At 67.5% G+C, this 56,497-nt stretch carries 54 protein-coding genes (2 of these 54 running past the window's edge); 12 read left to right on the top strand and 42 right to left on the bottom strand.

From position 1 onward, the window contains the following. The 5 genes from PK98_RS00305 to PK98_RS00285 form a co-directional block, all read right to left on the bottom strand. Positions 1–1,705 carry the 5' portion of a hybrid sensor histidine kinase/response regulator gene (locus PK98_RS00305; protein WP_081995961.1) on the bottom strand. It extends 1,151 nt beyond the left edge of the window, so the window shows 1,705 of its 2,856 coding nt (coding positions 1–1,705); the start codon lies at positions 1,703–1,705; its stop codon lies off the left edge, out of view. A gap of 189 nt (positions 1,706–1,894) precedes the next feature. Continuing rightward, positions 1,895–2,332 carry a DMT family transporter gene (locus PK98_RS00300; protein WP_039093501.1) on the bottom strand — a complete coding sequence of 146 codons (438 nt, stop codon included), beginning with the start codon at positions 2,330–2,332 and terminating at the stop codon, positions 1,895–1,897. Then, complete coding sequence (locus PK98_RS00295; RefSeq protein WP_039093500.1) at positions 2,332–3,048, bottom strand: MOSC domain-containing protein; 717 nt, start codon at positions 3,046–3,048, stop codon at positions 2,332–2,334. Before PK98_RS00295 ends, PK98_RS00300 begins: the two co-directional genes overlap by 1 nt. A 2-nt stretch (positions 3,049–3,050) precedes the next feature. Continuing rightward, positions 3,051–3,746 (bottom strand): glutamine amidotransferase, encoded by a 696-nt coding sequence (locus PK98_RS00290; RefSeq protein WP_039093499.1) that lies wholly within the window; start codon positions 3,744–3,746, stop codon positions 3,051–3,053. Between the two features lie 52 nt (positions 3,747–3,798). Beyond that, positions 3,799–4,344 (bottom strand): carboxymuconolactone decarboxylase family protein, encoded by a 546-nt coding sequence (locus PK98_RS00285; protein WP_039093497.1) that lies wholly within the window; start codon positions 4,342–4,344, stop codon positions 3,799–3,801. 235 nt (positions 4,345–4,579) lie between these two features. Here PK98_RS00285 and PK98_RS00280 point away from each other — a divergent pair, with 235 nt between their 5' ends. The 3 genes from PK98_RS00280 (at position 4,580) to PK98_RS00270 (ending at position 8,171) form a co-directional block, all read left to right on the top strand. After that, entirely contained in the window at positions 4,580–5,272 is a 693-nt protein-coding gene (locus PK98_RS00280) for a MarR family winged helix-turn-helix transcriptional regulator (RefSeq protein WP_081996119.1), read from the top strand. A 274-nt stretch (positions 5,273–5,546) separates the two neighbouring features. Further along, complete coding sequence (locus tag PK98_RS00275; RefSeq protein ID WP_039096021.1) at positions 5,547–7,049, top strand: PAS domain-containing protein; 1,503 nt, start codon at positions 5,547–5,549, stop codon at positions 7,047–7,049. A gap of 204 nt (positions 7,050–7,253) precedes the next feature. After that, positions 7,254–8,171 (top strand): crotonase/enoyl-CoA hydratase family protein, encoded by a 918-nt coding sequence (locus PK98_RS00270; RefSeq protein ID WP_081996118.1) that lies wholly within the window; start codon positions 7,254–7,256, stop codon positions 8,169–8,171. A 26-nt stretch (positions 8,172–8,197) separates the two neighbouring features. On the opposite strand, the gene PK98_RS00265 is transcribed toward PK98_RS00270, so the two are convergent. The 6 genes from PK98_RS00265 to PK98_RS17240 form a co-directional block, all read right to left on the bottom strand. Next, complete coding sequence (locus tag PK98_RS00265; protein ID WP_152608489.1) at positions 8,198–10,153, bottom strand: putative bifunctional diguanylate cyclase/phosphodiesterase; 1,956 nt, start codon at positions 10,151–10,153, stop codon at positions 8,198–8,200. Between the two features lie 213 nt (positions 10,154–10,366). After that, complete coding sequence (locus PK98_RS00260) at positions 10,367–13,030, bottom strand: TonB-dependent receptor (RefSeq protein WP_152608488.1); 2,664 nt, start codon at positions 13,028–13,030, stop codon at positions 10,367–10,369. 27 nt (positions 13,031–13,057) lie between these two features. After that, complete coding sequence (locus tag PK98_RS00255; protein WP_152608487.1) at positions 13,058–13,807, bottom strand: zinc-binding metallopeptidase; 750 nt, start codon at positions 13,805–13,807, stop codon at positions 13,058–13,060. Further along, positions 13,791–14,438 carry a hypothetical protein gene (locus tag PK98_RS00250; protein ID WP_039093493.1) on the bottom strand — a complete coding sequence of 216 codons (648 nt, stop codon included), beginning with the start codon at positions 14,436–14,438 and terminating at the stop codon, positions 13,791–13,793. The genes PK98_RS00255 and PK98_RS00250 overlap by 17 nt, the downstream gene beginning before the upstream one ends. Positions 14,439–14,457: 19 nt before the next feature. Further along, entirely contained in the window at positions 14,458–16,251 is a 1,794-nt protein-coding gene (locus tag PK98_RS16950; RefSeq protein ID WP_052207781.1) for a LysM peptidoglycan-binding domain-containing protein, read from the bottom strand. An 88-nt stretch (positions 16,252–16,339) separates the two neighbouring features. Next, on the bottom strand, positions 16,340–16,789 hold the full coding sequence (locus tag PK98_RS17240) for a hypothetical protein (RefSeq protein ID WP_039093492.1): 450 nt from the start codon (positions 16,787–16,789) through the stop codon (positions 16,340–16,342). 227 nt (positions 16,790–17,016) lie between these two features. Here PK98_RS17240 and PK98_RS00235 point away from each other — a divergent pair, with 227 nt between their 5' ends. The 3 genes from PK98_RS00235 to PK98_RS00225 are packed head-to-tail and all read left to right on the top strand — an operon-like array spanning position 17,017 to position 19,314. Beyond that, complete coding sequence (locus tag PK98_RS00235; protein WP_152608485.1) at positions 17,017–18,573, top strand: HNH endonuclease; 1,557 nt, start codon at positions 17,017–17,019, stop codon at positions 18,571–18,573. Positions 18,574–18,582: 9 nt separating this feature from the next. Next, the gene (locus tag PK98_RS00230) at positions 18,583–19,056 is read left to right on the top strand and encodes an SMI1/KNR4 family protein (protein WP_161792379.1); all 474 of its coding nucleotides are present in this window, start codon (positions 18,583–18,585) and stop codon (positions 19,054–19,056) included. 24 nt (positions 19,057–19,080) lie between these two features. After that, complete coding sequence (locus tag PK98_RS00225) at positions 19,081–19,314, top strand: hypothetical protein (RefSeq protein ID WP_152608484.1); 234 nt, start codon at positions 19,081–19,083, stop codon at positions 19,312–19,314. Positions 19,315–19,316: 2 nt separating this feature from the next. On the opposite strand, the gene sctT is transcribed toward PK98_RS00225, so the two are convergent. From sctT to PK98_RS15800, 7 genes are all read right to left on the bottom strand, one after another. Continuing rightward, entirely contained in the window at positions 19,317–20,138 is an 822-nt protein-coding gene (sctT, locus tag PK98_RS00220) for a type III secretion system export apparatus subunit SctT (RefSeq protein ID WP_039093488.1), read from the bottom strand. Between the two features lie 7 nt (positions 20,139–20,145). Then, positions 20,146–20,409, bottom strand: coding sequence for a type III secretion system export apparatus subunit SctS (gene sctS / locus PK98_RS00215; RefSeq protein ID WP_039093487.1), 264 nt, complete (start codon positions 20,407–20,409; stop codon positions 20,146–20,148). 12 nt (positions 20,410–20,421) lie between these two features. Beyond that, positions 20,422–21,114 carry a type III secretion system export apparatus subunit SctR gene (gene sctR, locus PK98_RS00210; RefSeq protein WP_039093486.1) on the bottom strand — a complete coding sequence of 231 codons (693 nt, stop codon included), beginning with the start codon at positions 21,112–21,114 and terminating at the stop codon, positions 20,422–20,424. A gap of 11 nt (positions 21,115–21,125) precedes the next feature. Continuing rightward, positions 21,126–22,082: a FliM/FliN family flagellar motor switch protein gene (locus PK98_RS00205; protein WP_039093485.1), complete on the bottom strand. Its 957-nt coding sequence runs from the start codon at positions 22,080–22,082 to the stop codon at positions 21,126–21,128. Further along, on the bottom strand, positions 22,075–22,458 hold the full coding sequence (fliO, locus tag PK98_RS00200; RefSeq protein ID WP_081995958.1) for a flagellar biosynthetic protein FliO: 384 nt from the start codon (positions 22,456–22,458) through the stop codon (positions 22,075–22,077). The genes PK98_RS00205 and fliO overlap by 8 nt, the downstream gene beginning before the upstream one ends. Before the next feature lie 3 nt (positions 22,459–22,461). Beyond that, a complete protein-coding gene (locus tag PK98_RS00195) occupies positions 22,462–23,616 on the bottom strand; it encodes an EscU/YscU/HrcU family type III secretion system export apparatus switch protein (RefSeq protein WP_052207777.1) in 1,155 nt (384 codons plus the stop codon). A 109-nt stretch (positions 23,617–23,725) separates the two neighbouring features. Next, the gene (locus PK98_RS15800; RefSeq protein WP_052207775.1) at positions 23,726–24,601 is read right to left on the bottom strand and encodes a DUF1521 domain-containing protein; all 876 of its coding nucleotides are present in this window, start codon (positions 24,599–24,601) and stop codon (positions 23,726–23,728) included. A gap of 182 nt (positions 24,602–24,783) precedes the next feature. On the opposite strand from PK98_RS15800, the gene PK98_RS00185 reads away from it, so the two are divergent. The 4 genes from PK98_RS00185 (at position 24,784) to PK98_RS00170 (ending at position 27,277) form a co-directional block, all read left to right on the top strand. Continuing rightward, positions 24,784–25,242 carry a hypothetical protein gene (locus PK98_RS00185; protein WP_039093484.1) on the top strand — a complete coding sequence of 153 codons (459 nt, stop codon included), beginning with the start codon at positions 24,784–24,786 and terminating at the stop codon, positions 25,240–25,242. After that, entirely contained in the window at positions 25,239–25,673 is a 435-nt protein-coding gene (locus tag PK98_RS00180; protein WP_081995957.1) for a LuxR C-terminal-related transcriptional regulator, read from the top strand. The genes PK98_RS00185 and PK98_RS00180 overlap by 4 nt, the downstream gene beginning before the upstream one ends. Before the next feature lie 163 nt (positions 25,674–25,836). Continuing rightward, positions 25,837–26,442 carry a hypothetical protein gene (locus PK98_RS00175; protein ID WP_039093483.1) on the top strand — a complete coding sequence of 202 codons (606 nt, stop codon included), beginning with the start codon at positions 25,837–25,839 and terminating at the stop codon, positions 26,440–26,442. Positions 26,443–26,629: 187 nt separating this feature from the next. After that, the gene (locus PK98_RS00170; protein ID WP_152608482.1) at positions 26,630–27,277 is read left to right on the top strand and encodes a DUF6683 family protein; all 648 of its coding nucleotides are present in this window, start codon (positions 26,630–26,632) and stop codon (positions 27,275–27,277) included. A 7-nt stretch (positions 27,278–27,284) separates the two neighbouring features. On the opposite strand, the gene PK98_RS00165 is transcribed toward PK98_RS00170, so the two are convergent. From PK98_RS00165 to PK98_RS00095, 15 genes are all read right to left on the bottom strand, one after another. Next, the gene (locus PK98_RS00165) at positions 27,285–27,890 is read right to left on the bottom strand and encodes a hypothetical protein (protein WP_039093481.1); all 606 of its coding nucleotides are present in this window, start codon (positions 27,888–27,890) and stop codon (positions 27,285–27,287) included. Between the two features lie 23 nt (positions 27,891–27,913). After that, positions 27,914–28,360, bottom strand: a complete 447-nt coding sequence (locus PK98_RS00160; RefSeq protein WP_152608481.1) for a hypothetical protein — start codon at positions 28,358–28,360, stop codon at positions 27,914–27,916. After that, a complete protein-coding gene (locus PK98_RS00155) occupies positions 28,353–29,708 on the bottom strand; it encodes a FliI/YscN family ATPase (RefSeq protein WP_326998645.1) in 1,356 nt (451 codons plus the stop codon). The genes PK98_RS00160 and PK98_RS00155 overlap by 8 nt, the downstream gene beginning before the upstream one ends. Next, complete coding sequence (locus tag PK98_RS00150) at positions 29,690–30,280, bottom strand: FliH/SctL family protein (protein WP_039093479.1); 591 nt, start codon at positions 30,278–30,280, stop codon at positions 29,690–29,692. The genes PK98_RS00155 and PK98_RS00150 overlap by 19 nt, the downstream gene beginning before the upstream one ends. Beyond that, the gene (locus PK98_RS00145) at positions 30,277–30,789 is read right to left on the bottom strand and encodes a hypothetical protein (protein WP_039093478.1); all 513 of its coding nucleotides are present in this window, start codon (positions 30,787–30,789) and stop codon (positions 30,277–30,279) included. Before PK98_RS00145 ends, PK98_RS00150 begins: the two co-directional genes overlap by 4 nt. Then, positions 30,782–31,543, bottom strand: coding sequence for a type III secretion system inner membrane ring lipoprotein SctJ (gene sctJ, locus PK98_RS00140; protein WP_052207773.1), 762 nt, complete (start codon positions 31,541–31,543; stop codon positions 30,782–30,784). The genes PK98_RS00145 and sctJ overlap by 8 nt, the downstream gene beginning before the upstream one ends. A gap of 5 nt (positions 31,544–31,548) precedes the next feature. Next, positions 31,549–31,962, bottom strand: a complete 414-nt coding sequence (locus tag PK98_RS17235; RefSeq protein WP_200884953.1) for a hypothetical protein — start codon at positions 31,960–31,962, stop codon at positions 31,549–31,551. Positions 31,963–31,976: 14 nt separating this feature from the next. Continuing rightward, positions 31,977–32,270, bottom strand: a complete 294-nt coding sequence (locus PK98_RS00130) for a hypothetical protein (protein ID WP_039093477.1) — start codon at positions 32,268–32,270, stop codon at positions 31,977–31,979. A 3-nt stretch (positions 32,271–32,273) separates the two neighbouring features. Then, positions 32,274–33,497 (bottom strand): hypothetical protein, encoded by a 1,224-nt coding sequence (locus PK98_RS00125; protein WP_039093476.1) that lies wholly within the window; start codon positions 33,495–33,497, stop codon positions 32,274–32,276. Beyond that, on the bottom strand, positions 33,494–35,278 hold the full coding sequence (sctC, locus tag PK98_RS00120) for a type III secretion system outer membrane ring subunit SctC (protein ID WP_081995956.1): 1,785 nt from the start codon (positions 35,276–35,278) through the stop codon (positions 33,494–33,496). The genes PK98_RS00125 and sctC overlap by 4 nt, the downstream gene beginning before the upstream one ends. 17 nt (positions 35,279–35,295) lie before the next feature. Beyond that, entirely contained in the window at positions 35,296–37,284 is a 1,989-nt protein-coding gene (locus PK98_RS00115; protein WP_039093474.1) for a flagellar biosynthesis protein FlhA, read from the bottom strand. Then, positions 37,284–38,000, bottom strand: a complete 717-nt coding sequence (locus PK98_RS15795; RefSeq protein WP_052207770.1) for a lytic transglycosylase domain-containing protein — start codon at positions 37,998–38,000, stop codon at positions 37,284–37,286. The genes PK98_RS00115 and PK98_RS15795 overlap by 1 nt, the downstream gene beginning before the upstream one ends. Positions 38,001–38,672: 672 nt before the next feature. Then, positions 38,673–40,226: a glycerol kinase GlpK gene (gene glpK, locus PK98_RS00105; RefSeq protein ID WP_407637592.1), complete on the bottom strand. Its 1,554-nt coding sequence runs from the start codon at positions 40,224–40,226 to the stop codon at positions 38,673–38,675. Positions 40,227–40,301: 75 nt separating this feature from the next. Continuing rightward, positions 40,302–40,502, bottom strand: a complete 201-nt coding sequence (gene rpsU, locus PK98_RS00100) for a 30S ribosomal protein S21 (RefSeq protein ID WP_039093473.1) — start codon at positions 40,500–40,502, stop codon at positions 40,302–40,304. A 450-nt stretch (positions 40,503–40,952) separates the two neighbouring features. After that, positions 40,953–41,486 (bottom strand): hypothetical protein, encoded by a 534-nt coding sequence (locus tag PK98_RS00095; RefSeq protein ID WP_039093472.1) that lies wholly within the window; start codon positions 41,484–41,486, stop codon positions 40,953–40,955. A gap of 45 nt (positions 41,487–41,531) precedes the next feature. Here PK98_RS00095 and PK98_RS00090 point away from each other — a divergent pair, with 45 nt between their 5' ends. Continuing rightward, positions 41,532–42,839 (top strand): serine hydrolase domain-containing protein, encoded by a 1,308-nt coding sequence (locus PK98_RS00090; RefSeq protein ID WP_039093471.1) that lies wholly within the window; start codon positions 41,532–41,534, stop codon positions 42,837–42,839. 48 nt (positions 42,840–42,887) lie between these two features. On the opposite strand, the gene PK98_RS00085 is transcribed toward PK98_RS00090, so the two are convergent. The 3 genes from PK98_RS00085 to PK98_RS00075 form a co-directional block, all read right to left on the bottom strand. Then, a complete protein-coding gene (locus PK98_RS00085) occupies positions 42,888–43,568 on the bottom strand; it encodes a glutathione S-transferase (protein WP_407637611.1) in 681 nt (226 codons plus the stop codon). Positions 43,569–43,601: 33 nt separating this feature from the next. Beyond that, positions 43,602–44,096, bottom strand: coding sequence for a nucleoside deaminase (locus PK98_RS00080; RefSeq protein ID WP_039093470.1), 495 nt, complete (start codon positions 44,094–44,096; stop codon positions 43,602–43,604). 116 nt (positions 44,097–44,212) lie between these two features. Then, entirely contained in the window at positions 44,213–45,085 is an 873-nt protein-coding gene (locus PK98_RS00075; protein WP_039093468.1) for an ABC transporter substrate-binding protein, read from the bottom strand. Positions 45,086–45,182: 97 nt separating this feature from the next. Between PK98_RS00075 and glgX the strand changes: the two genes are divergently transcribed. Then, a complete protein-coding gene (gene glgX, locus PK98_RS00070; RefSeq protein WP_039093467.1) occupies positions 45,183–47,315 on the top strand; it encodes a glycogen debranching protein GlgX in 2,133 nt (710 codons plus the stop codon). 72 nt (positions 47,316–47,387) lie between these two features. Here the strand turns inward: glgX and treS are convergent, their stop codons facing one another. The 6 genes from treS to PK98_RS00040 all read right to left on the bottom strand — a co-directional run. Next, positions 47,388–49,454 (bottom strand): maltose alpha-D-glucosyltransferase, encoded by a 2,067-nt coding sequence (gene treS / locus PK98_RS00065; protein WP_039093466.1) that lies wholly within the window; start codon positions 49,452–49,454, stop codon positions 47,388–47,390. A 135-nt stretch (positions 49,455–49,589) separates the two neighbouring features. Continuing rightward, positions 49,590–50,696: an NADH:flavin oxidoreductase/NADH oxidase gene (locus PK98_RS00060; RefSeq protein ID WP_039093465.1), complete on the bottom strand. Its 1,107-nt coding sequence runs from the start codon at positions 50,694–50,696 to the stop codon at positions 49,590–49,592. Positions 50,697–50,864: 168 nt separating this feature from the next. Continuing rightward, on the bottom strand, positions 50,865–52,232 hold the full coding sequence (locus tag PK98_RS00055) for an efflux transporter outer membrane subunit (RefSeq protein WP_039093464.1): 1,368 nt from the start codon (positions 52,230–52,232) through the stop codon (positions 50,865–50,867). Then, complete coding sequence (locus PK98_RS00050; RefSeq protein ID WP_039093463.1) at positions 52,229–53,410, bottom strand: HlyD family secretion protein; 1,182 nt, start codon at positions 53,408–53,410, stop codon at positions 52,229–52,231. The genes PK98_RS00055 and PK98_RS00050 overlap by 4 nt, the downstream gene beginning before the upstream one ends. Then, a complete protein-coding gene (locus tag PK98_RS00045) occupies positions 53,407–55,065 on the bottom strand; it encodes an MFS transporter (protein WP_039093462.1) in 1,659 nt (552 codons plus the stop codon). Before PK98_RS00045 ends, PK98_RS00050 begins: the two co-directional genes overlap by 4 nt. A gap of 169 nt (positions 55,066–55,234) precedes the next feature. Next, positions 55,235–56,497, bottom strand: partial view of an O-antigen polymerase gene (locus PK98_RS00040; protein ID WP_152608480.1) — the 3' portion only. 405 nt of this gene lie beyond the right edge of the window; 1,263 of the gene's 1,668 nt are visible here — the last part of the coding sequence; the start codon falls outside the window, past its right edge; it ends in the stop codon at positions 55,235–55,237.

The raw sequence follows: 56,497 nt of genomic DNA, 5'->3' as shown, positions 1-56,497 counted from the left end.
CCTGGGCCACCATCAGTTCGGCCGTCCGCTCGGACACCCGCGTTTCCAGCGTCTCGTTCAGTTCCCGCAGCGCGTCCTCCGCCCGCTTGCGCTCGGTCAGGTCCAGCATGGCGCCGATCATCCGGATCGCCCGCCCCTGATCGTCCCGGAACACGTGTCCGCGGTCGAACACATCGGCGTAGGTGCCGTCGCTCCGGCGGAAGCGGTATTCTGCCGCCCACTGGTCGCCTGCGCCATCGATCACGGCGTGAATGGCATCCCCGACCCGGTCGCGATCGTCGGGGTGAATATGCCTGATCCACCAGTCACCGGTCGGCTCAACCTGTTCCGGCGCATGGCCGAACAGCACCGATACCGCCTCGTTCCAGTCGACCCGGTCGGTCAGCAGGTTCCAGTCCCAGATGGCGTCATTGGTGGCCTTCGCCGCCAGCCGATAACGCTGCTCCGTCTCGCGCAGCGCCGCCTCCGCCGCACGGCGCTCGGTCTCGTCGCGGGCGATCTTGATGAAGCCGGTGATGCTGCCATCGGCGTCATGCAGCGGGCGGACCGATCCGTTGGCGAAGAACCGCGCTCCGTCCCGGCGGACATGCCAGCGTTCGTCATTGGCGCACCCCCTGGCGGCGGCCGTGGCCAGTTCGGTCGCCGGGATACCGGCGGCGCAATCCTCCGGGGTGAACAGGATCTCGGCAGACTGGCCCGTCACCTCCTCCGCCGCCCAGCCGAACACCGCTTCTGCGCCCGGTGTCCAGTCGACGATCCGGTTATGGGTATCGACGGTGAAGATGGAATGATCCTTCACCCCCTCCACGATCCGGCGATTGCGCTCCTCGCTTTCGCGCAGTTCGGCCTGCGCCCGCCGGGCCTCCGTCGCGTCGTGGCCTTCCACGAAGATGCCGGTGACGTTCCCGCCATCGTCGCGGATGGGCTCGCAGATGAAGTCCAGGAAACGCTCGACCGACGGACCGCCGGGCGAATGCAGCCGGATGGGACTGTGATCGGCGACGAAGCGCTCCCCCGTCTGGTACACCTGGTCCAGCCGTTCGAAGAAGCCCTGCCCGACCAGTTCGGGAAACACCTCGCGTATCGTCCTGCCCACGAACTCGCGATCGCCGAACAGGCGCCGGTGGCTCGCATTGGCAAATTCGAACACATGCTCGGGCCCTTGCAGGATCGTTATGAATCCTGGCGCCTGCTCGAACAATTGCCGCTGCCGCTCGACATCGGCCGCGCGGCGCCGCTCCGCCATGACCTGTTCGGTGATCTCGGTGCAGGCGCAGAACAACCCGTCGATCACCGCCCCGACACCCCGGATCGGGGTGTAGGAAAAGGTGAAATGGGTTTCTTCCAGATAGCCGCGCCGCTGCATCATCAGGGTGATGTCGTCCATGTGGACCGGCAGGCCCTGATACGCCTGCTGCAGGATCGGAACCAGATCTGCCGCGATCTCCGACCAGACCTGCAGGAAAGGCTGGCCCAGCGCCCCGGGGTGCTTGTCCGCCAGAATCGCGGCATACGCGTCATTGTAGAACAGCGTGTGGTCTTCGCCCCAGGCGACGAACATCGGCTGGTTGGATCCCAGCACGACCCCGATCAGGGTCTTCAGCGCCGCCGGCCAGTCAGCCGGCGATCCCAGCCGCGTGCTGTCCCAATCGTAGCCGCGCATTGCCGCGCCCATCTGTCCGCCGTCCACGAGAAAGCTGAGCATCTGTTACCCTGTGCACCTTTGCGCTGCGCGCCAATCCGGTTCTGTTCGTCAACGATTCCCGCCACACCAGGGGTGCCGGCATGCGCCACCCCGGTTAACCTGTGGCCGTGAGCATCTTCATAAGTCCGTTCTTGTGCCGGCGGTTCCGGCTGGTCGTGCGCAGGAAGCCGATGGACGCATGATGACGCGTCAGCGGCGGACCAGCAGCACGCCGCCAAGGATAAGCGCGACACCCAGCAGCCGACCGGCCGAAACGGGCGACCGGTCCAGACCGAGCACGCCCAGATGGTCGAACAGCACCGCGGCGGTCAGCTGGGCCCCGATCGTCAGGGTCAGCGTGAATGCCAGCCCCAGCCTGGGCGCCGCGAACGCCACCGCGGCGACGAAGAAGGCGCCGTACAGGCCGCCGGCCCACGCCCAGGGCGGCGCCTGCCGCACCGCCGACAGCGGTGTCCTGTCGATCAGCGCCCAGGCGGCAATCACCAGGGTGGTGCCGCCGACGAAGGACACGGAGGCGGCCAGCCAGAGCGAGCCCGTACTGCGCGCAAGCATGGCATTGGTCGGCGCCTGCACGGCGACGCAGAGCCCGGCAATCAGGGCAAGGAGAACGGGCAGGAGGGTCTGCATCAGAGGTCCGATCGTTGGATGTCTTGGCGGGCTGGGCCGGTACCTTCGAGCCGCATGCCCCAGTCCTCGACCGTACCGGTTCGCAGCCGCTGGAGCGCGACGGCGCGCCAGCGTTCGGGCAGATGCGGCAGCGCGACCATCGCGGACAGGCTCTCCCGATCCAGCGTGTCGACATAGAAGATGCGCCAGAGCCGCACGATGGTCCAGCAGGGGGTTGGCCGGTCGAGCAGCTCCAGCCTGTCGCCTGCCGCGACGATGCCCTCCTCCACGACCCGGTAATACCATCCCGTCCGGCCGGATTGCTGCATCCGGCGGGCCATGTCCGGCAGGCCCATGCGCAGGTTCAGCCGGAAACAGGGCTGCCGCCCTTGTGAGACCTCGATCAATGCGGTGCCGAGCCTGAAGCGGTCGCCGATCGCCACATCCGCCTCGACCAGGCCGCGAATGGCCAGGTTCTCGCCGAACGCGCCCGGCCGCTCCAGCCGGGGATGCTGCCCGATCTCCGTCGCCCATGCGGCATAGTGGTCGAGCGGATAGTGGTGGACCGCCTTGTCCGGCCCGCCATGATGGCGCAGGTCGCCATGCCCGTCACCCTCCAGCCCTGCCCGCGTCAGGCGGACGGGCTGGCCTGTCGGCTGCTTGTCCATTCCGCTCGGCACGCAATCGGGCCCGAGTGGCCGGACCGGCCCCGTCATCAGGGCTTCTAGGTCGAACATGGTCACTGCCCGTCCAGCTGCGACAGCCAGGCAAGCAGCGTCCGACGGGCGATGCCCTCCAGCGATGCCGCGTTATGGAGCGCGCCCTCGCGGATCGCCTCCGCCGCGATCCCGGCTGCTGCGAGTTCGTCCGCATGGCCCGTCAGCCACCGTTCTATCCCGGCGCCTGCCTCCAGGTGGAACTGCAACGCAAGGACGTTCGGACCGGCGGAGAACGCCTGCCGGGCATAGGTGTCGGTGGACGCAAGCAGCGTGGCGCCCGGCGGCAGGTCGAACGTGTCGCCGTGCCAGTGCAGCACGGCTTGGCCGGGTGTCACCGCCGCCAGGGGGGAGCTTGCACCTGCCGGTGTCAGCCGGACAGGCGCGAACCCGATCTCCTTCGTCCCGCCGGGATGGACGCGCGCCCCCATGGCACGCGCAATCAGCTGGGCGCCCAGGCAGATGCCGAGCAGCGGGCGGCCGAACTGGAGGCGATCGTGGATCAGCCGCAGCCCGGCGTCCAGAAACGGGAAGCGGTCTGCCTCGTACACCCCCATCGGCCCGCCCAGCACCACCAGCAGGTCAGCCCCGGCCAGGGCGGCCAGGTCGGCGGTCCGGGCATCGACATGGCGGATGTCGTATCCGCGCTCCCGCAACGGTGCCTCGAAATAGCCCAGATCCTCGAAGTCGATGTGCTGTATCGCAACGGCTGTCTTCATCGGTGGCGCCTTGAAGGGGTGGACGGCGGCGGTATGCCGCCGTCCTTGCAGGTCATGCGGCCTTGCGCAATTTCACTGTCGGAAAGTCGACCGGCACCGCCAGCGCCACGTTCACGTAATTGGTGAACAGGTTCAGCGCGACATGCGCGATGATCTCCATGACCTGCTCGTCATCGAACCCGGCCGTGCGGAGTGCGGCGACATCGGTGTCCGCAACCTGCCCCCGATTGTCGACCAGTTGCGCCGCGAAGGCCAGCGCGGCGGCGGTCCGCGGATCGTGCGAGTGCCCCGCCTGGGCATCACTCATCTCCTCGGCCGACGCGCCCGCCTTGCGGCCCAGCATGGTGTGCGCGGCCAGGCAGTATTCGCAGGCGTTCCGGTCGGCGACCAGGACGGCGATCTGCTCGCCCAGCGTCCCGCCGATGGTGCCGTTGCCGAGTGCACCGAAACCGGCCCACATCATCCGCAACGCGGCGGGCGAGTTGGCGACGGCGCGAAACATGGCCGGGGTGGCGCCGAAGGTCGCGGTGATCTGGTCCAGCACCTCCTTGCGGTCGCCGGAAGCGGTCTTGGGATCGATCAGGGGCACTCTGCTCATGGTAGTCTCCTTGCTGCACCTTCAGGCCACCTTCCGATGGCCTCGACGAACAACATTGTTCGGACTCCTAACATAGTGGGCGCATATGGGTTTCATCAATGAGCATCCTGGATGATCCTCTCGATGGCAGAGATCGGATTGATCGATCAGGCCGTTTCCCGGACCCTGAAGCCTTCAGGATCGACACGGATCGTTAGGACTGCCATCCACATCCTCCCGCGTGCAGGAGCTGCCATTGACCGCCATCTTCGACTCCCTGAGCGAACCGATCGCCCGGCGCGTCACGGCAGGGCTGGCGAAGATCGCACTCGTGCTGCGTAGCCGCGCGTGGAAGGGCGCCGGGGCGGCGGGCGTCACGCCGACGCAGGGCCAGGCGCTCGGCCTGCTGCGTGATGCGCCGGACGGGATCGGCTTGCGCGCGATCGCCAAACTGCTCGGGGTGACGCCACCGACGGCCAGCGATGCGGTCAACACGCTGGTGGCCAAGGGGCTGGTCACCAAGGCACCCGGAGCGGACCGGCGATCGATCAACCTCGTCCTGACACCCAGGGGCGAGACGCTGGCCGATCAGACCCGCGAATGGCCCAGCTTCCTGGCGGATGCGGTCGACACGCTCGACCCGGTGGAGCAGGCGGCGCTGCTCCGGGCGCTGGTCAAGGTCATCCGCTCGCTCCAGCAGGCGGGCGACGTTCCACTCCAGCGCATGTGCCTCACCTGCACCTTCTTCAGGCCGAACGTGCACCATGACGCCGCCGCTCCCCACCATTGTGCCTATGTGGATGCGCCGTTCGGCGACCGGCACCTGCGGCTGGCCTGCCCCGAGCACGCGCCGGCGAGCGTGGAGGAGCAGGAGCGCGCCTGGCAGGCCTTCGCGCCGCTCCGTACCCCGCCGGGTGCCGACGCGCATGCCGCCGGGCGCAGCGACTGACCCGGTCGGCTGAAACGGCTCCCGACCAAGCAAGCGAAGCTCGAGCCGGCACGTGGTCTGCCCGCACCGGCGGGGGGTGTCGATCACCGGCTATGCAAAGGAGGGCGCGGCCGGTATCGGCCATCCGGCAGCAGCCAAGGAACTGCTGACCGAGGCGTTTGTATCGACGAACTTGTGCAACGTGCCGCCAGTGCGGACCACGATGCCCGCATCGGGCTGGGATCGACAGGGCACGACCAGTATCTGGCTGGCGTGCTGCGGGAAGCGGGTGCGGATGACAGACAGAAAAGAAGAAGCTCGGATCATCAACGAGCTGACACGATCAGACAACGGCACCGATCCGTTCTCCTCCGCGGTTCGCGCCACCCGTATGCCGATGCTGATCACCGATCCCCGGCAGGACGATAACCCGATCGTGTTCGCCAATCAGGCATTCGCCAGGCTGACCGGGTTCGATCGTGACGAAGTCCTCGGACGCAATTGCCGGTTTCTGCAGGGCCCGGAGACCGATCGGGCCGATGTGGCGCGACTTCGCCAGGCCATCATCGATCGCATGGCGATCGAGCTGGAACTGCTCAACTACCGCAAGGACGGCTCCACCTTCTGGAACCGCCTGCTGGTGTCGCCGGTGTTCGGTGATGACGGTGAACTGACATACTTCTTCGCCTCCCAGTTCGACGTCACCACAGAGCGGGAGCGGCTCGCCAACCTCCAGCGCGATCGCGACGACCTGGAAGCCCAGGTCGAGCGCCGAAACGCCGAATTGCTGGCGAGCGAGCAGCGTCTGGGCTTCGCCCTGAAGGCAGGACGGCTGGGATCGTGGAGCTTCGATCCCATGACGGAGCGCATGGTCGTCTCCGACCGCTGCAAGCAGAATTTCGGCCGACCGATATCGCAGCCGTTCACCTACGCGGACCTGAAGCAGGCGGTCCATCCGGATGATCGCGAGCGTCGTGACGCAGCCCTGGCAGCCGCGATCGGGAACGGCGACGATTACGACATCGAATATCGCATCCTGACCCCGGCGGGCGAGGAGCGTTGGCTGCAGGTGCGCGGGCAGGCGCACGCCCGCGCCGATGGCACGCCGCTGATCGTCGTCGGTACGTCGCAGGACGTGACCGCGCGGCGCCAGGCGGAAGACCATCGTGCGCTGCTGGCGAACGAACTGAGCCACCGGGTCAAGAACACGCTCGCCACCCTGCAGTCGATCGTCGCCCAGACGATCCGCAACGCAAACTCGCTGGAAGCCGCGGGCGAGACCCTGTCAGCCCGCATCATGTCCATGGCAGCGGCGAATGATCTCCTGATCAATGAGCGGTGGGAGAGTGCGCCCATCACCGACCTGTTCAGGCGGGCGCTGGCGCCGTTCGGTGTCGACGACGCCGACCGGTTCTATCTGTCCGGTCCTGACGTGCGATTGCAGCCACGTGTCGCGATCGCCTTCGCCCTGGCCCTGCACGAGCTGGCGACCAACGCATCGAAGTATGGCGCTCTGTCCCTTGCCGACGGGAGTGTCACGATCGACTGGCAGGTCGTGACAGATACGCGGCCGGCCAGCCTGCAGGTCATCTGGACGGAAGAAGGCGGTCCCGCCGTAACTCCGCCGGACCGGCTCGGCTTCGGATCCCGCCTGATAGAACGCGTGCTGGCTCTGGAAATCGGTGGGACGGCGAAGCTCGACTACCGGCCGGAAGGTGTCGTGTTCACGGCCGAAGCGCCCTTGCCGGACGTTCTTGAAGAGGCAACGGCCTCGGCGGCGACTAACCGGGACAGGTAATCCTTCCGCGACGAAGACGGCATGGCGCTGACTCCGTGCCGAAGTCTCCTGCTCCGAACCGGACCGCGAACACGCCGCTTCGGCCGGTTTCGCGGGCGTGTGACCGCCCGGTTTCGGGTCGCCGGTTAACAACTCACATCAACAGCGCCGAAAACCTCTATTCTTGGCTGGCAGCAGTTCGCTGCCAGCCAAGAAGGACGCATGATGACTCTCCTCCAGCACGCCTATGCCAACACTCCGCTCCCTGCCGGTCGCGAGCATGACACAAGTGACCCGGGGGCACCCCGGATCGAAAGAGAACTGTTCGCCTATCAGGACCTCCAGACCGAACTTGACATAGAGCTGGAGACCCTGTGGACTTACATGAACCAGAAGGTCAGGCCCAGTTTCAACCCAAGCCTCCTTGCACAGTTCGGCACGTGGCAGGACGATATCGATGAAGCTGCTTCCTCCGCAGCGCTGCCCATCAAGTATGTTGTCCTAGGCTCCCGTTTCCCGGGCGTATTCTCGCTCGGCGGCGATCTCGACCTGTTTGCCGCGCATATCCGCAACGGTGATCGGGAGGCGCTGCGCCGGTATGGCCATGCCTGTGTCGGGATCCTGCATCGCAACATGCTCAGCCTGAACCAGCCGATCGTGACGATCGCGCTTGTCGAAGGCGACGCGCTTGGCGGCGGGTTCGAGGCCCTGCTGTCCTTCAATGTCGTCATCGCGGAACGCGGTACCAAGTTCGGCCTGCCGGAAACCCTGTTCGGGCTGTTCCCGGGCATGGGGGCGCATTGCTTCCTGTCCCGTCGCCTTGGCGCCGCACGGGCGGAACAGATGATCCTGAGCGGCCGGACCTACACGGCGGAGGAGCTGTATGATCTGGGCATCGTCCACGGCCTTGCCGATCCGGGCCAGGGACGCGCGGAGGTCGAGGCCTACATCCGTCAGAACCGTCGCCGCCATGCAGGGCATTGCGCCATCTACGAGGCATCGCGCGCCGTTCACCCGCTCGAACTCACGGAATTGCAGGCCGTGGTCGATCTGTGGGCCGACGCTGCCCTGCGGCTGAGCGAGACCGACCTCAAGCTGATGCGCCGGCTCGTGAATGCGCAGACCCGCCTGCTGGGCACTTGACGGGTCTGGCCGTATCCGCCTGCCGCTCAGCCCCGAGCGCGGATCCTGTCGTCGGCGAGCATGGCACCAACCATGCTTGCCGACATCGGCAGCGCCAGGAAATATCCCTGCGCCGCATCGCAGCGGGTCCGGCGCAGCTGATCCAGCTGCGCCTGGGTCTCGATACCTTCCGCCACCGTCCGCATGCCCAGCTTCGCGGCAAGTTCGACAATGGTCTGGACGATCGCCACCGAAGCCGGGCTTTGCTCGAGGTCGGAGATGAAGGACCGGTCGATCTTGAGCGTCTGGAAGGGAAACTTAGTGAGGTAGCTGAGCGACGAGTATCCGGTGCCGAAATCGTCCAGTGTCGTGCCGACGCCAAGGGCGTTGATCGCCTTCAGGACGGCAATGGTACCTTCGGCATCCGCCAGCAGGACCGACTCCGTCACCTCCAGTTCCAGGCGGTGCGCGGGAAGTTCCGTGTCCGCCAGCGCGCCGAGGATCGCCGCGGGCAGGTCGGGCGACCGCAACTGGATCGGCGACAGGTTGACGGCGATCTTCACCTCCGCGCTCCACCGGCTGGCGGATCGGCATGCCTCCCGGATCACCCAGCGGCCGATCTCTACGATGAGCCCGCTATCTTCCGCGATCGGGACGAACTCGACCGGCGATACCGGGCCGTAGCGGCGGTTGTTCCAGCGTAGCAGCACCTCGCACGAGACGACTTCCGTGCCCTGCAGGTCGAAGATGGGCTGGAACAGCAGGTAGAACTCGCCCCGGCCAAGCGCCCCCTTCATCTCGGCGGCGAGGTTCCGGCTCCGCTCCACCTTCTCGTCCATTACCGGCTCGTAGAAACAGAACTGCCCCCTGCCGCTGTCCTTGGCGCGGTACAGCGCGAGATCCGCATTCTTCAGCAAGGTATCAGGGTCCCGGCCATCGGTCGGCGCCACCGCGATACCGACAGAGGCGCTCGCATGCAGCGGCCGCCCGTGGTGCTGCACCGGCTGCTCGACCAGGCGCAGGATCTCGCGGCCGATGCCGGAGGCCTCTCCCGGTCGCTGGATCCTGCACACGATCGCGAACTCGTCGCCGCCCAGCCGGGCTACGATCCCCCGCCTGCCGAAGGCCTCGTCCAGGCGGGCGGCGATGCCGCACAGCAGGGCGTTGCCGGCAAGATGGCCGAAGGAATCGTTGATCTCCTTGAACCGGTCGAGATCCAGCCAGTGGATCGACAGGCAATGACCAGCCCCGGGCAGCGAGGCGAAGTCCGCCTCCAGCTGTTCCCTGAAGGCGGTGCGGTTGGCCACACCCGTCAGGTCGTCGCGCCGGGCGAGCGCGGCATTGTACTCGGCCAGGGCAGCCTTCTCCATCGAGGCGACCGTCGCCTTGAGGATAACGTCATAGGTCTGCAGCGTGATGCTCATCATGGCGACCACGAACAGGCCGATGACGATGGCCAGTTCCACCTTCAGCGGATCCAGCGAGACCAGCAGGCCGACGATGATCGGCCCCGACGCACAACAGAGCTGGCCGAGCGCGATCCACGGACGCCCGGCATTGCGCCCGGCGATCCCCGCGGCATACCCGATCGTCGTGGTCACGGAGAGGAGCTGCAACACGCCATCATCGGTGTTGGTCAGCGTGAGCAGGCCGAACCCACCCAGCAGCATCGAGTAGCAAAGCGCGCCTGCCAGATAGATGAGCTCCTGCCGCTTGATCTGCAGGTCGCTGCGCTGCGCCCGTTCATCCGGCGGGCGCGTCGGCCGCAGTGCATCGACCATTCGGGCACATGCGGTAAGGGTCAGCGCGACGGCACCGATGATCAGCCATGGGTCGCCACTGACGGTCGCGACCGTCACCGCGATCGCGCTGCTCGCAACCGCGCCGATGACGAGCGATTGCGGCGACGCATACAGCGACTCCACCAGCGTCTCCCGCACCTGCGTGGCGATCACCTGATCGGAGTGGCGGACTCGCCTCAGTCGCGAGAGCAAAGAAGGCATCAAGACCTACATGGCTGGCAGCGGTTCACAAGCCATGAACAAACTTTTCGGTGCGGACCAGCAGTTTCGGCCGGCGCCTGCCGCCGCCCGGCGCCGGTGCCGGGCCCCTGTCCGGCGCAGCACCATCCTTGCCGGGACCGTCGCTCCTTTCCGGGCACCGGTTTCCGCCCCGGTCCCGGCACATGCCCCGGCTTGCGGCCGGGGCGCGCCGGATCAGAACCGGTAGCGGGCCGCCACGCCATAGGTACGCGGCTGGCTGGTGTAGCCCGACACGGCGAAGGGCTGCGCCACGGAGTCGAACACTGACAGCAGATAGCGATTGTCCAGCAGGTTGCGCCCCCAGACCGACAGCTCCACGCCCGCATCCGTCATGACATAGGTGAACGAGGCCGACAGTTCGTTCACTTCCCGCGTGAACTGGTCGGCCGCCGCGATGGCCGCGCCCTGACCCTGGCTGACGAAGCCCGGCAGGCCTTCCACGATGTTCGTTTCGGATTCGTGATGGAAGGTCGATCGCAGCACGGCCTCGTCCCCGTTGGGCAGCGGCTGCACCCATTGCCCGCCGAGCACCACCGTCCAGTCCGGCACCCCGGCCGCGCTACGCCCCGACAGGTCGCCCACCGACGATAGCGGGAACTCCTGATAGACCGCATCCAGCCAGGTGACGCCCAGGCTGAGCGTGAGCGGATCCACCGGATTGGCGGTGCCTTCGAACTCCACGCCCCAAGTGCGCTGCTTGCCGGCATTGGCAAGGAAGAAACCGGTGCCGGTGAAGATGTTGGACTGGAAGCCGTCGATGTCCTGCCGGAAGCCGGTGAGGTTTGCCGAGTAGCGACCCCGGTTGGTCTTCAGCCCAAGTTCGATGACCGTCGATTCCTCCGGGCCGGCGAAGCGGCTGCCATAGGTGAGATTGTTCACCGCCAGCCCTGCTCCGGCGAGCGCCGCGGCGTCGCCCGAGAAAGGGCGGCTGTCCCGCGACAGGTTGAACGAGCTCGCCTTGAAGCCGGTCGCGTAGCTGGCATAGACGTTGACGGCGGCGGCCAGGTCATAGGCCAGGCGGATGGTGTAGGCGAAGTCGTCGTCGTCGGTCTCGCCGCTTTCCACGGCGTTGGGGATGTTGACGAAGGGCGGGAACAGCTGGAGCGCGCGCGCGCCAAGCAGCGGGTTGACCTGCGGATTGCTGGCGTTGGCCGCGGCAAAGGCCTGCGCGCCTGCCTGCACCTGGGCGAAGCCGGCCGGGTTGGCCTGGGCAAATCCGCCGATCTCGGCCTGGGTTGCAGGGCGGCCGAGCCGGAGCAGGTTGCCCACGGTGGTGGCGATACCCTGCGCGGTGATGGCGCGGTTGCCCGCATTCACCAGATCGATGCCCGAGAACACGTCGGACGCATTGTACGTGGTGGTCGCCCGCTTCTCGTCGGCCGTGTAATTGCCGCCCAGCGTCAGGACGAGCCCCTCGGCGAGTTCGATATCGAACTGCCCGAACAGCGAGAGGGCTTGGTTCTCGAGCTCGAAGATGCCGGTCTCGCTCCGGCCAGGCACGAAGAACCGGCCGCGATATTGCGCCGGGTTGCCGTACAGCGTGCCCAGGGTGGTCTCCAGATTGGCAACCGCCGCGCCGCTGCCATTCCCGCCGACGCTGATGTCGGCGAAGGTCCGGAACGCGTCGCCGGTGACGACGTCCTGCCGTTCCTGCACCTGCTCGTCGAAGTAGTAGACGCCCAGCAGTGCCGAGACCGGGCCGAAGGTGCCGGTGGCGCGCAGTTCCTGCGTGAAGGTTTCCAGCGTCTGGTCGTAGAAGCGGCGCAGCAGGTCGGCGGAGGTGAAGTCCACGTCCTGGCCATAGCTGCCATCGGTCGTGCGGAAGGCGGTGATCGAGGTCAGTTCCACCGGGCCGAGGTCGAGATCGAACTGCCCGGACACGCCGACATTGTCGATGACGTTGGTGGAGGCGAAATTGTTGTAGACGACATTGCCGAACCGGTCGTCCGGGTCGCTCACCTGACCGCCAAGTGCGCGGATCGCGGCGGTGGCGGGGGAGCTGAGCAGGTTGACCACCCCGCAGCAATTCTCGTCGATCCGGTCGTAGTCGACGATCAGGCGTGCGGTCAGCGCGCCGCCATTGTCGAACAGGCCCTGACCGCGCACGAACCAGCGATCCCGCTCGTTGGTGCGCGTGCCGGAGCCTTCGTCGCGATTGTACCCGTCGCGTCGGTTGATCCCGCCCGCCAGGCTGACCGCGACGTTGCTGTCCAGCGGCGCGCTGACATAGGCGCGGGCGACGAGCGCGTCGTAATTGCCATAGGACAGCTCGGCCGATCCGGTGGGCGTGAAGCTGGGCAGGCGGGTGACGATCGAAATGACGCCGGCGCTCGCATTCTTGCCGAACAGTGTCGATTGCGGCCCGCGCAGCACTTCCACGCGGGAGACGTCGGGCAGGTCGCCGATCTGCGCGGAGGTGCGCGAACGGTACACACCGTCCACGAACACGCCGACGGACGGTTCGATGCCCGCATTGTTGGCGCCGTTTCCGAAGCCGCGGATGATGAAGTTGGTGTTGGCCGAACTCTGCAGCTGCGTCACCCGCAGTGACGGCACGACCGATTGCAGATCGCGGAGATCACGGATCTGCTCGCGCTCGAGTGTTTCGGCCGTGGTGACGGTGACCGCCACCGGGATCTCCTGCAGCGTCTGTTCGCGCTTCGTGGCGGTGACGATGATGGCGTTGCGGGGTATGCCTTCGCTGCCGGCATCCGCTGCTCGATCGATGGGTGTGACAGCCTGCGCGAAAGCGGTTCCCGGCAGCAGCGCCGCGGCAGACGCACTGCACAGCAACATCGTCCACGGCCCACGCGCCGCGAGAGCAGATCCCATGATCATGAATACCTCTCCATCGCTCCCGCACGATCACCCACGCCAAGAATGGTTCGGGGCCGTGCAGTCTGTTGTCTTACGACTAGATGACAGGGTGTTGCGAAGCAATGACTTGCACGCTGCCTTGGTGCGGGCGGTCTTGCACCGCACCGGGATCTGCTGCTCGATCCTCTTCCGCTCACCGGGCGGAAACCGGTCCGGATGATGGATAAGCGCATAGGCGAACAAGGCCGACTTCGCGAAGTCCTCCTGATCCTCCGTGATGGCGTAGTCGGTGACAAACGCCCGATCCCGCGACTTCACATTGTCCCACCGGGCTCCGCCCAGATGACTGGCCTGGATCCCGTCGTGAGAGAAAGGTTTCCTCCAGGCCATGCGTCCCGATGCGGGCGGTGGCATTGCCGGAATAGATGACAAAGAAGTGCCCCTTGTCCCCTGCGAACGCGAACCGGCGCCGGTGGAAAGCTGCGGACGGGCTTGCGATCGCTCCAGCGCGGCACCGCTGTCGAGCCCACGCACCGCAGCTTGCTGGACCATCAGTGCCGGGCTCCTCCGATAGGTCCGCACCAGTGCCTCCTGGAGGGTCTGCACAGCGGGCGCTAATTCGGCGGCGGATGCATCTGAGAAAATCACAATCGTCTGCGTGCCGGCCTCACCGGGCCGAGCGGCGATGCTCTGCGGCGGGGTGTTGGCCACCATGTCTTGCGCCATGCCGGCGCCGGAGCGGCACAGGGCCTTGCCGCGCCTGCCCTTGCGACGTTCTCGGTCAGTCGGTTCGTTCAAGCAACAGGAACCGGTCCTCATACCACTGGATCGCCGCCCGGTTACCCAGCGGAAGGACGATCCCGTAGCGGTCGCCTGCAGCATTGGTGGGCACCGCCCAATGCCCCTGGTCGCAGCCCAGCGCACGGGCTGCCGCCGCATCGCCGCCGACCGACCAGGCGGAGAGCGCCGCGGCGAGCGTGCGCGCCGCGGCCGGATCACCGGCCGGTGTGCCACGCGCGCTCAGATACGGGCCGATGCATCTGTCGCTGATGTCGAACTGCCCGGTGTCGGGCCCGTCCCATGCAAGCATGCCGGGTCCGTCGCCATTGGCGGTGATGGTCAGCGTCGCGCCGGTCATCGCGCGATCATCTGCCAGGAGATCGGCTTCGGCCGGGTTGTAGACCCGCGCAATCCGCCAGCGCCCGACGATGGGGCACGGGCTCTCCGGCGCATCCGGCTCACAGACCGGCGAAGTCCCGGACGCCGGGCCCGAGATACGGGAAACCGGCGCCGGGCTACTGGCCACATCCGTTGGCTGCGTCACGGGGGTGTCCGCTTCGGTGGGGCTGGCCGATGTTTCCGACGGGCTGCCGCAGGACGCCAGCAGGAAGAGCATCATCGGGGCGATGCGCCAGCCGTTGGGATGCATGATGCTGCTCTCTCGACGATTATTGCCGCACAAGGACGTAGCTGAACCGGGTCTGCCCGCCAAGCGTGGCAAGGAACGCGTTGAAGTCGTCGGGCCGCAAGGTCTGACATCCGGCCGATCCGGTCGACGTGTTGCCCCCCTGATGGATCAGGAGGGAGCGCCCGGCGCCTGATGGATCGACCCGGTCGGCCGGGGTGAAGCGCCCGTCATGATCGTTGTCGCGCAGAGCGGGCTGCACGGTTTCGGCGCGGAAGAACCGGTTGCCCGCGAAGCTGCCGGACTGCAGCGTGTAGCGGTAGCTTCCTTCGACCAGGCGACCCAGTTCCTTGCGCCCGTCGCCATCGACATCGACGCCATAGCCACGCGCGGCATAGCGGCCCGCCGGCTCGGTGTTGCCCTCCCAGGCACGCGCATGAACCGTGCCCACGCCGTCGCGCCAGACCAGCGCCATGCGGTCATCATAGGTGCCCTTTCCGCCATTCGCGCCGGTCGCAGTGTCTGCGCGGATTGCGACCAGCACCTTGCGTCCGGCGGCCAGATCGGCCTGCGCTGCGGCGTCGCCCTGCCGCTCGATGATGGAGGCCAGCTGGCCGGCTTCCGTGCCATTGCCGGCGGGTGCGCGTGCTTGTGCGACCGGGTCCGCACGGTCGATCATCGCCAGCGCGTCGCGCAGTTCGGCCGGGTAACGGATGCGCGTGATGTCGCGCAACTGCTGGGCTTCGCCCGCGCTGTAGCGGCCGCTGTCGGCCAGTCCGTGCAGATAGGTGGTCCGTTCCGCATAGATGTTCTGGATCAGCTGCCGGTCGTATCCGGGTGCGTCGCGTGCGATTGTGGCATCCGTCCGTTCGATCGCGGTGGTCAGCAGCTGCGCCGCCCGCCCGTGCTGTACGCCCGCCGACCATGTCGCATCGCGCACGGCATCGTGCCGGCTGGCCAGGTCCAGGCCGGTCGCGTCGCGCACGCGATCCACTGCCGGCTGATAATGCGTCCGTTCGATGAAGGCGTGCTGCGCCTCCCGGAAGGCCTGCGGCTCGCGCGCGGCGATTGCCCGCCATTCCGCTGAGAAGCCTGCACTGCCGGGTGTGCCGGACAGTGCACCGGCCCAGCCACGTCCCTCGATCCGCAGGAAGGATTGCAGCGTGCCGGCATTGGTCGACAGCTGGTAGACGCCATACGACACGCCGCCCGGATCATTGACGCCGGACGAGACCGTGCCGGGCCCGCGCCCGCTCGTCTCGTATCGTTCGGACAGGCTGCCGAGGCGATGTGCGCCATCGGCCGGGCGCGCCGCCGGCCGCTCCGCCACCGGCCCCTGCACCGGTACCGGGGCGCGCGCCACATCCGCCCGGCTGCCACCCTCCCCGTGCAAGGTCAGGACCATGCCCGGCGCGATCACGTCGGGATCGGCAATCCCGTTCAGCCGGGCAAGGGATTGCCAGCTGGTCCCGGCGGCGCGGGCAATTCCGCCCAGCGTATCGCCCGGCTGCACGACATGGATCGAGCGCCCGTCCGCCTGCGGCAGGCGAAGCGTCTGCCCGGGCATGATGCGGTCCGGGTCGGCAATGCCGTTGCTCCGCGCCAGCGTCGCGACGTCAGTACCGAACCGTGCGGCAATGGCTGACAGCGTGTCGCCCCGGCGGATGGTGTAGGTCGGCGGCGGGGCGAATCGGTCGAGCGGTGCCGGGCTGGCCATCAGCCGGTCGAGCGCGGATCCTCCGGCGAGCAGCGCGCCGTGCGGCAGCGGCGGGCTGTTCCGGTCCGCCCGGGCCAGCAGTCCGGTATCGTTGAGCGTTGCACCCTGCATCGTTGCCATGGCCGGCTCCCTTCGATCGTCCGGAAAGGATCGCAGAAGCGGCAGGCCAGCGGCAATAATCGTTTCGACTAGACGCGGTGAACGGAACTCAGGGGAACAGGGTCGCGATGCGCGCCCGGCCACCTTCCTGCAGGGCGGCAAGCAGCCCCGGGGGCGGGCTCCGCCAGTGGAACTGCGCGGGGCCGTGGCCTGTGGCGAACGGACCGGAGACCGGCGAGAACGCCCCGGGTGAGCTGCTTCGTGCCATCTGCCCCGGCGCCTGAGCCGCGAGCCCGTCTCGCGAACGATCCTGCGGCAGGTCGCCGCACTGTACCGCACCGACCACCAGCGCTGGTCCGGCGACCACCTCCGGCGGCGCATGCCGACCCTCGGCCAGCGGCACCGGGTCTTCCGGGGGGTGCCTGCCGGAGGCCGGCAGGCCCTGCCCGACCGGCCCCTGCCAACCGGTCAGCACTCCTTCCGGCCGCACGGTGCGCGCATCATGCGGCACGGCCGCAGGGGCCAGGCGGAAGGACAAGGAGGCGGGTTGCACATTCATGACACCGGGCATGTAGGAACGGCCAGCGACAACGTCACTCCTCGAATCGCTTACGGAGTTTCACGCAGCGGGCCGCCGGCCGGTATCAACCTCGCGGCTCCCTGACCCCCTCCGCATAATGATGAGCAGGACTAAGCAAATCGACTATGCCGCCGGGCGATCCTGCGCGCCTATCCTGCGGCCCGGCAACCACGCTGGGTGCCGTCCGCTGCGCAGGAGCGAAGCACATGGTCGAAACCGCAGGCATCCGTGCCGATCGCTGTCAGGCATATAGTGCCCAGCCCGATCCACACGCCATCGCGAACGATATCGTCGCGCGCAGCCGCACGAGCAGCGGGGCCGACCTCGCCGCGATCCGGCGCGATCTCGCCGCCATCGAAGCGCAGGACACCGCCCTCGCCTTGCAGGTCAGGAGCGCGGTGGAGGCGCAGCTGACCCCGGTCCAGCAGGGGCAGCTCGCGGCTGCCGGCTATGCCCTTACGGCGCCGGACGGAGCGCCGATCGCGCTGTCAGACCGGGGACTGACCGTGGCCGAACAGCGCGCTTCGCCTGCCGGCAGCGCCGCGGCGGAGCAATATGCCCGGTTCGACCGGATCTGGGGCGATGCCGATCCCGCCACCAACGATACCGCCGCGATCGAGCAGGGCCTGCGCAACATGGTCGCAAGCGGCCTGACCGTCGCGCAGATGGAGGCGCTGGGCACGCTGCCGCCACCCGCCAACGACCAGGGTCCGGACACCGCGACCCTGGTGGCGGATCTGGCGCAGATGACGCTGGACCTGACCGGCATCGTGGAGCCGACGCCGATCTCCGACGGGGCGAACACGCTGATCTCCATCGGCCGGTCGATCGGTTCTGCCTTCAGCGGCGACTGGGGCGGGGCCGGCGGGCACCTGGGCAATGGCGCACTGTCCGCCATCGGCATCGTCCCGTATCTGGGCGATCTGGCCAAGGCCGGCAAGATCGGCAAATGGGCGCAGACGGTCGCCGACACGATCGGCGCGGTTGCCCACAACCCCGCCCTGCGCCAGACCTTCGAGCCCGCGCTGCGCGAGATTTCCAATGCGGTGAACAAGCTGCCGGCCGATGTGCTGAACGCCCTGCCGGCCGGCGCGCGCGATTCGATCGAGGGCATGAAGCGCCAGCTCGACGAGTTCTTCGGTGCGGGCGTGCGCGCATCGGATGATCTGGCGATCGCCGGCGGGCGGATGTCCGGCAGCACCTTCGTGCTGGACGCCAATCGTGGCACCACCTTCACCGCAGGCGGCCGCACCCAAGCGATCGGCGATACGCCCAGCGTGACCACGCGCGCTGACGGCCGCCAGACCGTGACCGATGTGAATGGCGATCAGCACCTGGTGCGGCAGCCGGCCACATACGACTCGCGCACCATCAACCCGGACGCTACCGTGACCTATACCAAGGACGGGCAGAGCGTGACCTACGACCATAACGGCTTCCCGGTGTTCGACGCGAAGGCCGACCTCCATCTGGATGCGAGCGCCATCAACAGCGCCAGCGACGCGGCACATTTCCGCGAAGCGAACCGGATGCTGGGCGAGGCATTGCGCAGCGATGCCAGCCTGGCGGGCCGCATGGGCCTGACGGACGAGCAGGTCCGGTTCCTGACCCGCGAGAATCCCGCCGGCCGTTCTCCGCCGGACCTCACCTGGCATCATCACCAGGATACCGGCCGCATCCAGCTGGTCGACGTGGCGGAGCACGCCCACTTCTCAGGCGGGCATACCGGCGGTATGCGCATCTGGGGCGGCGGGCGCGACTAGGAGACTATGATGGCGGTCAGTTGGGAACCCTACATCGAGGTTCCGGGCAAGGGCGACCCTGCCCCTATTGCCGCGCTGGAAGAGCGCGTCGGCGTCACCCTGCCCGATGCGGTGCGACAGGTACTGCTGGACCATCCGGGCGACGCCACCATCCCCGACAGCATCAAGGTCGGCAGCCGGAGCGTGACGGCGTTCGGCCCGATCCTGTTCGCGGGCGGGCAGAAGGGCGACAAGCGCTACACCTATTCGGTCGAGTTCGTGCTGGACAGCCTGGTGGAATGGTCGGGCAAGGCCAGCAGCGCCGAGCTCGCGCTGTTCCCGTTCGCGACCAACACGGCCAGCGGGTATTTCTGCCTGGATTATCGTACGACCACTGCCTCGCCGCCGATCGTGTTCGTCGATCTGGACTATGATGGCGACGAGAGCAGCGCCGTCCTGCCGGTCGCATCGGACTGGCAGGAGCTGACCGGCAAGCTGGAATAGATCACGGCCGAGGCTGATGTGGCCGTGGTCGCCACCAGACTGGATGCGCATCTCGCCCGCTCGCCGGAAGCGTCGGGCTTCGACCTGATCCCGTTTGCCGCGCTGGTCGGCGGCGACTTTCTGGTGCTGGATTATGGCGCCGGAGCGCAGGCAGAGCCGGCCGTATCGGTCTGGCATCACCAGACCTCCGACGCGTTCGCCCCTGACATCAGCCCGGTCCCGGCCAGCTTTGTCGGCGTCCTGTGCGCCGTGCCCTGATCCTACCCGGCGATCCCGGCCACCCGCCGCATCACCGCCTCCGCCGTGGCGCCGCGGCTGGCCAGGTCGTCCAGCACCGCTTCTGCCAGCAGTGGCAGGGTCATGATCAGGATCAGCGTCGCCGCCAGGCTCTTGATCGGCATGGACAGGACGAAGACGTTGAACGACGGCGCCAGCCGGTTCAGGAGGCCCAGGCTGGCATCCAGCAGATAGAGCAGGACCACCACCGGTGCGCTGAACAGGAAGGCCAGGGTGAACAGCCGACCGAATTCGCGTTCGAACAGCACCACCGTGCCCGCATCGAAGCGCAGCCCGCCCGCGCCCATCGGCCAGAAGGCGTAGCTGGCCATGATGGTGCCAACCAGCAGCGTCAGTCCGCCTGCGCTGACGAACAGCACCTGGGCGAAGCGCGACAGCAGGTTGGCCGACAATGATGCCTGGGTGCCGGTGCCGGGATCCAGGATCTGCGCCATGGTGGCGCCGACCTTGTTGTCGATGATCTCCCCCGCCATGCCCATCGCCCACAGGATGGTGGCGAAGAAGAAACCGATGATCGTGCCCGCCCCCGCTTCCTTCGCGAACAGCACCAGCCAGTCGGCGGCGCCCAGCACGTCGGGGTCGAAGCTGGCCTGCGTGTTCAGCACGACCAGGCCGAAAGTCACGATCAGGCTGTTGCGCACCATCGGCGGCATGGTGTTGCTGCCGAACAGCGGCACGAACAGGAAGGCGAAGGCGAAGCGGGCAGACGCCACACCGACCAGCACCGCCTGTTCCATCCAGGGGGCCAGTTCGGTCAGCCCGGTGCCGACCGCTTCCCCCGTCATGGGCCCGTCATCCCAGACCCACGGTGTAGAACCGGCTGAAAATCATGTCGCTGAAGGCATACAGCGTGCTCGCCAGCAGCGACGCGGTGAGGAAGATGGTCAGCACGATCGCGAAGAACTTCAGCGTGAACTGCAGCGTCTGTTCCTGCAACTGGGTCGCGGCCTGGATGATGGCCGTGAGCAGGCCCACGACCGAGGCCGCGATGACCGGTGGCGCGGACAGCAGCAGCACCAGCCACATCGCTTCGATTGTCAGGCCGATCGGATCCATCGCGCTCAGCCTTCAGACATAGGACAGGACCAGACCATGGGCGAGCTTCACCCAGCCATCGATCAGGACGAACAGCAGGATCTTAAACGGCAGGGAGATGGTGACCGGCGACAGCATCATCATGCCCATGGCCAGCAGGATGTTGGATATGACCATGTCGATGATCAGGAACGGCAGGAAGATCAGGAAGCCGATCTTGAAGGCGATCGTCAGTTCGCGCACCACAAAGGCGGGCATCACCACGATGAAGTCGCCTTCCGACATCCGCGCCGCCTTCTGCGGGCCCGCGATGCGCTGCTGCGTGCGCAGGAAGAACATGCGTTCGCCCGGCGCCGAATGCTTCAGCAGGAACTGGCGCAGCGGCTCCTTCGCGCGGTCCGCCGTGGCGAACATCGCGCCGGTGTCATCCAGCGCCGGTGCGCTTTCGACGGCCTCGCCCGTGATCCCGACGGTCTGCTCGCCATAGCCGGCCGCACTCGCCATGTCCTCCATCACCGGATACATCACGTACAACGACAGGATCAGCGCCAGGCCGTTCAGCACCAGGTTGGGCGGCACCTGCTGCAGGCCCATGGCGGATCGCAGCAGGGTCAGCACCACCACGATCTTGGTGAAGCTGGTGACCATCACGGCAAAGAACGGCGCCAGCGCGATCAGGATGACCGTTACCAGGGCGGAGCCGGGGGTGAAGCTGGTCGGGTCCATCGCTGTGCTCCTTATGCGCCGGCGACCGGCGGGGTGGCGGCGGGATCCATCGTCCTCGCCCGTCCGACAACCTGATCCACCAGCACCGCGAAATCATCGCCCAGGCGCACCAGCTCCCCCGTGGCGATCGGGCGTCCGGCGACCAGCAGCTCCACCTCCAGCCCTTCGGCCAGCGGCATCAGCCTGATCGTGCCGCCTTCCGCCAGCGCCGCCAGTTCGCCCGCATCCACCGCCGCGGCGGGCAGGCGCACGGTGACAGGCACGGTAAAGGCGGGAGTGCCCGCGGCAACTTCGCTGCTGTCCATCGCTCGTCCTTCTGTCTGCTCGGTCCGCCCCAGCTGGAACAGGGATCCGTCCGTCGGGCTCCAGCGCCATTCCGTGCCAAGCGGGGCGCGGCTGGCGCCGGCCAGTTCCACCGCCAGCGGCCCGGCCGGCAGGCACAACAGGTCGCCCGCCTCCAGCGTCTCCACCGCGTCCAGCGGCAGGCTGGCGGCGCGGAAGCTCAGGCGCACCGCCACTGGCAGCGCGGCGGTCAGGGCACGCTGCGGCGCGCCGATGGCCGCGGTCGACTGCAAGGATGGGGCAAAGCCGAACAGCCCGGCCAGCCCAGCCCGCCGGACGGCTATCCATAGCGTGTCCTGCGGCCACTCGCCTGCACTCCGCGCTGGCCGGAATGGCAGGCCGAGGGCTTCCTCCACCGCCAGCAGCAAGGGTTCATACGCGGCAAGCAGGGCGATCTGGCTGTCGAGGTCGGACCCGTCCGCCGCCTCCGGCACCTGCCACAACAGACCCGCCGGATCGGCCAGCGCCAGCGCACCCGGCGGGCAGGCATGGCAACCGCGCTGCAGTTCCAGCGCCGGCGCTGCAGCGATCAGGGCGTGCAGCGCATTGGCGAACCGCGCACGCGCTTCGTCCAGACACGGCAGGGCGCCGGCCACGGGCTGTGCCGGCAGGTCGGCCTCAGCCATCGCGCCCGCCCTTGTCCCGCCAGGCGGCGACCATTGCGGGGGAGATGCGCTGCTGCACCGGCGCTTCGCCCGCGCTCGAGACCGGGCGGCCGGCCTGGTCCCAATGCGCCACCAGCGTCACCAGGCCCCCGCCCACGCCGACCAGCAACTGTTCGCCGCCGACCTCGACCAGCACCAGCCGCTCCCGCGGGCCGATCGGCAGGGCGCGAACGAAGCGCAGCGTGCGGCCGGTCTCCTCACCATCAGCCCCGCCACCGCCCATCTGCCGGTCCTGCAGGCGGCGCAGCAGCCAGATGACGGCCCATGCAAGCCCGAGCACCAGCGCCAGCGCAAGGATGATCGCCAGCAGCGACGACACGACGGCACCGATGCCCATGATTCAGTCCTTTTCCTCGAATGCCAGCGGCTCCCGGCCGATTTCCTGTTCCATCGGCGCATCCCCGGCGCGCGCGCGGCGCGCCCACAGGATGATCTCGGCGATCACCTCGAACATGTCCTCCGGCACCATCTCGCCCGTTTCTGCCGCGGCGTAGAGCTTGCGCGCGGCGGCCACGTTGCGGATGATCGGTACGTCGTTCGCCTGGGCGGCATCCCGCATGACGGCTGCCAGCGGTCCCAGCGCCTTGGCCGTGATCACCGGGATCGGCGCGCGTTCGGGATGGTGGTCCAGAGCGATGGCGATGTGCGTCGGATTGACCAGCAGGGCAGATGCACCGGCCGCGGCATTGGCGGCGGAGTTGCCGCCCCATTCCTGATGCATCTGCCGCCGCTCCGACCGGAGCATGGGATCACCCTCGTTCTCCCGATGCTCCTGCTTGATGTCCCGCCGGCTCATCATCATCTTCTTCATGAACGACTTGCGGGCGTGCAGCCGGTCGAGCACGGCGATCGCCAGGAACAGCCCCGCGCTCCACAGCAGCAGCTGCAGGGTCACGGAATGGAAGTATCCAGCAGCCCGTTCCCCGGCGATGACCCCGCCGCCGGCCGCGCGGCTGAAGGCGGCCTGCCGGATCATGCCGCCGACCTCCTCCAGCGCCGCCATGAAGATCAGTGCAGTCACGAGGACCAGGCACACCACCTTGGCCAGCGTCTTGACCAGTTCGACCCAGCCATCCTTGCCGAACATCCGCTTCAGCCCTTCGACCGGGTTCAGCTTGTCCAGCGATGGCTTCAGCTTCTCCCCTGTCAGCATCGGGCCGGTCTGGAAGAACTCGATCGCCAGGCCCATCGCGGCAAGCGGCGCCAGGATGGTCGCGGACAGCCCCACCAGCAGCCACAGCGCACGGGTGGCGAGCAGCGGGGCAGCATGGCCGAAATCCTGCGTGAGCGACAGGCGGAGCACCTCGTCCGCAAAACCGGCGATCAGCCAGGCGCAGTGGCCGGCGGCCAGTGCGAACAGCAGGCACATCGCCAGCGTGGAGAAGGCGGCACCGACATCCTTGGACTTGGCGACGTCGCCCTTCAGCCGAGCGTCGCGCAGACGCTTGGCTGTGGGCTGTTCGGTCTTGTCCCCGCCGTCCTGCTTGCCCGCCATCCGCGCCTGTCCGCTTGCCGTAGAACCGGTAGATCAGGCAATTGTGAACCGCGCAAGACACGCCCGGCGCGGTTCACCATCTTTGCGGCAGGCGGTTCGTCCGATGCAATCAGCGGTCGTTCTGGCTCGCGACGCTCAGGCTGGCCGACAGCATGCCCAGCATCAGGAAGTTGCCCAGCAGGCTGAATGATTCACCCAGGCTGGGCAGGTCGCTGCCGGGGCCGTAGGCCGCACCCAGCCGCGTCAGGTCGAGATCTGCCTGCGTCGCCACTGCGCCGCTCAGTTCCGAGATCCAGCCCGATCCGGCCGCATTCTCGTGCAGCACTAAACCGTCGCGATGCAGCGCATCCATCGCATAGCCGTCCTGCGACATGGACACGGCCAGATCGCCGCGGACCTGTTCGCTGACGCCGTTCACCACGATCGCGTTGCTGCCGTTCGTCACCACGACCTGGCTGGCATAATAGACGTTGGGATTGTTCTTCCCCGCCTCGGTGTTGATGGTGATCTTGGTGCCGTTCTCCAGCGTGAAGGTGGTGGTCCCCCAGAAATCATAGACGTGCTTGCCATCCACGGACACGTGCGGATCACCCCAGATCTGCGTGCTCTCGCCGGTCCTGGCGTTGCGGATCGTGATCTCGCTGCTGTTCTCGTTGAACTGCAGGGAGTAGCCATCGCCGATGTCGACCGCGGCGGTGTTCGTGCCCGTCAGCTGCGCGCTCCACTGCGCGGTGGGTTCCGGGAACACGGGCAGGGCCGGCGGGCTGCCGGCCGGCTGGCGCGGAGGGGTCGGTACATTGCCGAACAGGCTGAGCATGATCAGCTGCGGCAAGGCCCCGCTCGCGAACGGAGAGGCACCCAGCGGGTTGAAATACTGGCCCATGATCCCGGCGGCGAGCTGCAGGCTCAAGCCGTTCGAGATCTGTTGCAGGCCCGCAGTCAGCGTCGATGGCAGACCGACATTCAGCCCCAGGTTCAAAGTCATCTCCGACGTCCTTTCGTTGAAAAGCGGTGCAGCTGGCCGACACGCATGGCTGGGCTCGCTGGAACCTGACTATGGCAGAGCACGCTTCGTCGCAGGCTCATCGAAACGATTAGAGCGCTTGCGCGAAACGACCATGCCGCACCGCTTGGCAGCGGCATGTGCCGGGCCTAGCGTCACCGATGATGAGCAATGACATCCGGGCCCGGCTGACGGGCGTTCACGCGATCGGCCGCGTCGGCGGCGGCGGCAGAGGCGGCGCCGCGGCAACGCTGGGCACACTGGCCGGGCGGGTCGCGGGCCAGATCGCCGACGCGCTGGACATGGCCGGCCGCGATGGCGATCCGCAGGGTGGCGGCGGCGGACACGCAGGCGTGCTGCCGGCGGACCTGTACGGGGTCGACCGGGAGGCGGAGGCACTGGCTGGCGGTCTCGGCGCCAGTCCGGCCGACACGGTCCGGCTCGCCGCCGCTCTCCACGCCTTCACGGAGGAATGCGCGGCGGAACTTGCCGCCCGTCCGGCTGCCTTCACGGTGGAACGGATCGCCGGCATCGTGACGCGGGTCGCCGGCTCCGCGCCGACGGTGCCCGAGACCCTGGCCGCGATCGAGCAGGCGACACGCGCAATCGGGAGGGATCGATGAACGGCAACTATACCGGCGGCATCGCCTCTGCCGCGCAGGACGCCCGGGCCGCGCGCGAGCCGGAGAGCGACCGGCGGCAGGGGCTCGGCGTGGAGGACATCGACGGCCTCGCCCAGCTGATCGCCCAGATCAAGCAGCGCGAGAGCGAGCGTGATGCGAGCCGACGCGAGTTGCAGCTGGGCGAATTCCTGGTGGAAGGCTGGCGCGTTCCGGCGGACCGGATCGCAGCGCTCCGCTCCCTGTCTCGGACGGAAGTGGCGGTGATGCGCTTCCTTGGGTGGGGGCGCGCCAACAAGGATATCGCCAGCCTGCTGAACATCCACGAGAACACGGTGCGGACGCATCTGAACAATGCCATCGGCAAGCTCGACGTCGATGGATCGCGCGGGCTGGCGTGCCTGGCAGGCCTGCTGTTCCATCCGGTGGAATAAGGCCCCCTAAGCAAAACGATGAGGCAGTCTAATTGATCTGCCGAGAGCGCTCCGGCCCGGACTGCCGCACAACAGGGGCACAGGCAGACACGCGGATCCACAGGGACCGCAGGCCTGGCAGTCTTTTTCAAGGAGAGTGGTCATGGGTCTTCTCGGTGGAATCATGAAGTCGGTCATCAATCCCATCTCGCTGGCGCAGCTGACGATGGGTCCGGCCGGCTGGGCCGCGCTGGCGACGCGCACGCTGTTCTCGGCAATCGGCCAGCAGGTAATCCAGAACCTGGGTCAGCAGCTGGGCCTGCCGCAGTCGGTGATCGACGTGGCGCATTCGGCATTCTCCGGCTCGTTCGGCGGCGGCGCGCTGGCCGGCGGCACGATCGGTCAGGCGGTCCAGTCCCTGGCGCAGCAGTTCAACCTGCCCGCCACCGATGCCGGCAACCTGGAGCGCAACGCGAATGATGCCGCCCGCCAGATGACCGACTCGGTGCTGCAGAACATTCGCGAGAACGGTTCGGGCGATGACTACGCTGCCGCCGTCAAGGGCAAGTCGCGCCTGGTCGCGCTGGCCATGGCCATGGGCGCAGTCATGGACGACAAGATGGACCGCATGATCGAGCTGGGCGAAAAGCTTGATGGCGCGAAGAAGACCGGATCCCTCTCGGCCGAGATGCAGGGCCTGGGTCAGGAAATGAACATGGTCAGCAACGCTCTTGCCAGCACCATCAAGTCGATCGGTGAATCGGCCACCACTCTCGCGCGCAAGGGCTGATCAACCAAACGTCGAGCAGTTCTTGGGGAGGGGTGCGCTGCGCCCCTCCTTCTTGTTCAGGGCCTTCATCGCGTTCATTGTGGCCGAGACGCAGAAGGAAACATCAATGCTTCGTCACCTCTCGATGATCGCTTTGGGATTTGCAGTTTTCGGGACGGCCAGCCAGGCCGCAGCCCAGGACATGCCGATGTTCCACAATTTCGCGCCACAGATGGCCATGGTGGAGCTTCAGAACGAAGTGATGCAGCGCGGCCTGGAGGACCGGGAAAGCGAGGGAGCTCGGACTGGTCCATCCGCACGCGCCGCATCCCGGGCAACCTCGCTGACCTTCTCCCCTTCCGCCGCACGCCGCCGGGCCAATCTCGCCGAGTTCGCTGCCAAGACACGGGGTGGCAATCCCGAGAGTGCCGCGCTGATGGAACAGCTGTTCGCCTCGTCCGACGTGATCGGGCAGATCGGCGCGGCGGTGGCTCCCTACGGCTACTCGGTCGACAATCTGGGTGACGCCTATGCCTTCTGGTGGATGACCGCCTGGGAAGGGGCCCGTGGCTCTAACCGCACCTTCAGCCGGGCGGAGATGCGCGCGGTGCAGGCGCAGGCGCGGAACGCATTGCAGGCGACACCGGAACTCGCCCGCACGGGTGACGCCGGCAAGCAGCAGCTGGCAGAAGCCATGTGGATCCAGGCGGCGATGATCGACGGCATGGTCGACCTGGCGAAGGAACAACCGCAACTGATGCCGCAGCTGCAGCGGGCGATCCGCCAAGGTGCCAGCGCATCCGGCTTGGATCTTGATGCCATGCGGCTGACCGAGAACGGCTTCGTGCCGGGCTGATCCGGCGTCAGCTGCCCGGCTGCTCGTCCTCCAGCCGGACGACGCAGCGGGTCAGGCCGCGCGCATCGAGATGCATCGACAGTTCGGCCGCCAGACGGCGCCGGTGCTCCGTCGCCTTCGCCGGCAGGTGCAGCGCGATGGCGAAACCACCCTGCCCCGCATGTTCCACCCGGGCCGCAACCCGGTCACTGCCCGGAAGTTCGATGTGGTAGCTGCCGGATGACGGCAGATGCAGGCTGGCGATCCGCTCCGCCAGCTGCATCATGGCAGGATCGGCACTCCGCAGGGACGGCGCCGTGGGCACCTCGGCCGCAGTCGGCGCTGCCAGCTGGATGCCACCACCCTGCCCCGTCATGAAGGACAGGGCATCTCCGCCCGGATCACCTGCGGGTGGTTCGCGGAAGGACAGGGCACCGGTCAGTCCCGCCAGTCCGGCTTCGCCGTTACCCTCCTGCGCCGCGTCGCCCTGCTTCTCGCGTTCGCCTGCCTTGCCGGAGGACGTCGTGCCACGATCCGGCCTGCTTCCGCTCCTGCCCCCGCCCAGCAACTGTTCGAACCGGTCGCGCAGGGCGGGATCCGGCTTGGCCTGCGGCACGGCAACCCGGTGCACCATCGGCTCTGCGCGTTGCGAAGGCCTCAGCACCGGCGGGTCCGGGAATGCGGCAGTTCGTCCGCGGCTTCCTCCTCCTTGCGCAGGGTGGCCGCTCGCCGTCCGGCAGCGACCTGGCCGTTCAGCAGGGTCTGCCGCGCTTCGTTGCGCATCACGGCAAGCGCCGCCGCCCGCCGGCCCGCCTCGCAGCGGCTCGTTTCCGCCTCGCTCTGATCCACTTCGCTTGCGGCGGCGGTGGTGATGGCGGTCTGCAGGGTGCGGGCGATCCAGCCCTGCTCGTCCGCCGGATTGTCGTAGCAGCCGGCTGTCACCGCATGTTCGTCCGCCACCCGCGCCGCGTGCCATCGACGGGCGGCCTGATGCCGGCGGCTCGCCAGGTCCAGCTCCGCCTGCACCGTCCGCAGGCGCCGTTCGGTCGCGACCTGGCGCATGCTGCCGATCCGCAGAAGGGCAGGCAATCGTGTATCAGCCATCCAGTGCCTCCGTCAGCGCCCGCAGGCGCACCAGCGTTTCCGTGAAGGGTGTGGGGTCCGCCATGCCCTGCTGCAGAAATTCCTCGATCGGCTCGCGCACGGCGAGCGCCGCATCGGCCAGCGCATCCTGCCCCGCGCGATATTCGCCCATCTGCACCAGCAGTTCGATATCGGCGAGCCGCGCCATTGCCCGGCGCAGGGTGCCCGCAGCGTGCAGATGCTGTGGTTGCGTGATGCGCGTGATCACGCGGGACAGGCTGCCATTCACGTCGATCGCGGGATAATGGCCTGCGCCGGCCAGCCGACGGGACAGGTGGATATGCCCGTCCAGCAGCGACCGGACCTCCTCCCCCACAGGGTCGCCATCCTCGTCCTCTAGCAGCACGGTGTAGATGGCGGTGATCGCGCCCTTGTCCGACGTGCCTGCGCGCTCGAACAGCTGCGGCAATTGCGCGAACAGGGACGGCGGATAGCCGCGCCGGACCGGCGGTTCCCCCGCGGCAAGGCCGATCTCGCGCTGCGCCCTGGCGAAGCGGGTCACGCTGTCCATCATCAGCATCGCGTGCTTGCCCTGGTCGCGCAGACCTTCCGCAATGGCGGTCGCGACCTCGGCGGCGCGCGCGCGTTCCTTCGCCGGACGGTCGGATGTGGCGACGATCACCACCGCCTTGGCCAGCCCTTCCTCCCCCAGCGCATCCTCGATGAACTCGCGCACCTCGCGCCCGCGTTCGCCGATCAGCGCGATTACGAAGGCGTCCGCATCCGCATGCCGCGCCAGCATGGCCAGCAGGCTGCTCTTGCCGCTGCCGGCTGCCGCGAAGATGCCGATCCGCTGCCCTTCGCCCAGCGGCACCAGCGCATCGATCGCGCGGATGCCCGTCATCACCTGCCGGTCGATGAGCCGGCGCTGCAATGGTGGCGGCGGTTCGGCGTGCAGGTCGCGCGCGGGATGGGTCGCGACCGGGCCCAGCCCGTCCAGCGGCCGCATCCGGCAGTCGAGCACACGGCCCAGCAGGTGCGCACCGTAGGGCACGCGCGGTGTGCTGCGCGCCAGCACGATCTCGTCCGCCGGAGACAGGCCCCGCACCTGACCCAGCGGGGTCAGCACGGCCAGGTCGCCGGCGAACCCAATCACCTCGGCCTCCAGCCGCTCGCCCGTATCCGGCAGTCGCCGCACTTCGCAGATGTCGCCGATGCGCGCGCGCAGGCCCGCGACCCGCAGCGTGGTCCCCAGCACCTCCACCAGTCGGCCGCGCTGTTCGTTCAGCGGGGCGCCGTCCAGCGCCTGCAGCAGGGCGTCGAACTTGCGATGGCGCCCGTCCGCCCCGGTCATCCGGCCGCGCCCCATCGCTCCGCCAGCCGCTCCAGCTGCAGGCTCACGCTGGCGACCACCTTGCCGGACCGGGTGTGGATCACGCAGTCCCCCGGTGCCAGTTGCGCATCCGCCACGATCAGCTGCGCCCAGGGCGCCCCCAGCCGCTCGCCCACTGCCAAGTGCGAGGCGGGCGGCACGGCGATGCGGTCCACTTCGTCCAGTGGCAGCGCGGCGACCGCCTGCCGGGCGAGCCCGGCCAGCAGATCGCCATCCGGCAAGGCACCGATCATGCGGCGGATCGCCTCTAGCGCCAGGGTGGCGATATCGTCGTGCAGGGCGGCCTGCGCCTGTTCAACCTGGCGGGCGACGGGCACGATCAGGTCGGCAAGCGTCCTGTCGCGCTCCTCCAGTACCAGCCGCAGGCCCTCCTGCCGCCCGGCCGCAAAGCCCTCGGCACGCGCGGCCTCCGCCTCCGCCGCAACGGATCTTGCATGGTCGAGCAGCGCGGCCGCTTCCCGGATCATCCGGGCTTCATCCCGGCGGATCAAAGGCGTTGGGCCGAACAGCGCGCTGGCAGCGCCACTATGATACAGGCGATAGGTCATTGCGGGCCCTGCTCCCCCGCCGTGCAGAGGAGCAGCGCAGTGTCGGCAATCGCGCGCGCATCCACATCGTCTCCGGTGGCCGCATCCAGCACCGCCTGCCCCGTGTCCCGCAGCTCCGCCGATGCGAGCGACCGGGCCGCCACGCCCGGCGCGGCATCGGGCAGCTCGGCCTCGAGCACCGCTTCCAGCAAGGCCGGAGTATAACGATCGGCCAGATCGCGCAGCAGCGGTCCGGCGACCGTGCGCAACAGGATCGGTCGTGCCGCGAGCAGGCCGGCGATCTCCGCCAGCCTGTCACGATCCAGCGCGGGATCGAGCCGCCACATCGGCAGCGACGCCAGCTCGGCGAAGGTAACCGCACCCCTGCCAGGCCGCGCCTGCGCGGCGAAGCGGGCAGCGCGCGGCGTGGGCACGCAACCGCTCGCCATGCCGCGCAGCAGCAGGTGCTTGCGCACCAGTCCGGCCCGCCAGCTCGGGCCTTCGTGCCGGAGAAGCGCAGCGTCAGACATCGATCTTCTGCAACCGCTCCGCCCGGTCGGCATCTTCCAGGCGCAGAGGCTCGGCCGGGATTGGCCGGCGACCCCGCCACCAGTGCCACGCACCGGCCGCGATCAACCCCAGGGCCACCAGCAGCACCAGCACGCGCATGCTGTCGCTGACATCCATCAGCGAACCACCGGTTTCGGGAGCGGCGGCAGCGCCCGGCACCATCACCACCGACACCCGGTCATAGCCCAGCCCTTCGATGGAGTTGGCCACCAGCGTCTTGATCGCCCCGGTCTGCCGTTCCAGGTCGAAGCCGGGACGATATTTGACGAATACGGACGCGGAGGAAGGCGCCGCATCCTGCGTCAGCGGATCGGGCTGCGGCAGGTTCAGGTGCACCCGCGCCCGCACCACCCCGTCGATCGAAGCGATGGTGTGCGACAGCTCCTGCGACAGGCCGTAGTTCAGCCGGGCGCGCTCCTCCAGCGGGGAGGAGGTGAAGCCTTCCTTCTGAAAGATCTCGCCAAGCGACTGGAACTCCTCCTCCGGCAGGCCTTGCGCGCGCAGGATGGACACCGCTTCCGCGAAGTCGCCCTGCTCCACGCTGACGGACCAGGTATCTTCCTCTGCCGCCGCCTTCTGTGCGCCGATCCCTTCCACCGCGAGCGCTGCGACGATCTGGTTGGCCCCGTCCTCCGTCAGGTCGCGGTGCAGTTCCTGTTCGCCGCAGCCGGCCAGGGCCAGCGCGACAAAGAAGGGCAGCAGGAAGCGGGTCATCGGCGTCACCCCTGCTGGCGGAACAGCTGCTGCACGCCGTCGGCACTGCGATTGGCGATGTTGGAGGTCAGCTGGCACTGGAACATGAACTCCTGGCAGCGCATCGTCAGGTTGACGATCTCGCCCGGGGTCAGCTGCCCGTCACCGGCCTGGGCTTCGGTTGCGTAATCGGACACCGACTTCGCCTGGCTGTCCACCTGGTCGAGCGCGTCGAACAGCCCGCCCACGACCTTGGGCACCTCGCCTCCCTGCCCGACAGGCGCGGACATGCCGGCCGCATTCAGCGCCGCATCGAACCGCGCCTGTACGGCGGGGTCGGCCGCCCCGACAGCGGTCGGCGCGCCCAGTTCGATCTGGTGCAGGCCGCCTGCGGTGCCCATGCCGATGCCACCTGCTCCCGGCAGCGGTGCTGCCGCCATGACCGGATCCACGATCAGCCCTTCCGCGCCATGGTCTCGAGTGACTTGGAGATGCTGTCGAGCGAGGTATGGGAGCTCTGCGACATGAAGCTCAGCCGCATGCTTTCGGCCGTCAGCATGGTGATCTGCGAGGGCGAGTCCCCGCCATTCTTCAGCACTTCGGCCTGCTGTTCGATCACGTCGGCCTGCTTGTCGAGCGCACTGCCCCAGGCACTGGCGAAGGCTTCGAACCAGTTGGACGTGCGCGCGCGATTGCCGGTGGCGGGCGCGGCGGCCAGGTTGTTCAGTTGCGTGGTGACGTCGGTCATCGATCACACTCCTTGGGGATTGCCGGCTGTCAGGCCGGGGGCAGGTGCGGACGGATTGATCAGGATTTCCTCGACCATGCCGTTGCGCTTCAGCGTGACGCGCCCGTTGCGGGCGGACACGATCTCGTGGCCGGTGGGCAGCATTGCCCCTTCGAACCAGAACGATCCGTCGGCGGTGACCAGATGGCCGGGTTCGCCATCCACGAAGGTGGCCAGGCCATAGGTTGCCGAACTGAAATAATAGGCGAGGTCCTGCCCGCCGCGCTGACCGGTCAGTGCGAAGCGCGCCTGCTGCAGCGCCGGCAGGTCGGCCTTCAGCCTCGCCTGCAGTTCCCGCTGGCGATCGGCCGGCAGATATTCGGACTGGACCTCGATCACGCCCAGGCCGGCGGGGCGCGCCTCGGCATCCACACCTTCCGCCGCCAGGATGTCGGTCGCCCCGCGGGCCAGGGCGGCGGTGGTGTCCACATCCACCTGCGCACCGGGAAAGTCGGCAACCACCAGCTCCCGCAGCTCGGCCAGACGATCCTCGTCCTGCACTGTGCCGGCGAATACCAGCCGGTCACCGTCGGCACCCTCCGCGACGGTGACCCCGGCGAAACCACCGGCGACCAGTGCGCGGCGCGCGGATTCCGCACCCTGCAGGTCGCGGGTGGCCCAGTCGCGCACCGGGCTCAAGGCCAGCACGCCCAGCAACAGCAGCGCGCCCCCGAACAGCACGGCCGGTCGCCTGGTCCAGCGGGGCAGGTGGTTGGTGACGGACACGGCCCGGCGCCGCATCTGCGCGGCCGATGCGGGCAGGCCCGCCTGCCGGACAGGCGCCATTGCATCACCCGGCTCGCCCAGGTGGCGCGACAGGCTTTCCGCTTCCGCCCAGCGTGGATCGCCCGGCGCGCCGATCGCCAGATTGTACTCACCGATGCCCAGCGGCACGAAATGAGGCAGCGGCACCTGGCGTCCGATCTCCAGCGCCTGCCCCAGCAACCGCGCCTCGCCTGCCAGCAGTTCCACGCTCATCCGGCCCGGCCCGGCATGCAGCGCGATCCGGCATCCGCGCGTGGCATTGCCGCGCACCACGATGTCATTGTCCAGCGCATGCCCCAGCCGGATGGAGCCGCCCTCTTCCAGCGGATAGTCCACCCCGTCCAGCCGCCCGCCGAAGATCCGCAGCTGCGCGGCCATTGCGGGCGGCCGGTCTTCCCGCGTCAGCAGGACGGGGGCGTTCACCGGCTCCCCTCCCCGCGGCCCAGCGATTGCAGCACGTCCAGCGGGATCGCCTCCTGCCGCGACAGGCCCGATGGCACGCCCTGTTCCACGATGCGCGGGGTCAGCAGAAACAACCGTTCGATCCGGCTGGCGCCGTCGCGCCGCTTGCGGAACAGTTGCCCGAACAGCGGAATGTCCCCCAGTACCGGCACCTTGCTGCGCTGTTCAAAACTGGTGTCGATGGTGATGCCGCCAAGCAGCAGGCTCTCGCCCTGGTTGATCACCGCCTGGCTGCTCACCCGCGAGCGGCGCAGCACCGGCAGCCCATCGACGGAGGAGGTGGTGGGTGCGCCGTCCTCGATCTCGATGCGCAGGCGCACACGCGGGTTGCCGTCATCATACACGATCGCCGGCGTCACCCGCAGCATCGTGCCGATCGCCACCCGCTCCAGCCGGCTGAGCGTACCCTCGACACGGATGTAGAGTTCCTGCGTGCTGTCGAACAGCGCCGCGCGATTATCCAGCGTGACCAGTTGCGGACGAGACACCACGCTCAGCGCGCCATTGCGCTCCAGCGCGGTGATCCGCGCAGCAAAGCTGTCGCCATCATCCGTGACATAGCTGCCGGCGATATTGGGCGCAGAAAAGTCGGGCACCGGATTGCCGGACATGCCGCCGAACAGGACGTTCAGTCCATCGACCGCGACGTTGAAGTCCAGCCCGAGATCCTTCAGCCGGTCCACGTTCAGGTCGATGATCGCGGCCTCGATCTCCACCATGCGCGGCGGGCGGTCCAGCGCCGCGATGATCCCTTCGTACACGCTCATCGCCTCTGGCCGGTCCCGCACGATCAGCGCGTTCTGGGTGTCGTCCACCTCGATCCGCGGACCGTTCACGGTGCGGGCCGACATGGGCTCGCTCTCGGGTTCGGGCGCACGGGCCGGTGCCGGCACCAGCGCCAGCCCGCCCGGATCCGACAGGTCCAGCACGGGATCGACGCTGGCATACCGGTCGAGATCATCCCCGCTGGTCCGCACCGTCTGCGGCAGGCGCCCATCGCCCATGATGCCGCTCAGGATGCTGGCAATACCGGGAACGCGGCTCTGCGTTTCGCCGGTACGCACGAAATTGTCGTTGGCGCTGGCGTAGCGCAGGAAGAATATGCGCACCTCGTAAGGCTGGCGCACGGTCGCCGCGCGCATCACCTCGGACCGGACCGCCAGGGCGGTGGCGGTGGAGGACGCAACCGGGTCCGCCAGCGGAGAGATGAACGAGCCGGCTGCGCCGCCCTGCGTCGCGACATCGTAGGCCGGGGCGCGGAAGCGGCCTGCCAGTTCGCCGACCTGCTGCAGGAAGGCCGGCACGCCCGATCCGCTGACGCTGGTGCCGCCGCCCGACAGCGCATTGGTCTCGTCCGTCAGCCGCAGGCGACGCACCTCCGCCAGCAGGGCAGCGGCGTCGACATCGTCATACCGCCGCGTGGCAATGTCGCCCGCAGCATAGACGCGCACCACGGACCGGTCGTAATATCCGACCAGCCCGAAGGCGCTGCTGACCTGGTCCCACACCTCCTTCATCGTGCCGTCGAACCGGCCGTTGATGCGGCGACCGCGCAGCGAGTTGCTGACCTGCACGCGCAGCCCGCCCTGCGCGAACAGCTGTTCCAGGAAGGGGCCGAGTTCGGTGTTGCGGGCGGTGATGCTGACCGGCTGCGTCGATGCCGGCACCGGCTCCGCCAGCACCGGCCCCGGCAGCAGGGCCAGGGTCATGGCCAGGGCGCCGGACAGGGGACGTCGTGACATGAGGCTGGGCAGGCGGATCAAGCGGCTTCCTCCAGTTCGCGATGACCGTCCAGCGCAGGTGGCGCCCAGTTCATCTCCGCCACGATGTCCAGCGGGATGGACGGCACCAGTTCGTTGAAGGCGAGCACCGGCAGATGATGCAGGTCGCCGGCCAGCAGCAGCCGCATGGGACGGCGCAGGTCGCGCGCGGTCAGCAGCGCAGCCGCACCGCTCGCCACGGTTTCACGTTCGATCAGGTCGATCATGTTGCGCATCTGCAGCGGGGTAATGGCCAGGCGCTGCGTGCCTTCCACTTCCGTCAGCGTCTGCCGGATGCTCGCTTCCGCAGCACTGCCGACCATCATCACCGCCAGCCGCCCGTCGCGCACCAGCGGCGCCACGATCTGCCGGCGGATGGCGGGGCGCACCATCTGCAGCAGCTGGGCAGGCTCGCGGCAGGTCTGCCCGGCCTGGGCCAGCGCCTGCACGATGTCGCGCAGGTTGCGCAGCGACACCCCTTCATCCGCCAGCATCCGCAGCACTTCCGCGATCACGCTGGTGGGCAGGCTGCGCACCGCTTCCTTCACCACTTCGGGATATTCCTCGCCCAGCCAGTTCAGCATGTCGGTCACTTCCTGCAGGCCCAGGAACAGCGGCAGGTGGCGGCGCAGCGTCTCGCCGACCGGCCCTGCGGGACGGTCGCCCGCCGCGCCGAAGGAGCCGGAGCCGAGCGGGGCGCCGTAGGCATCGATCTGCCAGGCAGGGGGCAGGTCAGATGCCGGCTCCGCCGCCAGTGGCTGGCGCAAGATGCGCGCGGTCGGCATGCGCACGCCTGCCTCGTCGCCGATCATCTCCAGCTCGCGCCGGATCTCGGTCGAGAGCTCGCCGAACAGGATCGCGGGTGTCTGCACCGGCAGGAGGACGGCCACGGTCAGCGGCGCGACGGGTTCCAGCATGCGCCGTTCCACGGTCAGTTCGCCGCCATTCACCGGCTGCGCCACCGACAGCCCCAGCCGCTCGCCGACCTTGTCGCGCAGCAGCGGAGTCTGCCACACGCCGCCTGCAACCATGGCGAACGCGATGCCCAGGAAGGTGAGCGTGGGGAAGCCCGGTACCAGCGCCAGCAGCAGGCACAGCCCTGCGGCGATGAACAGGACGTGCGGCTTGCCGACGATCTGGCGCGCAATGGCCGGGCCCAAGTCACGCTCCGCCGTCTCGTCGGTCGTGCGCGTGACCAGCAGGCCCGCCGCCATGGCCGCGAACAGCGCCGGGATCTGCGCCGCCAGCCCGTCGCCGATGGTCAGGATCGAGAAGGTCGATACCGCCGTGGCCAGGTCCATGTCGTGGTACAGCGCACCCACGGCGAGGCCACCCAGCAGGTTCACGATCACGATCACCAGCGAGGCGATGGCATCGCCCTTCACGAACTTCATGGCGCCATCCAGGCTGCCGTGAAACTTGCTTTCCTGTTCCAGCATGTGCCGCTTGGCGCGTGCCTCGTCCTTGCCGAGGAGACCGGACCTGAGGTCGCTGTCGATCGACAGCTGCTTGCCGGGCATCGCGTCCAGGCTGAAGCGCGCGGCCACTTCCGCCACACGCTCCGCCCCCTTCGAGATCACGATGAACTGCACCAGCGTGATGATGAGGAACACCACCAGCCCGACCACCAGATTGCCGCCGGACACCATGCGGCCGAACTGTTCGACGATCTTGCCCCCTTCGGCGTGAGTCAGGATCAGTCGCGTGGTCGCGATGCTGACCGACAGGCGGAACAGCGTGGTCAGCAGCAGCACGGTCGGGAAGGTGGAGAAGTCCAGCGGCTTCACCACATACATCGCGCCCAGGATCAGCAGCAGGCCGATGGCGATGTTCACGCCGATCAGCAGGTCCATCACCATCGCCGGCATGGGCACGATCAGCAGCGCCACGATCATCGCGATCAGCAGCACCAGCACCGTGTCGGCACCGCGGAACGGCAAGGCGGGGCGCCCGCGCAAGGCGGCGGCAAGCCGGAACGGCATGGCCATCAGAACCTCGCTGCCAGGAATTGCCCGTTCTGCGCGGCGAGCGCGGCGTAGTGCCCCTTCACCAGTCGCACATAATCACGCGTCTCCCGGAATGGTGGCACCCGGTTGCCATGGCGGGCGACGGCTCCCTCCCCCGCATTGTAGGCAGCCAGGATCAGGTCGAAATTGTTGCCGTACCGGGCATGCAGCGCCCGCAGCAGCCGGGCCCCCGCATCGAGATTGCTGGCCGGGTCCGCCAGCAGCGCCGCCCGGTGGCCGAAGCGGGCGCCGGTGGCCGGCATGATCTGCATCAGCCCGATCGCCCCGGCCGGACTGCGCGCACCGGCCCCATAGTTGGATTCCTGCCTTACCATCGCGTGCAGCAGCAGCGGATCGATCCCGTGGCGGCGCGCCGTCGCAGCGATCAGGCGGTCATGGCGCGTGGAATAGGTGCGCGGCGCGAAGGCCAGGATCGAAGTGGCCGGCAAGGCTGCCGCCAGCGACGCGGCTGATCCGGCGTTCGCCAGGTCCAGTTCCGCGATGACCGGCCGCAGCCGTACGATCGTGTCCGGCAATGCGCCGGCCTCGGCCAGCGGCTGTGCCGATACTGCCGGCGGCTCGGGTGACGTCACCGAGGAGGCTGGGACTGTCGCAGCACTGTCCCGCACCTCGACCGCCCCGCCACTCTCGTCCCCGGCATTCGCGGTCTCTCCCTCGACCGTTCCTTCCACCGCCACCGCGTCTGGCGGCGTTGCCGGTCTGGTCGTGGAACCACCCGCCGCATGGATCCGGCATCCGCTGAGGGACCTGAACCGGCTCAGCATGTCGGGATTGGTGAGGCGCAGGGCGCCAGTGACCGGACATGCTGCTGCCGGAGGCTCCTGAACCGCCGCAGATCCCGCATCCGGCAGGAGCGGAGCTTCGCCCGTTTGCGCCTGCGCAGCAGACGAAGCCGCCAGAGCCGACCCAAGCAGCAGGGTGCCGAGGGTCGAGGCATACAGCCGCTGATGCCGGCCACCACGGCCAGCGCCCGCAACCCCGCATATCTTGATCACAAGTCCCTCCGACCTGGCGAAAATACGACCTTTGGCGATGCGAACCGTTGTATGTTTCGGCGGTGTTAGGGCTGTTTTTTGACGTTCTGTTACGATGAATGCCGCCTTCGACGTTCGTTTGTTAGAAAAACGGGATGAAGCGAGAGCGGACAACCCTTTGTTACAGAACGGATTAGGGTGGCTGTCCGGATTGTGACCTGCCCTCGGCGTCAGGTGTAACGGAACGGTACAGGAGAGGCTTGGCTGATGGTCGACTCGCCTTCAGCTCGATGGATCGACGGTGCGCTGCGAGCGATCTTCCACCTGATGCCCGGCAACACCATCGGCAGGGGCGCCAATGCCGGCGACAGACGCTCAGGGCGCCGGACTGGGTGTCGCGCCTGTGCTCAACGTCTTGCGGACGGCATCACGCCAGCCGCTGGCAAGCCGTTTGCGGCTGGCCGCGTCCATGCGTGGCCGGAATATCTCACCGCCCTGCCAGGTGCGAGCGAGCGCATCCATGTCGGGCCATACGCCGGTTGCAAGACCCGCGTGGAAGGCCGCGCCAAGGGCGGTGGTCTCCAGATGCACGGGTCGTTCCACCGGCACGTCCATCATGTCGGCGATGAACTGACACAGCCAGTCATTGGCCGCCATGCCTCCGTCCACCCGCAAGGTCTTCGGGGTGGCCCCGCCATCGGCGATCATCGCGTCGGCCAGATCCATCGACTGGTACCCGACCGCCTCCAGCGCGGCGCGGGCAAGATGCGCCTGAGTGGCACCCAGCGTGAGCCCGAAGATCGCGCCGCGGGCATCCGGGTCCCAGTGCGGCGCGCCCAGGCCGACAAAGGCGGGCACCATGTAGACGCCGTGATTGTCGGGAACCTGGGTCGCCATGTCGTCTGTCTGGCTGGCATGGGTGATGACGCCGATACCGTCGCGCAGCCACTTAACCGCTGCCCCGGCAACGAAGATCGATCCTTCCAGTGCATAGGTCATCTGCCCGTCCAGCCGGTAGGCGGGCGTCGTCAGCAGGCGATTGTTCGACCGGACCGCCTCCGCCCCGGTATTCAGCAGCATGAAGCAGCCCGTGCCATAGGTCGACTTGACGGTGCCGGGCGCAAAGCAGGCCTGGCCGAAGAGGGCCGCCTGCTGATCCCCCGCCATTCCTGCGACGGGGATGGCGGCACCGAACAGGTCCGGCGTGGTCGTGCCGAAGATGCGGGAATTGTCGTGTACTTCGGGCAGCAGCGCCACCGGCACCCGGAACAGGCGGCACAGCTCTTCATCCCAGCACTGGTCATGGATGTTGTAGAGCATGGTGCGGGCTGCGTTAGTGACGTCCGTCGCATGGACGGCCCCGCCCGTCAGCCGGCAGAGCAGGAAAGAGTCGATCGTCCCCATCGCCAGCTCGCCCCGCGCTGCGCGGTCGCGGGCGCCGGGCACATGGTCCAGCATCCAGCTGAGCTTGGTGGCGGAAAAGTATGGGTCGATCAGCAGGCCGGTGCGGGCGCGCACCTCGGCCTCGGCACCGTCTGCGTTCAGCTGACGGCACCATTCGGCGGTGCGGCGGTCCTGCCAGACGATGGCATTGTGGATCGGCGTGCCCGTGGCCCGATCCCACACCACCACCGTCTCGCGCTGATTCGTGATGCCGATGCCGGCGATTGCGGCTGCGCCGACACCGCTCCGCCCGATCGCGGATCCCGCGGTAGCAAGCGTGTCGCGCCAGATCGCTTCCGGATCATGCTCTACCCAGCCGGGCTGCGGGTACAGCTGTGCATGCTCCGCCTGCGCCATCGCGACCGCGCGGGCATGCGCGTCGAACACGATGGCACGGGTGGAGGTGGTGCCCTGGTCGATTGCCAGGATGTGGGTCGGCCGGCTCACGCGCTCGCTCCCCTGCACGGTGACGAGCGCATCCGGCACGCACCGGCCGATCGACCGGCGGGACAGGCAGGTGGCCAGCGCCTGCCCGTCCCGGTCGATGCCCGCCGCTGAGGCTTACTTGTCGCGTTCGGCCCGCTTGCGATCAGCCTTCCGCGCGCGGCTGACGGCCGCGGCGCGTTCGCGCGCACGGCGCTCGGACGGCTTCTCGTAATGCTGCCGCAGCTTCATTTCACGGTATACGCCTTCGCGCTGCAGCTTCTTCTTCAGCGCCCGCAGGGCCTGGTCCACATTATTGTCACGAACGATAATCTGCATAACGCGCCTTCTGATTCCTTGGGAGCGGGTTCAATGTTTGCGCTCTAGTCCAGCAAGGCCAGAGACACGAGCCTAAAACTTGCAGAAAGACAAGTGTCTGATGCTTGTGCCCGCACTGCGGCTTCGATGCGTCACCCGGGAACCTGCTTCAACCGGGCGTGTACCCTTGCGGAGAGCGAATCGGTAGCCGCGCGTGGCGTAGAGCATGTCGTGCCTCGCCCTACGCGTCTCGTACGACGCGACCTGATCCTGTTCAAAAGGTGCGATAGCTCTTCACCGCCTGAGGAACGCCGACCGTATGCTCGCGCGACGCCCCGAGTCGCCCTCCGTCGCTCGTCTGCGCGCAGGTGTCGACACTAGCATCCAGGATGCAGGTGATCACGCCCGGGATTGCATCCGTGCGCCGTCAACCAGGAATGCGTCCGGCGATGCCCTGTCCGCGTCCCATGCCTAGCCGGAAAAGACCATGTCACTTGTCACGATGTCCGCCGACCGGAATCTCGGCTGTTCCCCGACATACTGCATCCGGGATCGGGACCATCTGTCCGCCGCGCCGGGCAATCGCTCCAGCCTGATCTGTGCAGCCAGGCTGGCGCGGTACCCGGGCATGAAGCCCGCATCGCTTCTCGCTGCCTCGTGGATCTCGGCTGCATAATCGGCGAACACCGTCCTGTTGTAGAACAGGACACTCAGGCCATCGATGCCTGCGACCGCGTCTCGGGTGTAATGCCGCCGCACGAAATCATCGAGCCTGCGCTGCGTGGCGGCGGCAGGTGCTGCATCAAGGTTGGCAAGCGTGTAATACTGCCTGCGCGAGCGCGTGTCATAGAGCCCGGGATCAAGCTCGTCGGACATGAGGTAGCCGTTCGCCTCGGCATCGATCGGGGTTACCTGAAGCGCCCCCGACGGCGTACACCCGGCTTGCGAGACCGCCAGTATGAGATACACGCAAACGCCTCGGCGTGAGATGATCGGGCTGTCCATGCCTGCACCTATATGCTGGCCGGGGATCGAGGGGGAGATGCAGCCATGAAGCAAACAATCATTGCGGCAGGCCGGGTCGCCACCTGTCTGCTCGTCGCCACGGTCGGGCTGGGCACTGCCAACCCCGTTCATGCGCAGACGGCCGATCGCGTCGCGGTCGCGCAGGATCGTCAGGACATCTCGGCCGAGCGGCTCGATCGCCTGCGCGCGGAGCTGCAGCGCTACGTCGATGAAGGCCGCCTTGCGGGTGCGGTTGTGCAGATCCGGCAGGACGGGCGACCCGTCTTCTCGCACGCCGTGGGATGGCGCGACAAGGAGGCGGGTGATGCCATGCAGGAGGACAGCATCTTCCGCATCGCCTCCCAGACCAAGGCGCTGACCAGCGTCGCGGTCCTGATGCTGATGGAAGAAGGCCGGCTGCTGCTGAGCGATCCCGTCGGCAAGCACCTGCCCGAATGGCAGAACACCACCGTGGCGGTCGCCAGGCCTGCCGGCGGCTACGACGTCGTGCCGGCCGAGCGGCCGATCACCATTCGGGATCTGCTGACCCATACCGCCGGCATCTCGTACGGGTCAGGCCCGGCCGAGCAGGCGTGGCGGGACGCCGGCTTTGCCGGCTGGTACTTCGCCGATCGCGCCGAGCCGGTCTCGGCGGCGGTTGCCCGCATGGCGGCGCTGCCGATGGCCGGGCAGCCGGGCGACAGGTTCATCTACGGCTACAATACCGACATCCTTGGCGTGATCGTGGAGAAGCTCAGCGGCATGTCGTTGCAAGCCTTCCTCGACCAGCGCCTGATCACGCCCTTGGGAATGAAGGACACCACCTTCTATCTGCCGCCCGACAAGGCGGACCGGCTTGCGGTCGTGTACGAGGGTACGCAAGACGGCCTGATGCGGGCGGCGGATGCGGATGCTTGGGCGGGTGGCGGTCATCATGGGCAGGGGCACTATGTCGAGGGGCCCAGGATTGCCTATTCCGGCGGCGCCGGCCTGCTCTCGACGGCAACGGATTACAGTCGCTTCCTGGAGATGCTGCGGCAGGGTGGCGAGTTCGAGGGGCGGCGCTATCTCGGCCGCAAGTCGGTCGAGCTGATGGTGTCGAACCATCTGGGGGACATCGAATATGATCCCGGCATGGGCTTCGGGCTCGGCTTCGCCCTGCGTCTCGATCCGGGTGCCGCCGGCGAACCCGGCTCGACCGGCGAGTTCGGCTGGGGCGGAGCCTATCACAGCCAGTACTGGGTCGATCCGGCGGAGGGTCTGACAGTGGTGTACCTGACCCAGCTCCTGCCGGCCGGTGACATCGACGATCATGGCAAGCTGCGGGCGCTGATCTACCAGGCTGTCGATTGACGCGAACCGCGTGATCGGAGGCGTCGGTGCCAGCGGGCGGTCCGTTGTTCACCTGATACCCGGTGACGCGTGGCTCGGTTTGCCTGACGGGCTGCCTTTGTCCGTGCGGTCCACGATGATGGGCTGGTCCCCGCTGGACCAGGGTTCCGCGCGCAGCATGATGTCTTCGAACAGGTTCGAGGCGAGGTGGCCTGCAAGCCACATCTTGAGGCTGGGGAGTGGCTGGGCGTCGAACCAGTCGCGATCGACCGCGGCGAATTGGCGGACAAACGGCATGATCGCGGCATCTGCCAGCCCCGGCAACGGCCCGCAGAGCTGGCCGGCCCCGGCTATCCGCCCATCAAGGTCGTGCAGTATGCGAAGGCCTCCGTCGCGGTGAGTGGCCGGCGCCGAGCCGTGACGTTCGGGATATTTGTACCGGTCCAGATGGTGCTTGAACATGCCATCATTGCTGGCGATCAGCGCCGGATCGTCGCGCATGAGCCAGCCTGCGGGATCCTGCGCCGTCAGAGCCCAGCGCATGATCGCCAGACTTTCATCGATCACCGCCCCGTTCACCGTCACGAGAACGGGCACTGTTCCCTTCGGAGAAGCCGACAGCAGTTCCATCGGCTTGTCGGACAGCCGCACCTCGCGAAGTTCGTAGCGGGTGCCACTCGCTGCCAGCGCCAGCCGTGCGCGCATCGCGTACGGACACCGCCGGAAGCTGTAGAGTACGTGTTCGGTCACCGTCGACACATGCTGCGCCGGATGGTGGCACCACTATAGATTGCCTTGTTCCTCGATCGGCACGTCGGCATCCGGCGAATAATAGAGCCCGGCGCATTCGTCAGCCAGACAGCCGCCGTGGATCTCGAGATCGTCGCGGTAGGCATCCGCGATGAAGTGCAATGTATCGACATGCCTGGCCTCGAAATACATGCGGTGCACCTCGTTGCGCCCGGCGCCGTAGACGACCCGGCCTACCTTGGACCAGATCGACGCCATCGTGCACATGCCGCAGGGCTGAAGCGTGGAGTAGAGCGTCGCGCCGCGCAGCTCCATCTCCCCGATGCCTTCGCACGCCCGGCGGATCGCCATCATCTCGGCATGTGCCGTCGCATCCGGCAGCTCCTGCGTCTGGTTGCGCTCGGCCGCGATGACCTTGCCATCCAGCACGATCACGCAGCCTAGCGGGGAGCTTGCCGGGTCGGAGCCCTTCGACCGTGCCACCTCGATCGCCATGCGCATCCACTTCTCGTCATCGCCCACGCACATCGCAGCCCCTCCTTCGGGGGTACAACGCACTCCGCCGGCTTTGGATGCTGGCCGGACGGCCGGGCGGGTCGATTGTGGCCCGGCAAGATCGATCATCCTGCCTGTCGCGCCTCCCGCTAGGCGAACATCGCCTCGAACTGCGCCTGGTCGACCACATCGCCGCCGCGCTCCTGCAGATAGCGCCACATCGGCCGCCACATTTCCACGTCACGTCGCACGGGCGCGAGGAACCGGGTCAGGGATGCTTCCACAATGGCATCGCCCTCTGCTTCGCGTGGCTCGCCGCTCGCCTCGTACCACAGATCGCGCGCCATGGCCGGGTCGCCGCGCAGCTCGGGCGTGACCAGCGCAAGCGTATCGACCAGCCGGACAATCGCTGCACGCACATCATCCGGGGCATCGGCCGCGCCGATCAGCTCGAGGGCCGAAAAGTTCGGGATGCCCGCTTCCGCCGTCGTCTCGAGCTGCGTGTCCAGCCCGCGAAAACCGGCCGATACGCCTTCCACATTTGCAAAGGCGAGCCAGGCCCCGTCATAGCCCGCCGCCAGATTGTCGACATGGGCGAAGCCCGCAGGTTCGATGCCGACCTGATCGCCGCGCAGGACCTGCCCCCGCTGCGCTGCCCATCCGGTCAGGATGTCCCTGCACAGTGCATCCGTCGTCGGGTTCGACACCGGCGAGGCAATGCGCAGCTGCGCGCCGGACGCGAGCCGTTCAAGCGCCGCCCGGTGCATCAGCACGCCGCCGTCCGTGGCGAAGAAGCAGCCATGGGACGTCAGGCGGACATCGCGCCGTTCGACCAGGTGAAGCGGTTCGTTGACCACCAGATCGACCTTGCCGTCCGCCAGCGCCTCGAACCCGTCATAGTGATCGTCCGGCACGATCAGCTCGACCTCGAGGCCCTCTGCGCGCAGCCATTTGCGGGCTGCGATCAGCGGCAGGTGATCGGGGTTCAGAAACCATTCGAGTGCGATGCGGAGCGGTTGCATCGCGGCTGCGTCGCAACTCTCCTCCTCATAGTCAACGGCCGGCGGATACGACGCGCCACTTACGGGTTGTGCGAGGGCCGCATACAAGGAGACGCATGTGACGAGTTTCGCTGCTCAGCTTAAGGAAGGTCTGCCTTACCCACGGGGTGCCACATGGGACGGACAAGGCACGAACTTCGCGCTGTTCTCGGCGAACGCCACGAAAGTCGAGCTTTGCCTGTTCGATGCCGACGGCAAGACCGAGATCGAACGGGTCACCCTGCCTGAATATACCGACCAGATCTTCCATGGGTATCTGCCCGACGTGAAGCCCGGGCAGTTCTATGGCTATCGCGTCCACGGCCCGTACGAGCCGGAGTCAGGCCATCGGTTTAATCCGAACAAGCTGCTGCTCGATCCCTATGCGCGCGCCCATGCCGGCACGCTGGAATGGAACCCGGCACTGTTCGGCTATCAGATGGAAACCGGGGACGACCTGACCTTCGACGAGCGCGACAGCGCGCCGTTCATGCCGAAGTGCGTCGTGGTCGACCCCGATTTCGACTGGCATGGCCAGGCGGACCGGCGCTTCACGCCCTGGGACCAGACGATCGTGTACGAGGCGCACGTCAAGGGCCTCACCATGCGCCATCCCGGTGTACCTGAGCATCTGCGTGGAACCTATGCAGGTCTGGGTGAGAAGGCAGTCCTCGACCACATCACCGCGCTGGGCGTCTCGTCTGTCGAGCTGCTGCCGGTCCACTCCTTCGTGCAGGACAGCCAGCTGGTCGAGAAGGGGCTCGCCAATTACTGGGGCTACAATTCCATCGGCTTCTTCGCGCCGGAGCCCCGCTACGCCCACGACGTCGCCAATTCGCTGCGCGAGTTCAAGGAGATGGTCGCCCGCTTCCACGAACACGACCTCGAGGTAATTCTCGACGTCGTCTACAACCACACGGCGGAGGGCAACGAGCTCGGGCCGACGCTGTCGTTCAAGGGCATCGACAACGCGACCTACTATCGCCTGCTCCCGGACCAGCCGCGATACTACATCAACGACACCGGAACCGGGAATACCGTCAACCTCAGCCACCCGCGCGTGATCCAGCTGGTCACCGACAGCCTGCGCTACTGGGCCGAGGAGATGCATGTCGACGGCTTCCGCTTCGATCTGGGCACGATCCTCGCCCGCGAGCCGCACGGGTTCGACGAACAGTCCGGCTTCCTGCGCGCAGTCGGACAGGATCCGACGCTGGCGGCCGTCAAGCTGATCGCGGAGCCGTGGGACATCGGCCCGGGCGGATACCAGGTCGGGTCCTTCCCACCCGGCTGGGCCGAGTGGAACGACAAGTATCGTGACGTCGTGCGCGATTTCTGGCGCGGCGAGGCCAGCGTGGCAGAGCTGGCACCGCGCCTGTGTGCATCGCCGCAGGAATATAACCACAGCGGCCGGCGGTCCTGGGCATGCGTCAACTTCATCACCGCGCATGACGGTTTCACGCTCAACGACGTCGTCAGCTACGACAGCAAGCACAATGATGCCAATGGCGAGGATGGCAAGGACGGGTCGGACGACAACCGGTCCTGGAACTGCGGTGTCGAGGGCGAGACGGATGATGCCGACATTCTCGCCCTGCGCGAACGGCAGATCCGCAATTTCCTGGCGACACTGCTCCTGAGCCAGGGAACCCCGATGCTGCTGGCCGGCGACGAGTTCGCGCGGACGCAGGGCGGCAACAACAACGCCTATTGCCAGGACAGCGAGATCGGCTGGCTGGACTGGGACATCCAGGAGAAGGGCGAAGGGCTGATCGCCTTCACCCGCAAGCTGACCGCGTTGCGCCGCCGCTTCCCCGTGCTGCATCGCGCCCGCTTCCTGGTGGGCGAGGTGAATGAAGAGCTGGGCGTGAAGGACGTCACGTGGATCAATCCCGCCGGCGTGGAGCTGGAGGCGGCCGAATGGGAGGATGCCAATGCCCGCTGCATCGGCATGATGATCGACGGGCGGGCACGCGTCACGGGCCTGCGCCGGCGTGGCGAGGACGAGACCCTGCTGATCATCTTCAACGCCTGGCATGATCTCATAGAGTTCACGCTGCCCGACACGGCGGGCGCTGACGGATGGGAGCGGCTGATCGACACCAACGCCCCGGACACGGGCGAGGAACGCTTCGAGGTCGGGTCGACCTACCAGGTGACCGGCCGCTCGGTCCTGCTGTTCCGTCTGATCCAGTCGGATCAGGCTGGCTGAAGGCTCGACAAACCTGCCGGTGGATGCGGCGACCGATCCGGTCGCCGCATCCACCGGTCACGGTCCATCGCGCTACATCGTCGGCAGCGAACCGACGATCCGCAGCGACAGTCCTTCATAGGGATCGAGGTTGATCGTCAGGATGCCGTCATCCTGCAGTTCCCCTTCGATCGTCTCGGCGATCATGTCGATCACCGGGCCGGGCTGCGTCCCGGGCAGCGCGACACTTTCCTCGATCGCCTCGGCGCCGAAGTTGAGCGCGGTGACCTGCGTGCCGCGACCGTCGGGCAGTTCATGCACCATCACCAGCAACCCGGCAGCGACAGTGTCGGGGATCAGCGTCTGGCGGCTGGCCGCAATGCCGTAAGCCTCCCGCACGGCGAGCAGCCGCTTCAGCTGCGCGGCAAAGGAGTCCGGCTGCGCGAGCTGATCCGTGAGGGAGCCATACAGCGCCCGGGCGCGCGGCATGCCTTCGGCAGACACGGCCGCATCCGGGTTGCGACCGGTCAGATCGTATGCCCCGCGTTCGATCCAGCGGGTATCGCCATCGCCCATCAGGTGCGCCACCGCTGCCGCCGGCAGGGGCAGCGCCCCCACCAGATCCCACCCGGACAGCGCGAACACGCCGGGCTGGAAGGCGTTGTACATCACCAGCAGAAGATGGACCTTGCGGATCAGCGCGACCGCCTCGTCGTCGATCGCCTCCAGGTCCGTGATGCCCAGCGCCGCGGTGATGACGCTGGCGGTGGTGCAGGCGATGCCGTTGGTCACGAATGGCAGGTTGTAGGGCGCGTTGGGCCCCGACAGCTTCTCGCGGATCACATCGCGCAGGTGCATCCGCAGCGTGCGACCCTGCCATGTCTGGCCGGCATAGGCGTAGATGTCGTCCGCATGCAGCGTCCAGAAATGCACCAGCTCGGTCGTCAGCTCGTCATGGTTCTGCAGTGCATGGATCAGCGAGGCGGGATCGATCCCGAACTCGTGCACCATGCGCAGCATCATCCGCAGGAATTCCGCATCGCCCGTCAGCAATGCGTGATGATAGGCAGGCCGGGTGATGAAATCGTACGACAGGTCCGCCCCGCCCTTCGACATCGCCGCGATATCGTCCACGGTGAGGTTCAGTTCCTGGAAGGAGAAGGCGCCGGCCTTGCGGATCATGCCCGCCAGCAGGGCGTTGCCGACCACCGACAGCGGATGCCCTTCCGACCAGGCCGGCCCGTCCTCCCGCCGCTCGACCCCCAGGAATCCGTTGGCATCCAGCCGCAGGCCGCGTGCGCCCATGTGGTCGATGGAATGCAGCGCATCGCCGATGATCATCTGCTGCGCCGCGAAGGTGGGATCCAGCCAGTTGAGGCTGGGCTGCCCTTCCTTGAAGTAATGCAGATAGGCCCAGCGGCGGACCTTGCCGTCCACGCCGGTGACCGGGCCGGTCACGCTCCAGTCGGTTTCCTTGATGCCGGGCTCGAAGAAGATCACGCGCTGCAGCTGGCCCACGATCAGACCGCGTTCGCGCAGGTGATCCACCGTCGACGGCGGAAGGTTCATCGCCTCGCGGCCTTCGGGCACCTCCGGCAGAAGCGCCCACTCGTCCTCCGGCACCTCGACCATGTGGTAGAGGCCGGGATAGGAGGAGTGACCCATCTCCGCCAGGCGGAAGTCCGGCCCTTTGCCGGTATGAGCGGGGATGACGTCGTCGATGACGATCGCATTGTGCGCCGCCGCCATGCGGCTGATGGCGACGAACTCCTCCGTCGTGCCGAAGGCGGGATCGATCTCGAATCCGATACGGTCGAAATTGCCGTCGATCGTCGGCGTGTAGACGCCATCCTTCAGGCCACCGGAACGCTTCATCGGCCCGGTGTGGATCGCCCGCACACCGATGGACGACAGCGCCGACCAGAGGTGCGCATCCCCCAGCACCTTCAGCACCGACTCGTCCGCGCCCGTGATGATCGCTGGCGGATAGGCGGTGAACCATACCGAGGCGATGGAAGAGGCAGCACGCGGCCGGGCCTCCGCATAAGGACGCTGCCACAGGCGACCCTGCCCGCCATAGCCTTGTGCAAGCTGTCGTGCCTGCTCCAGCATCGACAGCGCGACGAGATCCTCCACCGAATTTACAGCCTGTTCGGTCATGCTTCAAACATCTCGCTCAATAGGTGCAGCAACGGCGCAGTCCGGACGGTGGAAGGTTGCGGAGCGTTCCACGGCCGGGCCACGCGATAGCCGTGGCGTCATCGGGTGCCAACGGCCAAGCCGGCGATCCCGGCTTCAGGGCGCGGCGAACAGGTCACGATACTGTCGGGGCTGGCACCGCAGATACTGGGGCGAGGCCTTCACCCGCCCGCCGAGATGGGCTGCTGCATGCCACGGCCAGCGCGGATCATACAGGATCGTGCGGGCGAGCGCGATCATGTCGGCATCGCCGGTGCCGACGATCGCCTCCGCCTGATCGTAATCGGTGATCAGCCCGACCGCGACCACCGGCATGGCGCATGCCTGCTTCACGGCGCGGGCAAGCGGGACCTGGTAATTGGGGCCGACGGGGATGTCCTGCCGCGGATCGAGCCCGCCGCTGGATATATGGATCGCCGCGCAGCCGCGCGCCTCCAGCGCCTGCGCGACGGCGATCGTGCCGGCCACATCCCAGCCGCCCTCGACCCAGTCCGTCCCGGACACGCGCATCGTGACGCTGCGCTCGGCCGGGAAGGCCGCACGGACGGCATCGAACACCTCCAGCGGGAACCGCATCCGGTTCTCGAGGGTGCCGCCATACTCGTCCGTGCGCCGGTTGGAGAGCGGCGAGAGGAACTGGTGCAGGAGGTAGCCATGGGCACCGTGGAGCTGCACCGCATCGATGCCGAGCCGGGCCGCCCGTCTGGCAGCTTCGGCAAAGGCGTCCCGGATGCGGGCAAGGCCGTCACGGTCCAGTGCCGTCGGCGGGGCATCGCCGGGTGTGAAGGCCAGTGCTGACGGCGCCTCCGTCTGCCAGCCATTCACGTGGTCCGGCGCCAGCTGCGCGCCGCCCTTCCAAGGCAGATCGGTCGAGGCCTTGCGGCCGGCATGGGCGAGCTGGATGGCGATCGGCATGTCCGACCAGCGGCGGATGCTTTCCAGCACGCGCCCCATCGCCGCCTCGGTTGCATCATCCCACAGCCCCACATCGGCATAGCTGATCCGTCCTGCGGGCACGACCGCCGTTGCCTCGATGGTCAGCAGCGCAGCGCCGGACTGGGCCAGCTGGCCGAGATGCATCTGGTGCCAGTCGGTCATGCAGCCATCCACGGCCGAATACTGGCACATCGGCGCGATCACGATGCGATTGGCCAGCTGGAGCCCGCCGATCGCCAGCGGCTGGAACAGGGCCGGCCCGCTCATGCCTGCGCCCCGCGCACGGGTGCCTTGCCGAAGCCGTCCGGGGCGCCCGGAAGGATGGCGGACTGGCGGGTCGGATGTTGCCTTGTCATGTTCTGCTCCAGCGGCCTGAGGGGTTGCGCGATCAACGGGATCAGACGTCGTGAGTTTCTCGGCGGGGACGATCATGCTTCAGGGTTGCGACGACCAGCCCCCGCCCAGCGCCTGGTACAGCGAGACCGTGGCGGCCAGCCGGTCGGTGCGGGTCTGCACCAGGCTCAGTTCGACATTCAGCAGCGCGCGCTGTGCATCGAGCTGCTCCAGATAGGTTGCGTAGCCCGCGCGATAGCGGTTGCCGGCATGACGCAGCGCCTCCGCCACCGCAACGCGCTGGGCGGCAAGCTCGCGCTCCTGCTCGGCCAGGCGGTCGACCGCGGCGAGGCTGTCCTCCACCTCGCGGAACGCGGTCAGCGCCGTGCGGCGATAGGCGAAGGCCGCCTGGTCCCGCCGGGCGGCTGCGCTTTCGACATTCGCCTCCAGCCGGCCGCCCGCGAACAAGGGTGCGAGGACACTGGCGCCGAGCGACCAGATCGTGACCGGATCATCCAGCGCACTGGACAGGGTCAGCCCGGCCGCGCCGCTGAGCCGCAGCGAGGGCAGGAACTGCGCCCGCGCGACTGCCAGGGACGCATCCGTCGCCGCGAGGGTGAACTCGGCCTGCGCCAGATCGGGCCGGCGCCGCAGGAGGTCGGCCGGCAGCCCGGCCGGCACCACAGGCAGCTGCAATTGCTCAAGCGCGGTCCCGCGCACGATGCTGCGCGGCGCATCGCCCACCAGGACGCTCAGCGCATTCTCCTGCCGCCGGATCGCGAGTTCGACCTGCGGCAGGATCTGCGCCGTCGCCTGATACTCGGCCTCCGCTTGCCGCAGTTCGAGCTGCGAGGTGTAGCCGACGCGCGCCCGCGACTGCGCCAGACGCAATGCCTCCGCGCGTGCAGCGATCGTCTTCTCCACCACGATGCGGCGGGCATCGAGCCCGCGCAGGGTGAGATAGCCACTGGCGGTTGCCGCGGCGACGGAGAGGGTGGTGGCCTCCTGCGCCGCCTCGCTCGCCAGGAAGGACGCGCGGGCCGCCGCGATCTGGTTGTCGATGCGCCCGAACAGATCGACCTCGTATGCGGCCTGGAAGAGCGGCTGCAGCCCGGCCGTTTCCGCCGGATTGCCAAGCGGGTTCACCGCGCGGGCCTGCGTGGCACCGACGCCTGCGTCCAGGGAGGGGAACAGCTGCGCCCGCGCCAGCCGTTCACTGGCGCGGGCCTCCTGCACGCGGGCGACCGCAATGGCGATGTCCGGGTTGTTCGCGCGGGCGGCATCGACCAGCCGGGCAAGCACGGGATCGCCGAACCGGTTCCACCACTCGGCCTTCACCAATCCGCCGGCGGCGGGCATGTCGCGCCATGCCGGCGGGGGCAGGACTGTGGCGGCGATCGGCGCTTGCGGGTCGGGCGCTGTGCAGCCTGCCGCCAGTGCCGCCAGCGCGACACATGCAAGCCGCTTCATCGGCCTGTCCGACCGGGACCGGCGGGATTGGCGCGGGTATCCACGCGCGCCTCGACCGACATGCCCGGGCTCAGCCGCGGATAGAGCGGATCACGCGGATCCAGCCTGATCCGCACGGTCAGCCGCTGGGGCACCTTCACGAAATTGCCGGTCGCATTGTCAGGCCGGATGACGGAAAACTCGCTGCCCGCGGCAGGCGAGAGCTGCTCCACCGTGCCGCGCACGTCCGCGCCGCCCAGCGCGTCCACGCTCATCACCGCCGGCTGTCCCGGCCGGATCCGCGCGGTCTGCGCTTCCTTGAAGTTGGCGGACACCCAGACGGTCGGCGGCACCAGGAACATCAGCTGGCTGCCCGCGGTGACATACTGACCCAGCCGGACCGAAACCTCGCCCAGCTTGCCCGCCTGCGGCGCGCGGATCACCGTGTTGGCAAGGTCGATCTCCGCCAGACGCAAGCTTGCGCGAGCATTGTCCACCGCCGCCTCAAGCCCGCTACGCCCGACAGTGACGGCACGCACGTCCTGCTGGCCGATCGTGCGCTGCGCCTCCGCCTGGCGCACGCCGGCTGCCGCCTGGGCGAGCGCGGCGCGCGTCTGGTCCTGCTCCCGCAGCGACACGGAGCCCTCGGCGACCAGCTCGTCCACCCGGCGCATGTCCGCCTCGGCCCGCGCCAGCTGCGCACGGGCGCTCTCGATTGCCGCCTGCTGCCCACCCAGGGCCGCCTCACGTGAAAGCCGGCTCTGCTGTGAGTTCGCCAGATTGGCGAGCTGGGTGGCCACGTTTGCCCGTGCCTGCTCCACCCGCTGGCGATAGATGCGATCGTCGATACGGGCGAGCACCTGCCCGACCGCGACCGTCTCGAAATCCCGGACGGCGACCGCGACCACATAGCCGTTCACCTGCGGCGCGATGATCGTGGTCTGACCCCGCACATAGGCATTGTCCGTCGTCTGGATACTGCGCCGGAAGGGGGGCAGGTCCCAGGCCCAGAGCGCCAGCAGCGCGCCCGCGATCACCAGCCCCACGAAGACCAGCGTGGCCGACCGCCCGCCACGCGGCGGGGCCCAGCCGCGGCGCGAGGTCGCGGGTTCGGCCGCGACCTCCACAGGGTCGGTCAATCGCTCCTCCGGCTGGGCCGGAGCGGAGATGCGTTCGGGCTCTGGCGTCGTCTCGTTCATTGGCTTGCGCGTTCCCGCATCTTCTGCATGGCTGCCAGTTCCTCCGCCAGCGGGTTGATGCCGTGGACCTTCAACCAGATCCAGCGTCCGCCCAGCCACACGACCACCAGCACTGCCAGAACGCCGATCAGGAAGAAAACGTCATTATAGGCCAATATGTTCGCCTCGCGCGAAACCTGCTGGCCGAACAGCACGGCACCTTCCGCCTGACGCAGGGCAGGATCACCCTGGACGCGGGCATAGGCTCCGCCCAGTTGCTGCACGCGCTGCAGGACCAGCGGATCTGTCGCGCCAAGCGTGTGGACGATCTCCGCCGAATGGAACCGCTCCCGCACGATCTGCAACGTGCCGAGCCCGGCGGACCCCACCAGGGTACCAAGGGTCTGCGCGATGCCGAACACCGCGGAAAAGCTGACGAGGTGACTCGGCCCGCGGGAAATGGCGCGCAGGATGCCGACCATGGTGACCGGGCCGAGCCAGAACAGCGCGGCGAAGGCCAGCACACCCTGCGTGAGATATAGGTTGGCAGGGCGGGTCAGGTTGGTGGCGTCGGCATCCATGAAGGCGACCGCGGCGATGATCGTGGCGGAGACGACCACCGGCCATAACAGATCCTTGGGGTTCAGCGCCCGGAGGCCGGCGAGGATGCCTGCGATCGAGCCGAGCAGGATTACCAGGTTCAGGGTGACAAGCTGGTCGTTGCCCATGCCCAGCGTGGTCAGCAGCCCGGTCGACCCGAAGCTCTGTTCGGACAGCAGGATGCGGATGGCGACAACCACCCCGATGAACCGCAGCACGTTGCGGGTGCGCATCCAGCGCGTGTTGAGCAGCGGATTGGCGCGGTTGTGCTCGATCAGCATCGCCGCCCCGATCAGCAGGATGGACGCGGCCGTGGCATAGCCCAGCCAGGGCGTCGTCCACCACACGATCCGTCCCTGCACCAGCACCGCACACAGCAGCGCCATGCCCGGCGCGAACAGGGCGATGGTCAGGAAGTCGAGCTTCTCGAACGCCGGGATCCGGTCGGCCGGCGGCAGTCGCAGCAGCGCCACGGCACCCAGGCAGACCAGCGTCATGCCGAGTTCAAACACGAACAGATTGCCGATATCACCATCGGCCAGCAGCAGGGGCGAGATGATCCGCGCCAGCGGCAGGCCAAGCTGCGCCACGCCGAAGCCGATGATCATGCCGCTGAGCCGCGCGGCGGCCGGCATCGCCTGCATAATGTAGAAGAAGCATAGCGTGGTCAGCGCGCTGGCGACGATCCCGGCCGCGGCGCGGGTCAGCAGCTGCACGCCGTAGGAATGGACGAACACCTGCAGGATCGTGACCGCCAGGAAGCCGACCAGGAAGATCCGGTTGAACCGCTGCAGCCCGAATTGCTGCCGGAACTTGATCAGCAGCATGCTCATGCACACGCTCGTCATGGAATAGATCGCGCTGAGCCAGCCACCCTCGACCGGCGTCAGGCCGAGCGAACCCTGGATCTGCGGCAGGTTGGCGAGCAGCAGCCCGTTGCTGAGCCCGCCCGTCAGCCCCAGCAGGACGCCGATCGCGAAATAGGCGATACGTCGCCCCATCGGGTGGTCGGGCGTAGCGGGCGATCCGGGCAGGAACGGCCGCTCATGAGGTTGAAACTTGTATGTGGTGGCCATGCCTTAATCGACCTGCCCGAAACCCGTCACGGCAACGCGTTCGTTGCCGAGTTCATATACGATCCGGCGAATTGGCTCGTTGATCCCGACATGATCACGCAGAGCGATCGCGGTGGTGGCCGCCAGGGGACTAGCGCCATCATGCCGATGCGCCCCGTCGAATGAAGCCTTATCCGTAATCCGCCGCCCTGATCCGTCTACGCAATTGCGACCTGGTGAATGGCTTGTCAGCCGTCATCTCGGCCCCTCCTGCTGCCGAACCAAGGGACGGTACGCGCGGTTCAACGCGACCAGACAATGTATGCGCCATCGCTTCTGGTGCAAGGTCGTTCTCGGAGCCCGCGCTCCAACTCGCGGGCCGGAGCCTGGGATCCCCAGCCGCGAGCCCTCGCCGCCGCTCAAACGGACTTACCGTGCTCCCAGATCCGCCAGCTGCAGAGAAGGACCGCTTTTCTAAAATCACATTCGCGCTGAACCAAAGCGCCAACACCGGCACCATGAAGAAGATCATCTGCTTAGCAATCGAGACAATCGCTCCATCGCGAAAGGCAACTGGTGAAGCGGAAAGGAATACCATGTAAGCAACAGCTACAAGTGCATTACGATGATGACGTGTAAAAACTTTATAGATCCATCCATAGAACAGGCCGAACAGGCTGCTCCAGATGAAGACGCCGGCGTATCCCCACTGGATCCATCCCGCCCCGGGCACCGAGGATGTTGCCCCAAGAGCCTTCCCGTACCGAAAAAGCTCAAACATCTTTATCGGGGGACCATATGGCTTTCCGGGCCATAGAGCACGCGGGACCGGCTCCGTGAAAATCTGAAGGTTACTCAGAAAATAATCATAGCTGCCGGTTCTCTTGGGTATGGCCCACACGAGGTACTCAAAGAACTCCATGTTCGCGAGATCCATAGTCTCGAGTGGTTTCGGTTTGGGCCCGGTCGTAGTAGTTGCCTTGACCACAACTTCGGTCTCGAACCCGAGCAGACTGCGAATGCCGCGACCTCGGTCTGCCTGCACCGTATTGAAAACGACAGCTGCAACAAGGAACAACGTTACAATAGACGCATTGGGCCAGGTCTTGCGTCGTCCAAACAAATACAAGAGGGCCAGTGCGGTCAACCCAGATACAGCCTGTCCGCGACCGCCAGCTCCAAACTGCAGGAGGGTGAACAACGCGATGGGAGCTAAACTCCACAACCTGAACCGCCCCAACCACGCAAGGACGGCTCCCAGGATTCCAAGCATGGTCTGCATCGAGAGGAAGTATCCACTCACCCCGCGCAATCCGCCCTCTCCGGTCCCACCATTCCGGACCGTAAACTGGCCGAAATCATCGGCGACCGACCAAAGCCAGATAACCGACCATAATCCTAATGCCCCGATTATGATCGCTGGTAACCAGTATACTTTTAAGAGAGCCAACCT

Source organism: Croceibacterium mercuriale, from assembly GCF_000802385.1.
In the GTDB taxonomy this organism is placed as follows: domain Bacteria; phylum Pseudomonadota; class Alphaproteobacteria; order Sphingomonadales; family Sphingomonadaceae; genus Croceibacterium; species Croceibacterium mercuriale.
The sequence above is the reverse complement of the archived record's forward strand: the minus strand, read 5'-3'. Positions and strand labels throughout refer to the sequence as shown.

Bases quoted from the DNA above. Each gene is read 5' to 3' on its own strand.
- PK98_RS00290 (WP_039093499.1), bottom strand. From the start codon at position 3,746: ATGAAGACAGCCGTTGCGATACAGCACATCGACTTCGAGGATCTGGGC.
- PK98_RS00250 (WP_039093493.1), bottom strand. From the start codon at position 14,438: ATGCATCCCAACGGCTGGCGCATCGCCCCGATGATGCTCTTCCTGCTG.
- sctC (WP_081995956.1), bottom strand. From the start codon at position 35,278: ATGTCACGACGTCCCCTGTCCGGCGCCCTGGCCATGACCCTGGCCCTG.
- PK98_RS00145 (WP_039093478.1), bottom strand. From the start codon at position 30,789: ATGTCTGACGCTGCGCTTCTCCGGCACGAAGGCCCGAGCTGGCGGGCC.
- PK98_RS00275 (WP_039096021.1), top strand. From the start codon at position 5,547: ATGACAGACAGAAAAGAAGAAGCTCGGATCATCAACGAGCTGACACGA.
- PK98_RS17240 (WP_039093492.1), bottom strand. From the start codon at position 16,789: ATGAATGTGCAACCCGCCTCCTTGTCCTTCCGCCTGGCCCCTGCGGCC.
- PK98_RS00205 (WP_039093485.1), bottom strand. From the start codon at position 22,082: ATGGCTGAGGCCGACCTGCCGGCACAGCCCGTGGCCGGCGCCCTGCCG.
- PK98_RS00170 (WP_152608482.1), top strand. From the start codon at position 26,630: ATGTTCCACAATTTCGCGCCACAGATGGCCATGGTGGAGCTTCAGAAC.
- PK98_RS00130 (WP_039093477.1), bottom strand. From the start codon at position 32,270: ATGACCGACGTCACCACGCAACTGAACAACCTGGCCGCCGCGCCCGCC.
- sctR (WP_039093486.1), bottom strand. From the start codon at position 21,114: ATGGACCCGACCAGCTTCACCCCCGGCTCCGCCCTGGTAACGGTCATC.
- PK98_RS00150 (WP_039093479.1), bottom strand. From the start codon at position 30,280: ATGACCTATCGCCTGTATCATAGTGGCGCTGCCAGCGCGCTGTTCGGC.
- PK98_RS00175 (WP_039093483.1), top strand. From the start codon at position 25,837: ATGAAGTCGGTCATCAATCCCATCTCGCTGGCGCAGCTGACGATGGGT.
- PK98_RS00295 (WP_039093500.1), bottom strand. From the start codon at position 3,048: ATGTTCGACCTAGAAGCCCTGATGACGGGGCCGGTCCGGCCACTCGGG.
- PK98_RS00045 (WP_039093462.1), bottom strand. From the start codon at position 55,065: ATGGCCACCACATACAAGTTTCAACCTCATGAGCGGCCGTTCCTGCCC.
- PK98_RS00155 (WP_326998645.1), bottom strand. From the start codon at position 29,708: ATGGGGCGCGGCCGGATGACCGGGGCGGACGGGCGCCATCGCAAGTTC.
- PK98_RS00285 (WP_039093497.1), bottom strand. From the start codon at position 4,344: ATGAGCAGAGTGCCCCTGATCGATCCCAAGACCGCTTCCGGCGACCGC.
- PK98_RS00115 (WP_039093474.1), bottom strand. From the start codon at position 37,284: ATGGCCATGCCGTTCCGGCTTGCCGCCGCCTTGCGCGGGCGCCCCGCC.
- PK98_RS00185 (WP_039093484.1), top strand. From the start codon at position 24,784: ATGAGCAATGACATCCGGGCCCGGCTGACGGGCGTTCACGCGATCGGC.
- PK98_RS00160 (WP_152608481.1), bottom strand. From the start codon at position 28,360: ATGGCTGATACACGATTGCCTGCCCTTCTGCGGATCGGCAGCATGCGC.
- PK98_RS00260 (WP_152608488.1), bottom strand. From the start codon at position 13,030: ATGATCATGGGATCTGCTCTCGCGGCGCGTGGGCCGTGGACGATGTTG.
- PK98_RS00270 (WP_081996118.1), top strand. From the start codon at position 7,254: ATGACTCTCCTCCAGCACGCCTATGCCAACACTCCGCTCCCTGCCGGT.
- PK98_RS00235 (WP_152608485.1), top strand. From the start codon at position 17,017: ATGGTCGAAACCGCAGGCATCCGTGCCGATCGCTGTCAGGCATATAGT.
- PK98_RS00095 (WP_039093472.1), bottom strand. From the start codon at position 41,486: ATGGACAGCCCGATCATCTCACGCCGAGGCGTTTGCGTGTATCTCATA.
- PK98_RS00080 (WP_039093470.1), bottom strand. From the start codon at position 44,096: ATGTGCGTGGGCGATGACGAGAAGTGGATGCGCATGGCGATCGAGGTG.
- PK98_RS00060 (WP_039093465.1), bottom strand. From the start codon at position 50,696: ATGAGCGGGCCGGCCCTGTTCCAGCCGCTGGCGATCGGCGGGCTCCAG.
- rpsU (WP_039093473.1), bottom strand. From the start codon at position 40,502: ATGCAGATTATCGTTCGTGACAATAATGTGGACCAGGCCCTGCGGGCG.
- PK98_RS00195 (WP_052207777.1), bottom strand. From the start codon at position 23,616: ATGGCGGGCAAGCAGGACGGCGGGGACAAGACCGAACAGCCCACAGCC.
- PK98_RS00230 (WP_161792379.1), top strand. From the start codon at position 18,583: ATGGCGGTCAGTTGGGAACCCTACATCGAGGTTCCGGGCAAGGGCGAC.
- sctS (WP_039093487.1), bottom strand. From the start codon at position 20,409: ATGGATCCGATCGGCCTGACAATCGAAGCGATGTGGCTGGTGCTGCTG.
- treS (WP_039093466.1), bottom strand. From the start codon at position 49,454: ATGACCGAACAGGCTGTAAATTCGGTGGAGGATCTCGTCGCGCTGTCG.
- PK98_RS17235 (WP_200884953.1), bottom strand. From the start codon at position 31,962: ATGGCGGCAGCACCGCTGCCGGGAGCAGGTGGCATCGGCATGGGCACC.
- PK98_RS00050 (WP_039093463.1), bottom strand. From the start codon at position 53,410: ATGAACGAGACGACGCCAGAGCCCGAACGCATCTCCGCTCCGGCCCAG.
- sctJ (WP_052207773.1), bottom strand. From the start codon at position 31,543: ATGACCCGCTTCCTGCTGCCCTTCTTTGTCGCGCTGGCCCTGGCCGGC.
- sctT (WP_039093488.1), bottom strand. From the start codon at position 20,138: ATGACGGGGGAAGCGGTCGGCACCGGGCTGACCGAACTGGCCCCCTGG.
- PK98_RS00180 (WP_081995957.1), top strand. From the start codon at position 25,239: ATGAACGGCAACTATACCGGCGGCATCGCCTCTGCCGCGCAGGACGCC.
- PK98_RS00055 (WP_039093464.1), bottom strand. From the start codon at position 52,232: ATGAAGCGGCTTGCATGTGTCGCGCTGGCGGCACTGGCGGCAGGCTGC.
- PK98_RS15800 (WP_052207775.1), bottom strand. From the start codon at position 24,601: ATGACTTTGAACCTGGGGCTGAATGTCGGTCTGCCATCGACGCTGACT.
- PK98_RS00300 (WP_039093501.1), bottom strand. From the start codon at position 2,332: ATGCAGACCCTCCTGCCCGTTCTCCTTGCCCTGATTGCCGGGCTCTGC.
- PK98_RS00165 (WP_039093481.1), bottom strand. From the start codon at position 27,890: ATGGTGCACCGGGTTGCCGTGCCGCAGGCCAAGCCGGATCCCGCCCTG.
- fliO (WP_081995958.1), bottom strand. From the start codon at position 22,458: ATGGGCATCGGTGCCGTCGTGTCGTCGCTGCTGGCGATCATCCTTGCG.
- PK98_RS00090 (WP_039093471.1), top strand. From the start codon at position 41,532: ATGAAGCAAACAATCATTGCGGCAGGCCGGGTCGCCACCTGTCTGCTC.
- PK98_RS16950 (WP_052207781.1), bottom strand. From the start codon at position 16,251: ATGGCAACGATGCAGGGTGCAACGCTCAACGATACCGGACTGCTGGCC.
- PK98_RS00075 (WP_039093468.1), bottom strand. From the start codon at position 45,085: ATGCAACCGCTCCGCATCGCACTCGAATGGTTTCTGAACCCCGATCAC.
- PK98_RS00265 (WP_152608489.1), bottom strand. From the start codon at position 10,153: ATGCCTTCTTTGCTCTCGCGACTGAGGCGAGTCCGCCACTCCGATCAG.